The sequence below is a fragment of the Streptomyces sp. RLA123 genome, assembly GCF_056270165.1.
Map to the genome: position 1 here is coordinate 2,065,784 of NZ_JBWDOR010000003.1, position 56,936 is coordinate 2,122,719.

At 72.5% G+C, this 56,936-nt stretch carries 53 protein-coding genes (1 of these 53 cut by a window edge); 26 read left to right on the forward strand and 27 right to left on the reverse strand.

The window, feature by feature from the left end; genetic code table 11:
- Nucleotides 1–75 precede the first annotated feature (75 nt).
- The gene (locus RV983_RS09340; protein ID WP_475985326.1) at nt 76–552 is read right to left on the reverse strand and encodes an ATP-binding protein; all 477 of its coding nucleotides are present in this window, start codon (nt 550–552) and stop codon (nt 76–78) included.
- Between the two features lie 138 nt (nt 553–690).
- Here RV983_RS09340 and RV983_RS09345 point away from each other — a divergent pair, with 138 nt between their 5' ends.
- Nucleotides 691–1,347, forward strand: coding sequence for a GntR family transcriptional regulator (locus RV983_RS09345; protein ID WP_475985327.1), 657 nt, complete (start codon nt 691–693; stop codon nt 1,345–1,347).
- 2 nt (nt 1,348–1,349) lie between these two features.
- Nucleotides 1,350–1,838, forward strand: coding sequence for an OsmC family protein (locus RV983_RS09350; protein WP_475985328.1), 489 nt, complete (start codon nt 1,350–1,352; stop codon nt 1,836–1,838).
- 37 nt (nt 1,839–1,875) lie between these two features.
- Here the strand turns inward: RV983_RS09350 and RV983_RS09355 are convergent, their stop codons facing one another.
- Entirely contained in the window at nt 1,876–3,294 is a 1,419-nt protein-coding gene (locus RV983_RS09355; RefSeq protein WP_475985329.1) for a glycoside hydrolase family 47 protein, read from the reverse strand.
- A 91-nt stretch (nt 3,295–3,385) separates the two neighbouring features.
- Here RV983_RS09355 and RV983_RS09360 point away from each other — a divergent pair, with 91 nt between their 5' ends.
- A complete protein-coding gene (locus RV983_RS09360; RefSeq protein ID WP_475985330.1) occupies nt 3,386–6,559 on the forward strand; it encodes an alpha-mannosidase in 3,174 nt (1,057 codons plus the stop codon).
- On the opposite strand, the gene RV983_RS09365 is transcribed toward RV983_RS09360, so the two are convergent.
- Nucleotides 6,517–7,914, reverse strand: coding sequence for a protein phosphatase 2C domain-containing protein (locus tag RV983_RS09365; protein ID WP_475985331.1), 1,398 nt, complete (start codon nt 7,912–7,914; stop codon nt 6,517–6,519). The genes RV983_RS09360 and RV983_RS09365 overlap by 43 nt on opposite strands.
- Before the next feature lie 258 nt (nt 7,915–8,172).
- Here RV983_RS09365 and RV983_RS09370 point away from each other — a divergent pair, with 258 nt between their 5' ends.
- The 3 genes from RV983_RS09370 to RV983_RS09380 all read left to right on the forward strand — a co-directional run bounded on the left by RV983_RS09370 (nt 8,173) and on the right by RV983_RS09380 (nt 11,303).
- Nucleotides 8,173–9,162, forward strand: a complete 990-nt coding sequence (locus RV983_RS09370) for a helix-turn-helix domain-containing protein (RefSeq protein WP_475985332.1) — start codon at nt 8,173–8,175, stop codon at nt 9,160–9,162.
- A 150-nt stretch (nt 9,163–9,312) separates the two neighbouring features.
- On the forward strand, nt 9,313–10,152 hold the full coding sequence (locus RV983_RS09375) for a polysaccharide deacetylase family protein (RefSeq protein ID WP_475985333.1): 840 nt from the start codon (nt 9,313–9,315) through the stop codon (nt 10,150–10,152).
- 101 nt (nt 10,153–10,253) lie between these two features.
- The gene (locus RV983_RS09380; protein WP_475985334.1) at nt 10,254–11,303 is read left to right on the forward strand and encodes a LacI family DNA-binding transcriptional regulator; all 1,050 of its coding nucleotides are present in this window, start codon (nt 10,254–10,256) and stop codon (nt 11,301–11,303) included.
- Between the two features lie 25 nt (nt 11,304–11,328).
- Here RV983_RS09380 and RV983_RS09385 read toward each other — a convergent pair whose 3' ends face one another.
- The 3 genes from RV983_RS09385 to RV983_RS09395 all read right to left on the reverse strand — a co-directional run bounded on the left by RV983_RS09385 (nt 11,329) and on the right by RV983_RS09395 (nt 13,311).
- Entirely contained in the window at nt 11,329–11,733 is a 405-nt protein-coding gene (locus RV983_RS09385; protein ID WP_475990263.1) for a hypothetical protein, read from the reverse strand.
- Nucleotides 11,734–11,785: 52 nt separating this feature from the next.
- Complete coding sequence (locus tag RV983_RS09390) at nt 11,786–12,214, reverse strand: roadblock/LC7 domain-containing protein (RefSeq protein WP_475985335.1); 429 nt, start codon at nt 12,212–12,214, stop codon at nt 11,786–11,788.
- 71 nt (nt 12,215–12,285) lie between these two features.
- Nucleotides 12,286–13,311: a MarR family transcriptional regulator gene (locus tag RV983_RS09395; RefSeq protein WP_475985336.1), complete on the reverse strand. Its 1,026-nt coding sequence runs from the start codon at nt 13,309–13,311 to the stop codon at nt 12,286–12,288.
- A gap of 382 nt (nt 13,312–13,693) precedes the next feature.
- Between RV983_RS09395 and RV983_RS09400 the strand changes: the two genes are divergently transcribed.
- On the forward strand, nt 13,694–13,822 hold the full coding sequence (locus RV983_RS09400) for a hypothetical protein (protein WP_384281653.1): 129 nt from the start codon (nt 13,694–13,696) through the stop codon (nt 13,820–13,822).
- 66 nt (nt 13,823–13,888) lie between these two features.
- On the opposite strand, the gene rsgA is transcribed toward RV983_RS09400, so the two are convergent.
- Nucleotides 13,889–15,019 (reverse strand): ribosome small subunit-dependent GTPase A, encoded by a 1,131-nt coding sequence (gene rsgA, locus RV983_RS09405; protein ID WP_475985337.1) that lies wholly within the window; start codon nt 15,017–15,019, stop codon nt 13,889–13,891.
- A 238-nt stretch (nt 15,020–15,257) separates the two neighbouring features.
- On the reverse strand, nt 15,258–16,271 hold the full coding sequence (locus tag RV983_RS09410; protein ID WP_475985338.1) for a hypothetical protein: 1,014 nt from the start codon (nt 16,269–16,271) through the stop codon (nt 15,258–15,260).
- 670 nt (nt 16,272–16,941) lie between these two features.
- Here RV983_RS09410 and RV983_RS09415 point away from each other — a divergent pair.
- Nucleotides 16,942–17,097, forward strand: a complete 156-nt coding sequence (locus RV983_RS09415) for a hypothetical protein (RefSeq protein WP_475985339.1) — start codon at nt 16,942–16,944, stop codon at nt 17,095–17,097.
- Nucleotides 17,098–17,148: 51 nt separating this feature from the next.
- Nucleotides 17,149–17,544 carry a VOC family protein gene (locus RV983_RS09420; RefSeq protein ID WP_475985340.1) on the forward strand — a complete coding sequence of 132 codons (396 nt, stop codon included), beginning with the start codon at nt 17,149–17,151 and terminating at the stop codon, nt 17,542–17,544.
- 145 nt (nt 17,545–17,689) lie between these two features.
- On the opposite strand, the gene RV983_RS09425 is transcribed toward RV983_RS09420, so the two are convergent.
- A complete protein-coding gene (locus tag RV983_RS09425; protein WP_475985341.1) occupies nt 17,690–18,370 on the reverse strand; it encodes a helix-turn-helix domain-containing protein in 681 nt (226 codons plus the stop codon).
- Nucleotides 18,371–18,404: 34 nt separating this feature from the next.
- Nucleotides 18,405–19,562 carry a YihY/virulence factor BrkB family protein gene (locus RV983_RS09430; protein WP_475985342.1) on the reverse strand — a complete coding sequence of 386 codons (1,158 nt, stop codon included), beginning with the start codon at nt 19,560–19,562 and terminating at the stop codon, nt 18,405–18,407.
- A gap of 18 nt (nt 19,563–19,580) precedes the next feature.
- On the opposite strand from RV983_RS09430, the gene RV983_RS09435 reads away from it, so the two are divergent.
- The 15 genes from RV983_RS09435 (at nt 19,581) to RV983_RS09505 (ending at nt 34,329) form a co-directional block, all read left to right on the forward strand.
- Nucleotides 19,581–21,230, forward strand: a complete 1,650-nt coding sequence (locus RV983_RS09435; protein WP_475985343.1) for an acyl-CoA dehydrogenase family protein — start codon at nt 19,581–19,583, stop codon at nt 21,228–21,230.
- 356 nt (nt 21,231–21,586) lie between these two features.
- Complete coding sequence (locus tag RV983_RS09440) at nt 21,587–22,882, forward strand: helix-turn-helix domain-containing protein (protein ID WP_475985344.1); 1,296 nt, start codon at nt 21,587–21,589, stop codon at nt 22,880–22,882.
- A gap of 49 nt (nt 22,883–22,931) precedes the next feature.
- Nucleotides 22,932–23,516: a GNAT family N-acetyltransferase gene (locus RV983_RS09445; protein ID WP_475985345.1), complete on the forward strand. Its 585-nt coding sequence runs from the start codon at nt 22,932–22,934 to the stop codon at nt 23,514–23,516.
- A gap of 66 nt (nt 23,517–23,582) precedes the next feature.
- Nucleotides 23,583–24,620: a carbohydrate kinase family protein gene (locus tag RV983_RS09450; protein WP_475985346.1), complete on the forward strand. Its 1,038-nt coding sequence runs from the start codon at nt 23,583–23,585 to the stop codon at nt 24,618–24,620.
- Between the two features lie 105 nt (nt 24,621–24,725).
- Nucleotides 24,726–24,809, forward strand: coding sequence for a putative leader peptide (locus tag RV983_RS09455; RefSeq protein ID WP_475990264.1), 84 nt, complete (start codon nt 24,726–24,728; stop codon nt 24,807–24,809).
- A gap of 178 nt (nt 24,810–24,987) precedes the next feature.
- Nucleotides 24,988–26,682 (forward strand): nitrite/sulfite reductase, encoded by a 1,695-nt coding sequence (locus RV983_RS09460; RefSeq protein ID WP_475985347.1) that lies wholly within the window; start codon nt 24,988–24,990, stop codon nt 26,680–26,682.
- On the forward strand, nt 26,679–26,858 hold the full coding sequence (locus tag RV983_RS09465; protein ID WP_475985348.1) for a hypothetical protein: 180 nt from the start codon (nt 26,679–26,681) through the stop codon (nt 26,856–26,858). The genes RV983_RS09460 and RV983_RS09465 overlap by 4 nt, the downstream gene beginning before the upstream one ends.
- Nucleotides 26,855–27,565: a phosphoadenylyl-sulfate reductase gene (locus RV983_RS09470; protein WP_475985349.1), complete on the forward strand. Its 711-nt coding sequence runs from the start codon at nt 26,855–26,857 to the stop codon at nt 27,563–27,565. Before RV983_RS09465 ends, RV983_RS09470 begins: the two co-directional genes overlap by 4 nt.
- A gap of 35 nt (nt 27,566–27,600) precedes the next feature.
- Entirely contained in the window at nt 27,601–28,146 is a 546-nt protein-coding gene (cysC, locus tag RV983_RS09475; RefSeq protein ID WP_475990265.1) for an adenylyl-sulfate kinase, read from the forward strand.
- Complete coding sequence (gene cysD, locus RV983_RS09480; RefSeq protein ID WP_475985350.1) at nt 28,143–29,078, forward strand: sulfate adenylyltransferase subunit CysD; 936 nt, start codon at nt 28,143–28,145, stop codon at nt 29,076–29,078. The genes cysC and cysD overlap by 4 nt, the downstream gene beginning before the upstream one ends.
- Before the next feature lie 2 nt (nt 29,079–29,080).
- Nucleotides 29,081–30,430, forward strand: a complete 1,350-nt coding sequence (locus tag RV983_RS09485; protein ID WP_475985351.1) for a sulfate adenylyltransferase subunit 1 — start codon at nt 29,081–29,083, stop codon at nt 30,428–30,430.
- Between the two features lie 233 nt (nt 30,431–30,663).
- Complete coding sequence (locus RV983_RS09490; protein ID WP_475985352.1) at nt 30,664–31,803, forward strand: aliphatic sulfonate ABC transporter substrate-binding protein; 1,140 nt, start codon at nt 30,664–30,666, stop codon at nt 31,801–31,803.
- 37 nt (nt 31,804–31,840) lie between these two features.
- Nucleotides 31,841–32,635 (forward strand): ABC transporter ATP-binding protein, encoded by a 795-nt coding sequence (locus RV983_RS09495; RefSeq protein ID WP_475985353.1) that lies wholly within the window; start codon nt 31,841–31,843, stop codon nt 32,633–32,635.
- Nucleotides 32,622–33,542, forward strand: coding sequence for an ABC transporter permease (locus tag RV983_RS09500; RefSeq protein WP_475985354.1), 921 nt, complete (start codon nt 32,622–32,624; stop codon nt 33,540–33,542). The genes RV983_RS09495 and RV983_RS09500 overlap by 14 nt, the downstream gene beginning before the upstream one ends.
- Before the next feature lie 4 nt (nt 33,543–33,546).
- Nucleotides 33,547–34,329 (forward strand): sirohydrochlorin chelatase, encoded by a 783-nt coding sequence (locus RV983_RS09505; protein WP_475985355.1) that lies wholly within the window; start codon nt 33,547–33,549, stop codon nt 34,327–34,329.
- A gap of 158 nt (nt 34,330–34,487) precedes the next feature.
- On the opposite strand, the gene RV983_RS09510 is transcribed toward RV983_RS09505, so the two are convergent.
- From RV983_RS09510 to RV983_RS09520, 3 genes are read right to left on the reverse strand one after another with little or no spacing between them, the layout of a single operon-like run.
- Nucleotides 34,488–35,963 (reverse strand): glycosyltransferase family 39 protein, encoded by a 1,476-nt coding sequence (locus RV983_RS09510; protein WP_475985356.1) that lies wholly within the window; start codon nt 35,961–35,963, stop codon nt 34,488–34,490.
- Nucleotides 35,964–36,020: 57 nt separating this feature from the next.
- Nucleotides 36,021–36,809: a class I SAM-dependent methyltransferase gene (locus tag RV983_RS09515; protein WP_475985357.1), complete on the reverse strand. Its 789-nt coding sequence runs from the start codon at nt 36,807–36,809 to the stop codon at nt 36,021–36,023.
- A gap of 22 nt (nt 36,810–36,831) precedes the next feature.
- On the reverse strand, nt 36,832–37,449 hold the full coding sequence (locus RV983_RS09520; protein ID WP_475990266.1) for a winged helix-turn-helix transcriptional regulator: 618 nt from the start codon (nt 37,447–37,449) through the stop codon (nt 36,832–36,834).
- Between the two features lie 106 nt (nt 37,450–37,555).
- Between RV983_RS09520 and RV983_RS09525 the strand changes: the two genes are divergently transcribed.
- On the forward strand, nt 37,556–38,767 hold the full coding sequence (locus tag RV983_RS09525) for a pyridoxal phosphate-dependent aminotransferase (protein ID WP_475985358.1): 1,212 nt from the start codon (nt 37,556–37,558) through the stop codon (nt 38,765–38,767).
- 319 nt (nt 38,768–39,086) lie between these two features.
- Complete coding sequence (locus RV983_RS09530; protein ID WP_475990267.1) at nt 39,087–41,315, forward strand: MMPL family transporter; 2,229 nt, start codon at nt 39,087–39,089, stop codon at nt 41,313–41,315.
- Between the two features lie 501 nt (nt 41,316–41,816).
- Here RV983_RS09530 and RV983_RS09535 read toward each other — a convergent pair.
- From RV983_RS09535 to pstC, 14 genes are all read right to left on the reverse strand, one after another.
- Nucleotides 41,817–42,002: a hypothetical protein gene (locus RV983_RS09535; RefSeq protein ID WP_475985359.1), complete on the reverse strand. Its 186-nt coding sequence runs from the start codon at nt 42,000–42,002 to the stop codon at nt 41,817–41,819.
- A 207-nt stretch (nt 42,003–42,209) separates the two neighbouring features.
- Nucleotides 42,210–42,902: a VC0807 family protein gene (locus RV983_RS09540; protein ID WP_475985360.1), complete on the reverse strand. Its 693-nt coding sequence runs from the start codon at nt 42,900–42,902 to the stop codon at nt 42,210–42,212.
- 130 nt (nt 42,903–43,032) lie between these two features.
- Nucleotides 43,033–43,416, reverse strand: coding sequence for a tetratricopeptide repeat protein (locus tag RV983_RS09545; RefSeq protein ID WP_475985361.1), 384 nt, complete (start codon nt 43,414–43,416; stop codon nt 43,033–43,035).
- Nucleotides 43,413–44,402: a pirin family protein gene (locus RV983_RS09550; protein ID WP_475985362.1), complete on the reverse strand. Its 990-nt coding sequence runs from the start codon at nt 44,400–44,402 to the stop codon at nt 43,413–43,415. The genes RV983_RS09545 and RV983_RS09550 overlap by 4 nt, the downstream gene beginning before the upstream one ends.
- Before the next feature lie 138 nt (nt 44,403–44,540).
- Nucleotides 44,541–44,864, reverse strand: coding sequence for a GNAT family N-acetyltransferase (locus RV983_RS09555; RefSeq protein ID WP_475985363.1), 324 nt, complete (start codon nt 44,862–44,864; stop codon nt 44,541–44,543).
- 15 nt (nt 44,865–44,879) lie between these two features.
- On the reverse strand, nt 44,880–45,512 hold the full coding sequence (locus RV983_RS09560) for an FMN reductase (RefSeq protein WP_475985364.1): 633 nt from the start codon (nt 45,510–45,512) through the stop codon (nt 44,880–44,882).
- Complete coding sequence (locus RV983_RS09565) at nt 45,509–46,627, reverse strand: LLM class flavin-dependent oxidoreductase (RefSeq protein ID WP_475985365.1); 1,119 nt, start codon at nt 46,625–46,627, stop codon at nt 45,509–45,511. Before RV983_RS09565 ends, RV983_RS09560 begins: the two co-directional genes overlap by 4 nt.
- Before the next feature lie 105 nt (nt 46,628–46,732).
- The gene (gene pstB / locus RV983_RS09570) at nt 46,733–47,497 is read right to left on the reverse strand and encodes a phosphate ABC transporter ATP-binding protein PstB (protein ID WP_475990268.1); all 765 of its coding nucleotides are present in this window, start codon (nt 47,495–47,497) and stop codon (nt 46,733–46,735) included.
- Nucleotides 47,498–47,765: 268 nt separating this feature from the next.
- Nucleotides 47,766–48,686, reverse strand: coding sequence for a sortase (locus RV983_RS09575; RefSeq protein WP_475985366.1), 921 nt, complete (start codon nt 48,684–48,686; stop codon nt 47,766–47,768).
- 75 nt (nt 48,687–48,761) lie between these two features.
- A complete protein-coding gene (locus tag RV983_RS09580; protein WP_475985367.1) occupies nt 48,762–50,726 on the reverse strand; it encodes an Ig-like domain repeat protein in 1,965 nt (654 codons plus the stop codon).
- A gap of 135 nt (nt 50,727–50,861) precedes the next feature.
- Nucleotides 50,862–53,486 (reverse strand): hypothetical protein, encoded by a 2,625-nt coding sequence (locus RV983_RS09585; protein WP_475985368.1) that lies wholly within the window; start codon nt 53,484–53,486, stop codon nt 50,862–50,864.
- Complete coding sequence (locus RV983_RS09590) at nt 53,483–55,177, reverse strand: phosphate ABC transporter substrate-binding protein PstS (RefSeq protein WP_475985369.1); 1,695 nt, start codon at nt 55,175–55,177, stop codon at nt 53,483–53,485. Before RV983_RS09590 ends, RV983_RS09585 begins: the two co-directional genes overlap by 4 nt.
- Nucleotides 55,177–56,460: a phosphate ABC transporter permease PstA gene (gene pstA / locus RV983_RS09595; RefSeq protein WP_475985370.1), complete on the reverse strand. Its 1,284-nt coding sequence runs from the start codon at nt 56,458–56,460 to the stop codon at nt 55,177–55,179. The genes RV983_RS09590 and pstA overlap by 1 nt, the downstream gene beginning before the upstream one ends.
- Before the next feature lies 1 nt (nt 56,461).
- On the reverse strand, nt 56,462–56,936 hold the final stretch of the coding sequence (gene pstC / locus RV983_RS09600; protein WP_475985371.1) for a phosphate ABC transporter permease subunit PstC. The gene runs 551 nt beyond the window's last position; only the last 475 of its 1,026 coding nucleotides appear in the window; its start codon lies off the right edge, out of view; its stop codon occupies nt 56,462–56,464.

Below are 56,936 nucleotides of genomic sequence, written 5' to 3' on the forward strand. Positions count from 1 at the left end.
GTCACATCGCAGCCCCGACCGGGGACTTCCCGGCCGGGGCTGCATCGTTCCCGGGAAACGTGACGTGACGCTCCGTCAAGCTGAGGTCGTGTCCAGCTCGAACCAGACGACCTTCCCGGAGCCGTCCCCCTCGGCGTGGACGCCCCAGGCGTCGGCGAGGGACTGCACGAGCTGCAGACCGCGCCCGGAGGTGTTGTGCGTGGAGGGGGCGCGCAGCCGAGGGTGGCGGTGGTTGAAGTCCCGCACCTCCACGCGCAGTCGGCACAAAGGAGGCGCGGACCCCGCGGGCGCGTTGGGCCCCGTGGTCAAAGTGGCGGTGAGAACGGCGCCCCGGTCGGTGTGCCGCAGGGCGTTGGTGACGAGTTCGGTGGTGAGCAGGACGGCGGTGTCGGCGAGGGCGGGGACGCCCCAGTGCCGTAAGGACTCGCGCAACAGCCTGCGGACATCCGCGACCGCCGGCAGGTCGGCGTGCTGGAGCGGACGGTGCAGGTGGTGCGCTTCGGCGGTGTCCCCGACCTCCCGGCCGCTCGCCTGCGCAGGCTGACGTTCCATCGGCTCCGCTCCGGCAGCTCGCGCCCTTCCGGGGTCGACCATCTACGCGCAATGCATGCCCCGGCGCGGCCACTTCCAGTCATGGGCCGCAGACGCTGCGCTCTTGTATCCAATGCATGCAATGGATACAGTGGACGGGTGCACCAGACGGACACCGCCCATCGGCGGCTGCGGGAACTGATTCTGGACGGGGTGTACGCCCCCGGCCAGCGCCTGACCGAGCTGGAGACGGCGGCGGCGCTGGCCATGAGCCGTACGCCGGTGCGCGAGGCTTTCCGCGCGCTGGTGGCGGACGGGCTGGTGCGCTCGGCGGGGCGCGGGGTGAGCGTGGTCGAACTGGGACCGGAGGCGCTGCGCCACGCCTACCAAGTGCGCGGCGCCCTGGAGGCGCTGACGGCCGAGCTGGCCGCCGAACGGCAGCGGCGCGGGGAGGTGGCCCCCGCAGAACTGACCGCGCTGGAGCGGGTGGCGGCGCAGGCGGAGGAGGCCACGGCGGCGGGACGCCTGGAGGAGGCGGTCCGGCACAACCGGCGCTTCCACGGCGGTATCGCGGTCCTGTCCGCGAACCCGGTGGCGGCCGGCACGCTGGACCGGTTGTGGGACCAGATCCAGGTCTCCACCCGCCGCTCCCTCTCCGCCCCGGAACGCCCCGAGCAAGTCGCCGCCCAGCACCGCCGCCTGCTCGCCGCCGTCGTGGCGGGCCGCGCGGCGGAGGCCCACGCGGCCGCCCGCGAGCACGTGGCGGACACCTGCGCCGCCTCCGAGCGGGACGACCCACACGAGAGGACGCCGTAGCCGTGCCCGACATCAGCAAGCGCCACACCTACACCACCGAGGTCGCCTGGAGCGGCAACCGGGGCTCGGGGACGAGTGCGTACCGCGCCTACAGCCGTGAGCACGAGGTGTCCGCACCCGGACTTCCGGTGCCGGCGATCCCCGGCAGCTCCGACCCCGCCTTCCGCGGCGACCCGGCCCGCTGGAACCCCGAACAGCTCCAACTCGCCGCCCTGTCCCAGTGCCACATGCTCTCCTACCTGCATGTGTGCACCGTCGCGGGAGTGGTCGTCACCGCCTACACCGACCGCGCCGAGGCCACCATGGAGGAAACCGGCGACGGCGGCGGCCACTTCACCGAGGCCGTGCTGCACCCCCGCGTGGAGGTGGCCTCGGCCACCATGGTGGACGCCGCCGTCGCCCTGCACGAGGACGCCCACCGGCTCTGCTTCATCGCCAGTTCCGTCAACTTCCCGGTCCGGCACGAGGCGGAGGTGGTCGTCGCCGGCTGACCGGGTACCCGTCGGCACGGTCACATCGGTCGCACGGTCAGCGCAGCCCGCGCAACACGTTCCCCTCCGTGGTCAGGTAGTTGGAGCCGTAGTCGAAGCGACGGGCCTTGGCGAAGAGCAGGTAGTAATACTTGGCGTTCTCGCTGAACCAGTACGCCGGGGTGAGGTCCGTCTGCTTCATCGGCCGCGTCGTCACATCGCTGATCGCCGTGTAACCGTTGCGGACCTTGCAGTACTTCTTCTGCCTCAGGAACATGTCGCGCGCCCGCGAGCGATAGCGCTCCTTCTTCGTGATCAGCCAGAGGAACAGGCACGAGTCGACGTACTCGGGACGCAGGGGGTAGGAGGCGTCGACGGCGCGCAGGGTGGTGTAGTCGATCACCTCCGGGGGCAGTCGGTGGTCGGCGAGCACGGCGGTCCAGCTGTCGTGGTACGCCTCCCCGTCGGCGATCCGGCCGCTCTGGGCGAGCAGTCCGGCGTAGAAGGAGGTGAGCTCCGACTGGAAGCGGCTGATGGTGCGCCCGGTGGTCATGTCCGCCTGCCGGAACCAGAGCCGGCCGTCGCGCCGCTCGGCCAGGTGGCGGAAGACGGCCGCGGTGAGCGTGGTGTACCAGGTCCGCAGGTCCGGGTCGCGGTACAGCTGCCAGCCGTCCCACAGGTATTCGAAGAAGGAGTCGACGGGCGGGTCGAGGGTGGCGGTGGTGCCGGTCCACGCGCCGGTCTCGACGTTCAGGGCCGTGCCGACCAGGTCGATCCGCGAGCGGCGGTCGTAGACGGCGCGCAGTGCCTTCTTGGCCGCGTCGTAGTAGCGCCGGTCGCCGGTGAGCCGGGACAGCTCGCCGAACTCGGTGATGCAGGTGCCGATCTCGGCGAGGTTGTTCTCCTTGCCGCTGACGGCGCCGGTGGAGAGGTTGACGTAACGGTACGGGGCCCCGGTCGGCGACCGGGTGAAGGCGGGCAGCAGACGGTCGGCGAGGTCGCGCGCGCGGTCGAGCAGGACCGGGTCCCGGGTGGCCAGGTGTCCGGAGAGCAGACCGCCCACCAGCCGGATGATCGTCTCGAAGACCTGGACAGGGGCGTCCTGGTCGAGGACGAGGTCGTTCTTGACCCACTCGACGCCCGCGGCCAGCTCGCCGTCCAGCTCCATCAGGTAGAGCGTGTCGAGCGCCTCGATGATCGTCAGGCCGAGTGTGCTGCCCGGGATGAAGAAGTCGGAGCCGGTGCCGCTGATCGGGCGCAGCTCGTCCCGTCCCCAGGCGAGGCGCCGGTAGGCGTCCCAGGCGCTGCGGAAAGCGGTGACGGCCTCCTGGGCGAGCCCCGCGTAGGGGTCGGGGGCGGCGGCAGCGGCCGTTCCGGACAGGGACAGCGATGAGGCCATGGTGGCAGGGGCGAGAGCGGCGGCGGCTCCGAGCAGCCTGCGCCGAGAGAGTCCGCCGGGACGCGCGAGTTTTCTCATGCCCCGAAAACCCCGTCAGTCTTCCGGGCGTTACGGGACACCACCGCATTGACGGGGAATCCATCCGGTGAGCCGACCCCGAGGAGTTGAGATGCACGACGACCGACTGCTGGTCGAGGGACGTCTGACCAGGGCGATGGGCCAGTTCATCAGGCCCGCGATCTACGCCGACCGGGTGCCGCTCGCCCTGACGGCGTGGCATGTGGACGGCGAGCCGGTGCCCGTCGGGGAGGCGCTCAAGGCGCTCTCGGACGGCGCCTTCGAGCCCTTCGCCCCGGGTACCCCCTGGGGGCCGCCCTGGTCGACCAGCTGGTTCCGTCTGGAGGGCGCCGTCCCGGCCGGCTGGGCGGGCCGCCGGGTGGAGGCGGTGATCGACCCCGGCTTCGGCAACGACGGACCGGGCTTCGTCGCCGAGGGACTGGTGTACGACGCCGAGGGCGCGCCCGTGAAGGGTGTCCATCCGCTCAACCGCCATGTCCCGGTCGCCTCTCCCGCCAGGGGCGGCGAGCAGGTGCGCCTGCTGCTGGAGGCCGCCGCGAACCCCGCGGTGCTGCGCGACTGGCGGCCGACCCCGCTGGGGGACGTGCGCACGGCCGGCCGCGAGCCGCTGTACCGCTTCGACACCGCGGAACTCGCCGTCCTGGTCGAGGACGTCTGGCACCTGGTGCTGGACATCGAGGTCCTCGAAGGGCTCATGCACGAACTGGACTTCCACGACCCCCGCCGGCACGAGATCCTGCGCTCCCTGGAGGACGCGCTCGACGCTCTCGACCTGCACGACGTCCCCGGCACCGCGGCCGCCGCCCGCGCTGAACTGGCCGAGGCGCTGTCCCGGCCCGCGCACACCAGCGCGCACCGGGTCTCCGCCACCGGCCACGCCCACATCGACTCCGCCTGGCTGTGGCCGCTGCGCGAGACCGTGCGCAAGGCGTCGCGCACCTTCGCCAATGTCACCGCGCTCGCGCGGGACTACCCCGAGCTGGTGTTCTCCTGCTCGCAGGCCCAGCAGTACGCCTGGGTCAAGGAGCACCAGCCGGTGGTGTGGCAGCGCATCCAGCAGGCGGTGCGGGCGGGCAACTGGGCGCCGGTCGGCTCCATGTGGGTGGAGTCCGACGCCAACATGCCCGGCGGTGAGGCGCTGGCCCGGCAGCTCGTCCACGGCAAGCGCTTCTTCCTGGACGAACTGGGCGTGGAGACGGAGGAGATCTGGCTGCCCGACTCGTTCGGTTACACGGCGGCGTTCCCGCAGCTGGCCAGGCTGGCGGGGGTGCGGTGGTTCCTCACCCAGAAGCTGTCCTGGAACCAGTCGAACAAGATGCCGCACCACACCTTCTGGTGGGAGGGCATCGACGGCACCCGCGTGTTCACCCACTTCCCTCCCGTCGACACCTACAACTCCCAGCTCGACGGCCGCGAACTCGCCCACGCGGTGCGCAATTTCGCGGAGAAGGGCCGGGCCACCCGCTCACTGGTGCCGTTCGGCTGGGGCGACGGCGGGGGCGGCCCCACCCGCGAGATGCTGGAGCGGGCGCGCCGGCTGCGTTCCCTGGAGGGTTCGCCGCGGGTGGAGATCGAGAAACCCGCCGCCTTCTTCGCCGCCGCCGAGGCCGAGTACGGGGACCGGGCCCCGGTCTGGTCCGGCGAGATGTACCTGGAGCTGCACCGCGCCACCTACACCACGCAGGCGAAGACCAAGCAGGGCAACCGGCGCAGCGAGCACCTGCTGCGGGAGGCCGAGCTGTGGTGCACGGCGGCGGCCCTGCGCGACCCGGAGGGGTACGCGTATCCGTACGAGGACCTGGACCGGTTGTGGAAGACGGTGCTGCTGCACCAGTTCCACGACATCCTGCCGGGCAGTTCCATCGCCTGGGTGCACCGTGAGGCCCGTGACACCTACGCCGAGCTGCGCGAGGAGCTGGAGTGGATCATCGCGGGCGCGGTGACCGCCCTCACCGGCACCTGCGCGGAGGACGACCGCGCGCCGGGGGTCCTCAACGCCTCCCCGTACGCGCGCCGCGAGGTCGTGGAACTCACGGCGGAGGCATTGGAGGCGCTGCCGCCGGGCACCGTCGCGCAGCCGCTGCCGGACGGCGGAGCCGCCGTGGCCGTCGAGGTGCCCGCGCTCGGGGGCGCCGCGGCCGGCGCGTCCTCGCTCGGCGAGCCGGTCACCGCCGCGCACCAGGACGGCCTGATCGTCCTGGACAACGGGCTGCTGCGGGTCCGCGTCGACGGCGACGGCCTGCTGTCGTCGGTGCGCGATCTGGCCGCGGACCGGGAGGTGCTGGCCCCGGGCGCCCGCGGCAACCTGCTCCAGCTCCACCCCGACCACCCCAACAAGTGGGACGCCTGGGACATCGACCGCCACTACCGCCGCAAGGTGACCGATCTGACGGACGCGGAGTCCGTCGAGCTCGTCGAACGGGGACCGCTGCGTGCCGTGGTCCGCGTCGTACGGGCCTTCGGGGCCAGCCGGATCACCCAGGAACTGCGCCTGACGGCCGGCAGTCGGCGGCTGGAGATCGTGACGGACGCCGACTGGCACGAGTCGGAGAAGGTGCTCAAGGCCGCGTTCCCGCTGGACGTGCTCGCCGACCGCTCCACCGCCGAGATCCAGTTCGGCCATGTGCACCGCCCCACCCACGCCAACACCGGCTGGGACGCGGCCCGTTTCGAGATCTGCGCCCACCGCTGGCTGCACGTCGGCGAGCCCGGCTACGGGATCGCGCTGCTCAACGACTCCACGTACGGCCACGACGCGGGCCGCTCCGGTACGGACACGACGGTGCGGCTGACGCTGCTGCGCGCCCCGCACAGCCCCGACCCCGAGACGGACCAGGGCACCCATCGCTTCACCTACGCCCTGCTTCCCGGGGCGGCGGTCGGCGACGCCGTCGCCGAGGGGCTCGCACTCAACCTGCCGCTGCGCCCCGCCGCGCAGGCGGAGCCCGTCCGGCCGCCGCTGCGTGTCGGCGGCCACCCGGGGATCACGGTGGAGTCGGTCAAGCTCGCCGACGACCGCTCGGGGGACGTGGTGGTGCGCCTGTACGAGTCCCGGGGCGGCCGGGCCTCGGGCACCCTCGTGCCCGGTTTCGCGCTCGCCGGGGCGCGCGTCACGGATCTGCTGGAGCGGCCGGCGCAGGACGCACCGCGTGACGGGGACGGTGTCGCGGTGGGCCTGCGCCCCTTCCAGATCCTGACACTGCGCCTGACTCCGGCGACGCCTCAGGCGTCCCAGACGGCCACCACGGTGCGGTCGTCGGCGTAGCCCTTGACCCGGGTCCGGGCGTCGCCGAGGAAGGCCGGAAGCCCCGGCGGCTCGGCGGCGCCCCAGCGCTCCGCCAGGTGCGCGGCGAGTGCCGGCTCGCCGCGCAGCGGGTCGGCGAGGCCGCCGCTGCACAGCAGCAGCGTGTCACCGGGGCGGGCGACGGAGGCGCGGAAGCGGAAGTCCACGGCCGGACCGTCCTCGGGCTCGGAGGGCTCCCCGGACCCCAGGGGCTCCAGGTCCTGCCACTCACCGCCGCGGATACGGAACAGCCCGCCGTCGCCGACGCCGAAGAACAGCCGGATCCGGCACTCAGGGTCGACGGGCAGCAGCAGGCAGCGCAGGCTGGGTTCGTACTCGGCCGGGTCCAGGCCCAAGTCCTCGCCCTTGGCCCGCAGCCGTCCGCAGCAGCGGTCGGTCAGGCGGTGCAGCCCCGACTTGAGGGCGCCGCGCCGCGAGGCGCGGATGTCCTCCGCGAGGCGGGCGTGGCTGCGGCCCACGGCGGAGGCCATCCAGTGACAGGCGTCACGGGCGGCGCGGTGGGCGACGGCGGAGACGCGCGGGCCGGTGGCGACGGAGAGCAACAGAAGGGCGTCGTCCCCGGCCCCGAAGCGGGCGGTCAGGACGGCGTCGCGGCGCGGTTCGCCCCGGTAGCGGGCGGAGTCGCCCCGCGTGGCGGCCGTGCGCACCGTCAGCACGCCGTACTGGGCGCCGTCCAGGACGGTGTCGGGGACGAGGTCGTCGAGCGCCCCGGGGTCCGCGAGGGGCCAGGAGGTGGGCTCGGGCGCATAGGTGGGCGGGCCGTCGCCGAGATAGGTGGTGTCCGGGACGGTGATCGCGGACTCGGCGGCCTCGGTGCCGGACAGGCCGGGTATGCGAACGCCGGGCGCGGTACGGGCTTGGGGGACGCGGGTCTCCGGGACACCGGCGTCGGGCAGCGCGGGCGGGGCGACAGGGGCGGCCGGGGCGCTCTGTCCGGCCGAGGGTTCGGCGGGCGCCCACCCCGGGGGCAGTCCCGGGGGCTCGGGTGTCCTCGGCTCCGGCGGGCCCAGGTGCTGCCAGGCGCGCGGGACGGTCTCCTCGGGCGGTGGCGCCTGGCGCCGCAACCGCACGGTGTCCGGGGGGCTGGGGTCGGGCTCCGTCCGGCTCCCGTCCGCGCCACCGGCTTCGGGCCTCCCGGCGGCCCGGCCCCGCGGTCCCGGTTCCGCGTCCGGGTCGTCGCCCAGCGCGCTGACCGCCGACGTGTAGCGGTCGTCGAGCGTGTCGTCCTGCTCACCGGCCCCGGGATCGGGTCGGCCGTACAACTGCCGCCACCACTGGTCCTCTTGGTGGCGGCCCGTCTCCCCCTGCTGGCTCATGCCCCTATTGTCCACCGGGACCCGGGCGGCGAAACAGACTTCGGGCACGCCGACGGTCCGACGGGCGGCCGGCCCCCTCCTCGGGCCGCACGCCGGACGATCCAGTGGGGACACCTTGCCAGGACAGGGGTTCGAACAGGGATGATGTCGACAGGCGGGATTGCGCCATGGCTCATTCCCGCCATTTCCGCGTGTTGTCCGCGACCGTTCCGGGCGCATTCCCGGCGAACCTCCGGGAGCCCGGGGAAAGGGGTGCCCGTGCTCGGTGCCATTGGGCTGGATGATGCCCAGGAGGCGGCCTACCGCGCCCTCGTGGGCCTGGGAGCCGCCGAGGTCGTCGACCTGTCGCACCGGCTCGGGCGGCCCGACGAGGAGACCGTCGCCATACTGAGGCGGCTGGAGCGGCAGGGGCTGGTCGCACACTCCTCCGCCGGTTCCGGCCGCTGGGTGGCCGCGCCGCCCAGCGTCGCGCTCGGCGCCCTGCTGACCCAGCGACGGCACGGTCTGGAGCAGGCCGAAATGGCCGCCGCCCTGCTCGCACAGGAGTACCGCGCCGAGGCGGCCGAGCCGTCCGTGCACGACCTGGTCGAGGTCGTCACCGGCGTGAGCGCCGTGACGCACCGCTTCGCGCAGCTCCAACTGGGCGCGGAGAAGGAGGTCTGCGCCCTGGTGACGGGCAGCCCGATGGTCGTCAGCGGCACGGAGAACACCGCCGAGGCACGCGCCGTCGAACGCGGCGTGCGCTTCCGCGTGGTCATCGAGCGGGAGGTGATCAGCGGGACCGACGGCATCGCCGGGATCACCGCCGCCCTCAGCCGCGACGAGGAGGTACGCGTCGTCGACCGGGTCCCGACCAAGCTCGTGGTCGCGGACCGTTCGCTGGCGATGGTCCCGCTGGGCCGCAACGCGGCGGGACCGGCGGCGCTGGTCGTGCACGGCAGCGGGCTGCTGGACTCGCTGATGGAGCTCTTCGAGAGCGTGTGGCGCGACGCGCTGCCGATCCGCCTCGACCCCGGCGGCGGGCCGGCGGAGGAGTCGCCCGACGCGCCGGACGCGGTCGACCTGCGGATCCTCTCGCTCCTGCTCGCGGGGCTCACCGACGCCAGCGCCGCCAAGCAGCTCGGCCTCGGCCTGCGCACGGTCCAGCGCCGCGTCAAGCGCCTGATGGAACTCGCCGACGTCACCACCCGCCTGCAACTGGGCTGGCACGCCTACGAACGCGGCTGGGTCGCCCGCGACCCCGGCTGACGGGCCCTGGTCCCGGTCCGGAGGGCCGCGCGGAGCGTCGCATTCCCCCCGCGGAATCGTCCGGAATCCGTAACAGGTGGATCCCGGACCGCCCCTGCTCCGTCCTCCCCTGTGCACGGGCGGAACGGAAGACACAGGGAGCGGGCGGACATGGTGTGGAGCGGGATACGGGGGACGAACGGGCGCCTGCTGGCGGCGGCGGTGGGTGTGGTCTCCGTGACGGCGGCGGTGTCGGCGTGGACCGCCCAGGCGGGGTCCGCCGGCGACCGGGCGGCGGCCGCGTCCCGGCCGTCCGTGAAGCCCTCCGCCACGGCCACGGCCACGCCGAAGCCCCGCCCCATACCCGGGCAGACCTCCGTACCGGACGCACAACTCCCGGCCCCGCTGGTCAACATGGACATCGCCCACGCCTCGGACAAGGGCCCCCACGGTGTGAACATCACCATCGACGACGGCCCCGATCCCACCTGGACCCCGCAGATCCTCCAGGTGCTCGAGGACAACGGCGTGAAGGCGACCTTCTGCATGGTCGGCACGCAGGCCCAGGCGCATCCCGACATGGTGCGGGCCGTGGTGGCCGCCGGGCACCGGCTGTGCGACCACTCCGTCTCCCACGACACGACGATGAACAGCAAGTCGCGGGCCTATCAGGCCAAGGAGATCCTCGACGCCGAGCGCATGATCACCACGGCGTCGGGGGGCGTCAAACCGCTCTACTACCGCGCCCCTGGCGGCGCCTTCACCCCGTACAGCCGTCAGCTCGCCGCTTCGCGCGGTATGCGCCCGCTGGGCTGGAACGTGGACTCCGAGGACTTCAAGCAGCCGGGCACGGCCGCCCTGGTGGGCACCGTCAAGAACGAGATCACCAACGGCCCGACCGTGCTCTTCCACGACGCGGGCGGTGACCGCGGCCAGACCGTGGAGGCGTTGCGCCAGATCCTGCCGTGGCTCAAGCAGCAGGGGTACGCCTTCGGCTTTCCCGTGCGCTGACGATCCGTCAGATCGGCGGCAAGGCCCGCGAGCTGGGGCGCAGGGGGCTCGCCCCCCGCAGGCGGAGAGCTAGGCTGTCGCCGTCCCGAGAGGAGCTCCCGTTGCCCGACCAGATCTCCGCACCGCGCCCCACACTGGAAGCCGTCGCCGAGCTGGCCGGCGTCTCCCGGGCCACGGTCTCACGGGTGGTGAACGGCGGGAACGGGGTACGCGAGGTCCTGGTCGAGAAGGTCCGCCGGGCCGTCGAGGAACTGGGTTACGTGCCCAACCAGGCGGCCCGTTCGCTGGTCACCCGGCGGACGGGGGCGGTGGCCGTGATCGTGGCCGAGCCGGAAGCCCGGGTCTTCGCGGACCCCTTCTTCGCCGAGCAGTTGCTCGGCATCAGCCGGGAGCTGGCCGTCCACGACTCGCAGCTCGTCCTGCTGCTGGTGGAGGGGACGGCCGACTACGACCGGGTCGGCCGCTATCTCTCGGGCGGTCACGTCGACGGCGCCCTGGTCTTCTCCCTGCACGCCGAGGACCCGCTGCCGGGCATCATCCGGCGGATCGGCCTGCCCACCGTCTTCGGCGGCCGTCCCGGCTGGCCGGGGGCGGACGGCGACAGCGGGATCCTCTACGTCGACTCCGACAACCGCGGCGGCGCGCGGGAGGCCGTGCGCCACCTGGTATCCCTGGGACGGGAGCGCATCGCGACCATCACAGGACCACTCGACCAGACCGCGTCCGTCGACCGGCTCGCCGGCTACCACGACGTCCTGCCGGCCGCCGACCCGCGACTGGTCGCGGCCGGGGACTTCTCCGCGAGCGGCGGCGGGCGGGCCATGGCCGAGCTCCTGGAGCACGCTCCCGACCTGGACGCCGTCTTCGTCGCCTCCGACCTCATGGCCACCGGCGCGCTGAGCGTGCTGCGCGAGCGCGGCCGCCGGGTGCCGCAGGACGTGGCGGTCGTCGGCTTCGACGACATGGCCTCGGTCGCCGGACCGGCCGACCCACCGCTGACCACGGTCCGTCAGGAGATCGAGGAGATGGGCCGGCTGATGGTGCGCCTGCTGCTGCGCGGCCTGGTACGGCGCTCGGAGGAGGGCAGCGGCGACCGCCCGCCGTCCTCCGTCATCACGCCGACCCGGCTGGTGCGGCGGGCCACCGCCTGACCCGCCGCACCCGCCGGGCCGGGGCTCAGAACTCTCCGTACTCCCTCATCACACGGCGGGCCTGGGCGAAGAGCATGCCGACGTTGACCGAGCGACGGCAGACGACGACCGCGACGACGTCCTCGCTGGTGGTGTTGCGCAGGAACAGGTGGGTGAGGTTCTCGCTGTTGACGAGGACCTCCTGGAAGTAGTGCTGATCGCTGGTGACTCCGCGGCGCTCCTTGAAGACGTCCTCGATCATCACCACCGTGCGGCCCTGGAACAGGTCGAGGGTCGCGGCGGCCAGCAGGTCCAGTACCTCCGGGGGATGGCTGTCGACGGTGTCGACGGACAGCAGCATGCCGGTCGCCATGTCGACCACGCCGGCGGCGAGGCACTCGGGGACCTCCTGCCGCAGGTTCTTCACCAGCATCATGATCTGATCGGCCATGTTCGTACTGGGGCGCTTTCCGGTGGTGCTCACAGCACTCCTTCTTCGGGGATCATCCGAGGACTCCCTCGGGGGCGGGCACGGGCTCGACCGCGGACTCGGGGCCCGGTTCGGTCTGGAGGAGGATCGACGCGATCCGCTCGATGGCGGTCCGGGCCTCCACGTGGAGCTGGGGGACGTTCATCCCCTCGTCGCCCACGACGATCAGCAGGGCGGTGTCGTCCACCGCGTAGACGGCGGTGTAGCCGCCGCTGCTGCAGGTCACGGTCCTGCGCAGGAAGCCGCGCAGGGCCGCGGACGCGATCCGCTGGGACAGCCCGAGGCTGGCGGCGGCCAGCGCGGCCAGACCGTTGGGATCGATGGCGTCCTCGGTGTCGGCGGCGATCAGCAGACCGTCGACCGCCGCCACAACGGTGTCGGTGATTCCGACCACCTGGTCCCGCAGAGCACGCATCTCGGCGACCAGGGCGTCATGATTCATACACGTGCACCTCTTTGAATTCGTTGCGGAATGGATGATGTACCGTCAGTGCCGGGCGAATTGGCATCGCATCAGGGGGAATCCGGCCGGCCCCGTCCGCGCGGCCGGAGAAATCCCTTCCAGCCCGAAGGCGGACGGGAGGCTTCCAGCGCTTCGTGGATACCGCTGGCTCCCGGAAGGCGACGCGGCAGTCCCTCCTCGGTGACGGCCGTCGGCCCCGGTGGATACGGCGGCAGGGGCGGGGACGGATCGGTGTCAGGGGCAGGATCCGCGTCGGGGGCAGGATCCGGGTCGGGATCCGGGTCGGAACCGGGGTCGGAACCGGGGTCGGCAGGCGGCTCGGAAGCCGGGACCGGCGCCGGGGACCCGGAGGTGGGCACGGGCACGGGGGTGGGCGAGGACACGGTCTCCACCAGGCCCTCGGCGAGCATCCGGGAGATCTCGACCGTGACGGCCCAGACCCCCCGGCCCAGGTGGAAGGCGATGTCCCTCGGACTGCGCCGGCCGTTGGCGCACTCCAGGATGTCCCGCCGGGCGGCGGGCAGCGTCTCCTCGTCCCCGGGGCCGACGAGGGAGATCACCCGGTCGCGGTCCGGGGAGACCTGGCGGGGCAGGGAGGCCAGCGCCGCGATCCGGCGGCCCGCCTCGACCAGCAGTTCCTCGGGCCCGACGCCACGTCCGACGGCAGGCGCGAGGGAGGGCACCGGGTCGTCGGGCCCCGCCGGGTCGAGGACGCAGTTCTCCAGACGGCCGGCCAGGACGGCGAAGACCGCGTCCTGGGCGGCCATCATGTGGATCACCTGGAACTCGGCGCTCCCGAGCCGTCCGGCGCCGGCGAAAGCGACTCCGGGCCAGGCGCCGGTGGCGGCAGCGTCGTGCGCGGCGCCCCATTCGGCCTCGTCGATGCGCCCGGAACGCAGCAGCAGCGTGCCCACCCCCGGGGAGCCGGGGCTCTCCACGGCGACGACCGCGCCGCCGAGCAGATGGAATGCGCCGCCGGGGCTGCCCTGCACTCTCAGCACGCCGCTGACCCCCTCGTCCCGGCATCTGGCCAGCGCACGGCCGAGCAGATCGTGGGCGGCATTCCGGGTGGGCACGGAACCGGACGGTGCCGAGGTCATCGCTCCCCTTGCTGCGCGCATGCGGGCATTCCGGCAGGGCGCAGAAATGCCGTACACGTGCACGATCAATCGCGCCTGGGGGTAATTCCTATCAGCGCCCGGCGGGACGGCCCGGGGATTCCGGGGAGATGGCCACGGAAGAGTATTTGAGTATTTTCGCTGCCACTATCGTGCACATCCGCGACCGTTCCTGTGGCATGTGCGCGAAGCGGCCCTCCCCTGGTCCGGGATGCCAAGGTGCCTGTGAGTTCTGTGAGTTGGGACGCATCGCGTGTGGGAGGGGCCGGTCACGGGAAGGTCACGGGCAGACAGCGAAGGCAAAGACGCGGTAAACGCGTCCGAACGGGCTGGAGGAGCCATGGTCTACACGATCGTCCTCGGCGTCGTGATCGTCGCGCTCGGCCTCGGCAGCATCGTCTACACCTTCTGGCACGAGGGCAGTCCGCTGACCCTGCGCCGCCGGCACCGGCACAACGGCGCCGGATGACCACCGGCCCGGCTCCCCCGGGGAGCCGGGCCGGGGCCTCGGCACACCGCACTCAGTGCACGGTGCTCAGTACACCTTGCGGTGCCCGCCGCCGCGCTTGCGTTCGTACATCTCCCGTCCGGCCGCGGAGCGTTGCTTCCACTCGCGGCGCATCTCCGCGCGCAGCCGCGAGTCGGTGCGGGAGGCGATCCACGCGTTCTCGCGCAGCAACTTGCGGTAGCTGTCGAGCCGCCGGAACGCCAGGGAGCCGTCCTCCAGCGCGGCGAGGACCGCGCAGCCCGGCTCGGCGGTGTGCGAGCAGTCCTGGAAACGGCACTGCCCGGCCAGCTCCTCGATCTCCGAGAAGGCCTGGGTGAGCCCGGCGTCGGCGTCCCACAGGCCGACCCCGCGCAGCCCCGGAGTGTCGATGACCACTCCGCCCCCGGGCAGCGGCAGCAGGTCGCGGGTGGTCGTGGTGTGCCGCCCCTTGCCGTCGCTGTCGCGGGTGGCCTGCACCTCCTGCACCTCGCGGCCCAGCAGCGCGTTGGTCAGCGTGGACTTGCCCGCGCCCGACTGCCCGAGCAGCGCGGACGTGGCACCGGTCAGCGCCTGTACCAGATCCGCGACGCCCTCGCCGGTCGCGGCGCTCACCACGCGCACGTCCACTCCCGGTGCGGCGGACCTCGCGTCGGCCAGCAGATACGTGGTGTCGGGGACGAGGTCGGCCTTGGTGAGGACGACCATCGGCCGGGCGCCGCTGGTCCACGCCAGCGACACGAAGCGTTCCAGCCGGCCGAGGTCGAGTTCCGCGGCGATCGACACCGCGATCACCGCGAAGTCGACGTTGGCGGCCAGGACCTGGCCCTCGGACCTCTTGGAGGAGGTGGAGCGGACGAAGGTGGTGCGGCGCGGCAGCAGGGCCCGCACCGCCGGTCCGGTGACCGGCGTGGTGTCTACGGCGGCCCAGTCGCCGGTGCACGCGACCCGCATCGGGTCGCGGGTGAAGACGTCCTCGGTGTCGGCCCGTACGGTCACGGTGCCATGGGTGCCGTCGGCGCCACCGGGGACGACGACGTCGCACAGTCCGCGGTCGACGCGGACGACGCGACCGGGGACCAGGCCCCGTTCCGCGTGGGCCGCGAAGGCGGAGTCGAGCAGGGAGTCCCAGCCGTAGGCGGCGAGCGCGGAGTACGGCTGCGGGACGGTTCCGTTCTTCAACGGGGAAAGCCCTTCGGGAGGGCGGTCGCGCGCGGCTGTGCCGTCAGGGCGTACGGGACGTCGGGACGGACGCGGTCAGCCGAGGACCGCCGAGGTGGGGTTGATGGTCTTCTGAATGCGGGCAGCGCCCGGCACAGTGACAGTCATCGCTCCAACACCTCCTCGATCGCTCGCGGTTCGACGAGGGAACTCTAACCCGGCCCCCCGAAGGGCACGCAACCGGTTTTCCCGGGGTCTGTCAGGCCGTCTCGGTGTAGCGCTCCCCCGCGTACGCCCGGAGGACCGGGACCACCGCCTCGGCGCCGCCCGGCAGGCGGTCCAGCCGGACCAGGGCGTAGGCCTTGTGGCCGTCGACCAGGTAGCTGGGGCTGGAGTCCGGCCGGGTGCCCGGCAGCGGCCACACCACGAGCCAGGGCCGCTTGTCCGTGGTCGCCGCCCCAGACGTGCCGACCGTGACGGCCGCGATCTCCGGCCAGGGGAAGTGCTGTTCGTCCTCGGTGACCTCGCGCATGCTGATCCCGTTGGGGCCGATCCGCAGCCGCAGCGGCCTGCGCCAGCGCTTGCAGGAGCGGACGGTGAGGGCCCAGCAGCCGATCGCGCCCACCGGCCCGAACGCGGTGAAGGGCTCGGGGCCCACGGTGCGGCCGTGGACCAGCTCCCAGAACGAGTAGCTGAAGACCACGGCTGCCGCCGCCCAGACCAGGGTCCAGGTGCCGGCCTGCCGCCCGTCGGCGAAGACCTGTTCCCCGCCCGGCACGCTCCGCTCGGGCCCCGCCACGGTCACCGGGATCGGCGGGCGCACCGCGCGCGGCGCCGTCTCGAAACGGGCGCCGGCGTTCTCGGCGAGGGCGGTCGTCATCTCGGTGACGGTCTGGTCCAGGTCCTCGCAGTCCACGAGGGTGTAGCGGGTCCGGTTGTCCCGCGTGCGGTCCGCCTTGCGTGGCAGCGTGACCCCGGGCGCCGTCCACACCGTCAGCCGCGGCTTGGGCGGCGTCGTCTGCTCGCGGTCCTCGCCGGTGTTGGGGACGTGCCACAGGGCGACCGCCTCGATCTGCTCCCACGCGACCTCCGCGTCGTGCAGCGTGATCCCGAACCCGTCGATCCGCAGCCGGAACGGCCGGTCCGCCTTGCGCAGGTCCTGCCAGCCCCGAAAGGTCGCCACCAGTGTCAGGAACATGAGGATCAGCGGCATCGAGACACTGCCGACGCCGCCCAGAGCGGCGACCAGCCACACCACGGCACCCGCCGTCACGACGGCTCCCCCGGTCAGCCACCGCCGGCCACGTCTTCTCAGCGTCCGCTCAACCGTGAATTCCACTGCTCCGCACCCCCCCTTGTCATCCCCGCCCAGCACTCATGATGCGTCCCCGCCCGGCCCGCTCCCAGCCCCTCCGGCCCGGTGGTTGCCCAACCGTGACGCCCACGGGACAACACCGCCCGGGGGCCGCTCACCCGCCTCCGGGCGTTCACCCGCGCGCCCCCTGCCCGGTGGGTTTCCCGACGGGGCCGGCCCTCCGCGCGTCTTCCCTGCGCATCGGCGCGGCCCCGAGGCCTCGGACGCGATGAGCACAGTGGGCGCGTGCGGGGGCGACCGTCGTGGCGCTGGGGATCGCGGTCCGCGACGCCGGTCGCGGCCGTCGGCTGGAGCGGGAGCAGCCGGCGGAGGCCGACCGGCACAAGGAGAAGGCCCGCACCGTGGTCTCGGAGGTGGAATCGGACCTGCGCACCGTGGTCGTGCACCACTACGGAGGCCATCCCACGCTGGACGTGGAGGTGCTCGGCGTCCACATCACCGTCACCCGGGAGAACGGCGACGGGAGCACCGTTGGTGCAGCCGTTCCGAAACCGAACCGATCGGCCGGCAGGTGCTCGCGCCGGGCACATCGGCGCGTGCCTGTGCGGACGTCAGGGGACTGGTCCGCGTGTCACCCGGGCCGGAGGTCCACGACGTCATGGTCGAGACCGTGTTCACGGACGCCGACGGCCGGGTCTGGGGGCGCGTCGGCGACCGGCAGCCCGAGCGGGTCGTCGATGCCGCGCGTCGAGTACCCGGGGCGGCGGGGTACCGGGAGGGGTAGGCGTCCGATTCGTTCAAGACGAGGCGAGGAGGGGCTGCGTACGGTGGCGGCATGACAGTGCGTATCGGATTGATCGAGATCGTGGTGGCCGACATGGGGGCGTCGCTGGCGTTCTACCGGCGCCTGGGGCTGGAGATCGCGCAGGGGGTGGAGAGGGAGCCGCACGTGGAGGCGGAGTTGCCCGGGGGCCTGCGGATCGCGTGGGACACCCAGGAGACCGTCCGGTCCTTCGACCCGGGCTGGACACCGCCGGGACGCGGCGGGCACGGCATGGCGCTGGCGTTCGCCTGCGACGGTCCTGCGGAGGTGGACTCGGTGTTCGCAGAGCTGACAGAAGCCGGGTACGAGGGGCACCTCAAGCCCTTCGACGCGGTGTGGGGCATGCGGTACGCGACCGTGCGCGACCCGGACGGCAACGCGGTGGACCTGTACGCGCTCCTGTCCTAGGGCGTGATGCGAAAGGAGCGTCGGCCACCGCCGGCGGGGTGGCCCCCCAGCCGCGGGCATCGCAAGGGGGAGAGGCGTCCGCGTCGTCGGCGCGGTCGGGCCACTCGGACGATTCGGCGCCGCTGCGGGTCGCGACACCCAGCGGCTACGGCGCCAGAAGGCGGCGCAGCGGCACGCCGGTGAGGGCGCGGACGTCCCGGGACAGGTGGGCCTGGTCCGCATAGCCGGCGCGGTCGGCGAGCTCGGCGAAGGGCAGGCCGCCACGGGCCAGGCTTAGGGCGCGCTGGAGGCGCAGGATCCGGGCGAGGGTCTTGGGGCCGTAGCCGAAGGCGTCCAGGCAGCGGCGGTGCAGTTGCCGCTCGCTGACGCCGAGGGCCGCGGCGACGTCGGCCACGCGGGCGCCGGCGGCGAGGCCCGCGGCCGTCTCGGAGGCGTACGGGACGAGGGGGCGCGGCGGGCGGCCCAGGACCGCGGCCTCCAGGGCCGCGCCGGGGTCGGCGGCCGCCGCCACGCGCTCGGTCAGGCGGCGTGCCTCGGCGCCGGGCCAGAGCGCGTCCAGCGGCACCCGGCGGTCCCGCAGTTCGTGGGCGGGCGCCCCGAGCACGGCCGGGCCGGTCCCGGGCGCGAAGCGCAGCCCGGCGTAGCGGGTGCCGGACGGGCTCGCGGTGAGGTGGGCCCGGGTGTCGGGCCCCGCGGCGAAGAGCCCGGCTCCCTCTCCCCAGATGAGGTCGACGCAGCCGTCGGGCAGCACCCGGGCCGCCTCGGCGTCCGCTGTCCTGGTCCACAGCACGGCGCCGGGGAGGGCGGAGGCGCGTTCCCGGTACATGCCCCCAGGATGGCACCGCCCGCCGGCAGCGGGCTCACCCGGCGGGCGGTGGGCCGCCCTTCCCGTGCGGGCGGCGGCCCCGCAGCCGGCCCCTGACGTCGTCGGGCGGCAGGAAGCCCGCCCAGCGTTCGGGGAATTCGGCGGGCGGGTCCTCGGGGCCCACCTCGTCGTCGGGTACGTCGTCGAAGGCGGCCCGGCGCGCGGCGGCCTCGGCCAGCCGGTCGGCGGCCTGGAGCTGGCGCACCCAGGCGTTCTTCTCGCGTGCCGCGGCGGTCTCGATGGACGGCCAGACCCGGTCGATCGCGGCGTTGACGGCCGCGCCGACCAGCACCGCGAACGCGGAGACGAAGATCCACAGCAGGACGGCGACGGGCGCGGCCAGCGATCCGTAGATGGTGGGTCCCTCGACCGTGTGGGTGAGGTAGATCCGCAGCACGAAGCTGCCGAGCACCCACATCAGCAGGGCGACGGCGGCCCCGGGCATGTCCTCGTACCAGGGCGACCGCACCGGCACGGACACGTGGTACAGCGTGGTGAGGAAGGTGATCGACAGCAGCAGCACCACGGGCCAGTACAGGATGCGGATGACCCACTCGCTCCACGGCAGGAACGACACGACCGCGTCCGGGCCGACGACCAGCAGCGGCATCACGACGGCGCCGATGACCAGGGCGACGACGTAGAGCAGCAGGGCCAGCAGCCGGGTCTTGACGATGCCCCGTATGCCCTCCAGCCCGTACATGATCGTGATGGTCTCGACGAAGACGTTCAGGGCCCGCGAGCCCGACCACAGGGCGATGACGAAACCGATGGAGATCACGTCGGGCCGGCCGCCGCCGAAGACGTCGTCGACCAGCGGCCGCATCAGCTGGTCGACGCCCTTGTCGGACAGGACGGTGGACGCCGCGGTGAGGATGTTGCGGCGGATGTTGTCGATGGTGTCGGTGCCGATGACCTCGTCCACGTACCCGATGGCGCCGACGAGGCCGAGCAGCAGGGGCGGCAGGGACAGCAGCACGAAGAAGGCGGCTTCGGCGGCGAGGCCCGTGACGCGGTACTCCAGGCAGGAGTTGACCGTGTCCTTGAGCAACAGCCAGCCGACTTTGCGCTTGGAGACGTTCCGGTAGAGGGACCGCGCCTGGAGAAGCCGGCCCTTCCGGGGCCGCTCGGGTGTTTCATCTGCTGCCTGCACGCGCCTACGGTAGCTGTCATGAGTGCCCCCACACACACCGTGACCAACCAGCCCCCGCCGCTGGTCGGGTATGACGTGTACGCCGCCGACGACGCCCTCGTGGAGGGGATCGCCCGGCACGCCGCGCCCGAGCGCCGGCAGGAGATCGACCAGGAGCTGGGCGAGATCGGCCGGTCGGCCGGCTCGGTCCAGGCACAGGCGTGGGGGCAGGAGGCGAACACGTACTCCCCCGTGCTGCGCACCCATGACCGCTACGGCAATCGCCTCGACGAGGTGGACTTCCATCCGTCCTACCACCGGCTGCTGGGCCGGGCGGTCTCCTCTGGCCTGACCGACGCCTGGTCGCGCCCCGACGGCCATCTGCGGCGCACGGCGGGCTTCCTCGTGTGGTCGCAGGTCGAGCAGGGGCACGGCTGCCCGGTATCGATGACCCACGCGGCGGTGCCCGCGCTGCGCGCGGACCCGGCGCTCGCGGCGGAGTGGGAACCCCGGCTGGGGTCGCGGGTCTACGATCCGCAGCTGGTGGCACCGGGGCAGAAGCCGGGCGCGCTGTTCGGGATGGGCATGACCGAGAAGCAGGGCGGCTCGGACGTGCGCGCGAACACCACGCGGGCGGAACCGCTCGCCGAGGAGGGCGCCTATCTGCTCACCGGGCACAAGTGGTTCTGCTCGGCGCCGATGTCCGACGGCTTCCTGGTGCTCGCCCAGGTGACGGGGTCCGCCGGCGACGGCGGCCTGACCTGCTTCCTGCTGCCGCGCGTCCTGCCGGACGGCACGCGCAACGTGTTCCGCATCCAGCGGCTCAAGGACAAGCTGGGCAACCGCTCCAACGCCTCGTCGGAGGTGGAGTTCGACGGCACCTGGGCGCGCCGGGTCGGCGAGGAGGGGCGGGGAGTGGCGACCATCATCGAGATGGTGGCGGCCACCCGGCTGGACTGCGCGACGGGCTCGGCGGCGGTCATGCGGCAGGCGGTGGCGCAGGCCGTCCACCACACCGCGCACCGCAGTGCCTTCGGCGGCCCGCTGATCGACAAGCCACTGATGCGCAACGTCCTGGCGGACCTGGCGCTGGAGTCGGAGGCGGCGACCACGACCGTGCTGCGGCTCGCGGCGGCGTACGACGCGGACACCGAGCAGGAGCGGCACTTCCGGCGGCTGGCGGTGGCCGTGTCCAAGTTCTGGATCACCAAGCGCTGTCCCGCGGTGGCGGCCGAGGCGCTGGAGTGCCTGGGCGGCAACGGCTATGTGGAGGAGTCCGGCATGCCGCGGCTGTTCCGCGAGTCGCCGCTGAACTCGGTGTGGGAGGGCTCCGGGAACGTCCAGGCGCTGGACGTGCTGCGGGCGCTGCAGAGGGAGCCGCAGGCGCTGAACGCCTTCCTCGGGGAGCTCGGGCTCACGCGGGGCGCGGACCACCGGCTGGACGGGGCGATCAAGTCCCTGCTGACCGAACTCGCCGATCTGGAGGGCATCGAGGGGCGGGCCCGGCGGGTCGTGGAGCGGATGGCGCTGGTGCTCCAGGGCTCCCTGCTCGTGCGCTTCGCGCCGACGGAGGTCTCGGACGCCTTCTGCGCCTCCCGGCTCGGCGGCGACTGGGGGGCGACGTTCGGGACGCTTCCGCGCGGGCTGGACCTGGAAGCCGTCGTGGAGCGGGCGCGGCCGGTGGCGTGAAGCGCCGACGCGGCGGCGGTCCTCCGTTCCCGGCGGAAGGACCGGGACCACGGAACAAACGATCCGCCGCCGCGCCGCGGGGAAGGTGGTGCCGCGCCGACTCGGCACCACCCCCGGTCTCCACTCCCACCGTCGCACGGATGGTGTTCCGTACGAGTAGCGTGATGCGCCGTCACTGTCCGTCGGGCGCGTGCATATTCGCAACCGTTGCAGACCGTTGCAAGCTATTGGCCGGATATGCCGCCGGAGCACCATCCGCAGCGGCACCATATGGACGGGGTGTGGTCGCCAAGGCGCCGTCGCGATCACTGCCGGGCGCACAGCGCAGACCAGCGCACACGCACGCGGGGAGCACCATGAGCCAAGTTCCGTTCGAATCCGGGTCGTTGTCGGCACAGTCGGCCCAGGAGACGCGCCGGTCTGCGCGGATGCTGGGCGGGATGAGGGAGGCCGCACTCGGCAGTGGCGGGAAAGCCGCAGCCACGGTCCCCCGGCAGATCATCCAGGACTCCTGGCGGCGCGCCCTGGATCTCGGTGTCGACCCCGACAACGGCAGCCACAACGCGATGCTGACGGCGGACGAGATCGAGCAGCGGCGGCGCCGCACCCCGCTGCTCGAGGTGTTGCCCGCCCTGCGCGACGGGCTGGTCTCGGTGGCCGACGAGGCCCGGCACATCATGGTCGTCACCGATCCCGAGGGCCGGGTGCTGTGGCGCGACGGCAGCGTCGCCGTCCGCAAGAGCGCGGACCGGCTGGGCTTCGCCGAGGGCGCCTCGTGGTCCGAGGACACGGTGGGCACCAACGCGATCGGCACCGCCCTGGTCGCCGGGCGCCCGGTGCAGGTGCACCAGTCGGAGCACTTCGTGCGGGAGTTGCACCAGTGGACCTGCGCGGCGGCGCCGCTGCACGACCCTCGCGACGGACGGCTGCTCGGCGCGGTCGACGTCAGCGGACCGGCGGCCACCGTGCACCCGGCGATGCTGTCGCTCGTCACGGCGGTGACCAAGGTCGCCGAGGGCGAACTGCGCTCCCGGCACTGGGTGGCGGTCGACCGGCTCCGCTCGGTCGCGGCCCCGCTGCTGGTCCGGATGTCCGGCCGGGCCGCGGTCGTCGACCCCAACGGCTGGACCGCGGCCGTGACCGGCATGCCGGCGGTCAAGAGGATCACCCTGCCCGCCGCGCCCAGCGCGGGGCCCACCTGGGTGCCCTCGCTCGGCCTGTGCACTCTGGAACCGCTGCCCGGCGGCTGGCTGGTGCGGGTGCGCGACGAGGCGGAGGACCGGACGCAGGCGGGCCGGGTGGTGCTCGACGTGAGCCGCCCGCGCACGTGGAGCGTCACGGTCTCCGGCGGAGTGGGGGGCTGGTCGCAGGAGCTCAGCCCGCGCCATGCCGAGCTGCTGTTCGTCCTGGCCCTGCACCGGGCCGGGCGCAGTGCCGCGGAACTGGCCGGCGACCTGTTCGGGGACCCCACCCGCACGGTCACCGTCCGCGCGGAGATGTCCCGGCTGCGCCGTACGCTCTCCGGCGTCCTCGGCCACCGGCCGTACCGTTTCGCCGACGGCGTCGAGGTCGAACTCCTGCGCCCTGCGCACTCCGCCGACCTGCTGCCGCACTCGGTGGCCCCGGCGGTCCGGAGGGCGCGTTCGGCGTGACCGCGGGGCACCGGGCCGCGCGGGCGGTCCTCGTGGTTGGGTGGGCCTCATGAGCAACACCGTCACCGTGACCACCTGGTCGCTGGAGCAGACCTCACCAGCCGATCTGCGGCCGTCGGCGCCCACCATGGAGCCCGATCCCGCGACCGGCGGCGTCAGGATCGTCCGGGCCGAGGTGCCCTCCCCGGAGTTCAGCCGCTTCCTCTACACCTCGGTCGGCGCGGACTGCGCGTGGACCGACCGGCTGCCCTGGACGTACGAGCAGTGGCGCGCCTGCCTGGACCGCCCCGGTGTGGAGACCTGGGTCGCCTGGGACCAGGGGACGCCCGCCGGCTACATCGAGCTGGACGCGCAGGACGAAGCCCAGGTCGAGATCGCCTACTTCGGGTTGCTGCCCGCCTTCCGGGGGCGCCGGATCGGCGGGCACCTGCTGTCGTTCGGCATCGCGCGGGCCTGGGACCTGGCGGAACGCTGGCCGGACCGGACGCCGACCAAGCGGGTGTGGGTGCACACCTGCAGCCTGGACGGACCGCACGCGCTGGCCAACTACGAGAAGCGCGGCTTCCGCATCTTCCGTACCGAGACGGGGGAAGAGGAGAAGAAGCCGATCGACGGTCCCTGGCCCGGGGCCTGACAGCGGCGGCCGCACCGCGCGGGCCCGGCGGGCCGGCGGAGCGGGAACGCCGTGAAAGGGGAGGGCATGGACGTCGTCGGGGTCGGGGCGCTCAATCTGGACCTGATCACGGGGGCGTCCGCCGTGGGCGGCAGCCCGGTGCTGGCCCGGCTCGACGCGCACATGGGGCTGTGTCCCCCGTTGGAGAGCGGTTCCGAACGGCTGGTGGAGGAGCCCGCAGTCCGCGCCGCCCTGGAGTGCCTGCGCGCGGAAGGGGTGCCGCTCACTCCCGAGCTCGGCGGTTCGGCCTTCAACGCGCTGCACGCCCTCGCGCGGCTCGGCCGCGGCCTGCGGCTGGGGTACGTGAGCGTCGCCGGCAGCAGCCCGCTGGACGCGGTCGATCCGCTCGCCGTCCTCGACGGGCTCGGCATCGACCGCTCCCTGGTGCTGCCGGACCCGGAGCGGCTGTGCGGCATCTGCCTGTCGGTGTACGACGAGGGGGAGCGCACCCTGCTCACCCACACCGGCGCCAACACGGGCATCGCCGGGCATGTGCGGCGGCACTTCGAGGAGATCGCCGGCACCCTGGCGCGGGCCCGGGTGGTGCACGTGACGTCGTTCCTGGACCCCGACGGAGGTGCGGCGCTGCGCCGGCTGCTGACGGCGGTCCGGGAGCGGTCGCCGCGCACGGTCGTCACCTTCGACCCCGGCCACGCGTGGTCCTCCGCACCGAGCGACGATGTGCTGGCGATGGCCGCGACCGCCGACTATCTGCTGCTCAACGGGCGGGAGTTCACCGATCTGGCGCCACTGCTGCCCGGGCTGCGCGGCACGGCGGTGGTGAAGTACCCGGACCGTGTGGAGGTGCGCCGGCCGGGTTCGGTGGAGCGTTACGCCCACCGTCCGCTTCCGGACGGTGAGATCGAGGACGCGACGGGGGCGGGTGACGTCTTCGCGGCCGGGGTGCTCGCGGCCCTCGCCGCCGACCCCGCGCTGCTGGGCGCCGGGGTGCGGCTCGGCACGGCGCTGGCGGCCCACAAGCTGCGCCATATCGGCGCCCGGGGGCACGACGGGTTCCGGGCGATCGCGGGCGATTTCCTGCGGCATCCGAGCAGGGTGCGGTGATCCGTCCGGTGGCGGGCACGTCATGAGTATCACCATGTGGGATGATCGGGTCCACATAGCGGATAATGGTGGACTGGCCCGAGATCCGCGTGACACGCTTTCGACATGTCGCGTTCTGGAATCGCCTTGGTAGGTCGGCTGCACGTCGACCTCGGACGTGTGTCCAGCGCCATCTGTCGGGCGTACTGAGCCCGCACGCCGTCACGCCCCGGACCGAGCCCGCCGTCCCCGACGTCGCGGACGCGCACCGACCCCCGCATCCTGGACCGCCGCCGAGCGCGTCGTGTTACCGCAGGCCGCAGGGGTCATTCGCCGTACGATCCCCACCTGCCGAGCCTCCTCAGCCTGCCAGAAGGACTGCATCGCCATGGCTTCCACCCCCGACCAGCAGGGCGCCGCCGCGCGCCGCAAGGTGAGCCGTCACCGCGGCGAGGGCCAGTGGGCGGTCGGCCACATGACGCCGCTCAACGCCAACGAGCAGTTCAAGCGCGACGACGACGGTCTCAATGTGCGGACGCGCATTGAGACGATCTACCAGTACCGCGGCTTCGACGCGATCGACAGCGCCGACCTGCGCGGCCGCATGCGCTGGTGGGGGCTGTACACCCAGCGCAAGCCCGGGATCGACGGCGGCAAGACCGCGATCCTGGAGCCGGAGGAGCTGGACGACAAGTACTTCATGTTGCGGGTCCGCATCGACGGCGGCCGGCTCACCACCCAGCAGCTGCGGGTCATCGGCGAGGTCTCCCAGGAGTTCGCCCGCGGCACCGCCGACATCACCGACCGGCAGAACATCCAGCTGCACTGGATCCGGATCGAGGACGTGCCGGAGATCTGGCGCCGGCTGGAGGGCGTCGGGCTGTCCACCACCGAGGCGTGCGGCGACACCCCGCGCGTCATCCTCGGCTCCCCGGTGGCCGGCATCGCCGAGGACGAGATCATCGACGGCACCTGGGCCGTGGACGAGGCCCACCGCCGGATCATCGGCAACAAGGAGTTCTCCAACCTCCCCCGCAAGTTCAAGTCGGCGATCTCCGGCTCCCCGCTGCTGGACGTGGCGCACGAGATCAACGACGTCGCCTTCGTCGGAGTCCGCCACCCCGAGTACGGCCCGGGCTTCGACGTGTGGGTCGGCGGCGGCCTGTCCACGAACCCCAAGATCGGGGTCCGGCTGGGCGCGTGGGTGCCGCTGGAGGACGTGCCGGACGTCTTCGAGGGCGTCATCTCGGTCTTCCGCGACTACGGCTACCGGCGGCTGCGCACCCGCGCCCGGCTGAAGTTCCTGGTCGCCGACTGGGGCGCCGAGAAGTTCCGGCAGGTGCTGGAGGACGAGTACCTGCTGCGCAAGCTGACCGACGGCCCCGCTCCCGACCAGCCGGTCCAGCAGTGGCGCGACCACATCGGGGTGCACCGGCAGCAGGACGGCCGCTTCTACATCGGCTTCGCGCCCCGCGTCGGCCGAGTGGACGGCACGACGCTCAGCAAGATCGCGGAACTGGCGGAGGCACACGGCTCGGGCCGGCTGCGGACCACCGTCGAGCAGAAGATGATCGTGCTCGACGTCGAGCAGGACCGCGTCGACTCGCTCGTCGCGGGCCTGGAAGCGCTGGACCTCCAGGTGAAGCCCTCTCCGTTCCGTCGCGGCACGATGGCGTGCACCGGCATCGAGTTCTGCAAGCTGGCCATCGTCGAGACCAAGGCGCGCGGCGCCTCCCTCATCGACGAACTGGAGCGCCGGCTGCCGGAGTTCGACGAGCCGATCACCATCAACGTCAACGGCTGCCCCAACGCCTGCGCCCGCATCCAGGTGGCGGACATCGGTCTCAAGGGCCAGCTGGTCCTGGACGACGACGGCAACCAGGTAGAGGGCTTCCAGGTGCACCTGGGCGGCGCGCTGGGCCTGGAAGCCGGTTTCGGCCGCAAGGTCCGCGGTCTGAAGGTGACCTCGGACGAGCTGCCGGACTACGTGGAGCGCGTCCTGAAGCGCTTCCAGGCCGGGCGCGAGGACGACGAGCGGTTCGCCCAGTGGGTCACGCGTGCGTCGGAGGAGGACCTGTCGTGAGTGAGCGCGCCGCACCGTTCTACTGCCCGTACTGCGGCGACGAGGACCTGCACCCCGCGGAGCAGGGCCACGGCGCCTGGGAGTGCCGCGCCTGCAACCGCGCCTTCCAGCTGAAGTTCCTGGGTCTGCTGGCCCGCGGCCTGCAGACCGGCGCCCCCGAGGGAGGCGGTTCGTGACCACCGCGCAGCAACAGCACTCCCCGGACGAGTCGCGGATTCTGGCCGAACGGGCGGGACGCGACCTGGAGGACGCCCCGGCCGCGGACATCCTTCGCTGGGCCGTCGACACGTTCGGACCGCGCTTCTGCGTGACCTCCTCCATGGAGGACGCGGTCGTGGCGCACCTGGCCTCACGCGTGGCGCCCGGCGTCGACGTGGTCTTCCTGGACACCGGCTACCACTTCCCGGAGACCCTCGGCACCCGCGACGCGGTCGCCGCCGTGATGGACGTCAACGTCATCACCCTGACGCCGCGCCAGACCGTCGCGGAGCAGGACGCCGAGTACGGGCCGCGGCTGCACGACCGCGACCCCGACCTGTGCTGCGCGCTGCGCAAGGTCAAGCCGCTGGAGGCGGGCCTGACGGGCTACGACGCCTGGGCGACCGGGCTGCGCCGCGACGAGTCCCCGACCCGGGCGAACACCCCCGTCGTCGGCTGGGACGCCCGCCGCGCGAAGGTCAAGGTCTCCCCCATCGCCCGGTGGACGCAGGACGACGTGGACGCCTACGTCACCGAGCACGGCGTGCTCACCAATCCGCTGCTCATGGACGGTTACGCCTCGGTCGGCTGCGCCCCCTGCACCCGGCGGGTGCTGGAGGGCGAGGACGCGCGGGCCGGCCGCTGGGCGGGCCGCGGCAAGACCGAGTGCGGGCTGCACGGCTGATGACCACGACGGAACGGACCTACCGGGAGGGGCGGATGGGCGTCACGGACGCAGGAGCCACGGTGTGGCTCACGGGCCTGCCGAGTGCGGGCAAGACCACCATCGCCCGCGCGCTGGCGGACCGGCTGCGCGGCGACGGGCACCGGGTGGAGGTACTGGACGGCGACGAGATCCGCGAGTTCCTCTCCGCGGGGCTCGGCTTCAGCCGGGAGGACCGGCACACCAATGTGCAGCGCATCGGCTTCGTCGCCGGACTCCTGGCCTCCCACGGCGTCAAGGTGCTCGTCCCGGTCATCGCGCCGTACGCCGACAGCCGCGAGGCGGTCCGCAAGCGGCACGACGCCCGGGGCTCCACGTACCTGGAGGTGCACGTCGCCACGCCGCTGGAGGTCTGCTCGGCACGGGATGTGAAGGGCCTGTACGCCCGGCAGGCCGCGGGCGAGATATCGGGGCTGACCGGTGTCGACGACCCGTACGAGCCACCGGCGGCCCCCGACCTGCGCATCGAGACCCAGCACCACACCGTCGAGGACTCAGCGGCGCTGCTGGTGGCGCTGCTTGTCGAGAGGGGACTGGCGTGACCACGGTAGTCGCGATCGGCGAGAGCACGGAGAACCCCTTCGCGCTGTCGCACCTGGACGCGCTGGAGTCGGAGGCGGTGCACATCTTCCGCGAGGTGGCGGGGGAGTTCGAGCGCCCGGTGATCCTCTTCTCCGGTGGCAAGGACTCCATCGTCATGCTCCATCTGGCACTGAAGGCGTTCGCCCCCGCGGCGGTGCCCTTCTCGCTGCTGCACGTCGACACCGGCCACAACTTCCCCGAGGTGCTGGAGTACCGCGACCGCACGGTCGCGCGGCACGGGCTGCGGCTGCACGTCGCGTCCGTGCAGGACTACATCGACGACGGGCGGCTGCGCGAACGCCCCGACGGCACCCGCAACCCGCTGCAGACCGTGCCGCTGACCGAGGCCATCCAGGAGCACCGCTTCGACGCGGTCTTCGGCGGCGGCCGCCGCGACGAGGAGAAGGCCCGCGCCAAGGAGCGCGTCTTCTCACTGCGCGACGAGTTCTCGCAGTGGGACCCGCGCCGCCAGCGCCCCGAGCTGTGGCAGCTCTACAACGGCCGGCACGCCCCGGGCGAGCACGTGCGGGTCTTCCCGCTGTCCAACTGGACCGAGCTGGACGTGTGGCAGTACATCGCCCGCGAGGGCATCGAGCTGCCGGAGATCTACTACGCCCACGAGCGCGAGGTGTTCCGCCGCGCGGGGATGTGGCTGACCGCCGGCGACTGGGGCGGGCCCAAGGACGGCGAGACGGTCGAGACGCGGCTGATCCGCTACCGCACGGTCGGCGACATGTCCTGCACCGGCGCGGTGGACTCCGCCGCCGCCACCATCGACACGGTGATCACCGAGATCGCCGCCTCCCGGCTCACCGAGCGCGGGGCCACCCGGGCCGACGACAAGCTCTCCGAGGCAGCGATGGAAGACCGCAAGCGCGAGGGGTACTTCTAACCATGACCGCCGGCATCACCAGCGCCGAACATCTCGCGGCCACCTCCCTGCTGCGCTTCGCCACCGCGGGTTCCGTCGACGACGGCAAGTCCACCCTGGTCGGACGGCTGCTGCACGACTCCAAGTCGGTCCTCGCCGACCAGCTGGAAGCCGTGGAGCTCGCCTCCGCCCGCCGCGGCCAGGACGCGCCCGACCTGGCGCTGCTCACCGACGGCCTGCGCGCCGAACGCGAGCAGGGCATCACGATCGACGTGGCGTACCGCTACTTCGCCACACCCCGGCGGCGGTTCATCCTGGCCGACACCCCCGGGCACGTGCAGTACACGCGCAACATGGTCACCGGCGCCTCGACCGCCGAGCTGACCGTGATCCTGGTGGACGCGCGCAACGGCGTGGTCGAGCAGACCCGCCGGCACGCGGCCGTCGCGGCCCTGCTGCGCGTCCCGCACGTCGTGCTGGCGGTCAACAAGATGGACCTGGTGGACTGGTCGGAGGCGGTCTTCGCGGCCATCGCCGAGGAGTTCACGGCGTACGCCGCCTCGATCGGCGTCCCGGAGATCACCGCCATCCCGATCTCGGCGCTGACCGGGGACAATGTGGTGACCGCCTCGGCCGGCATGGACTGGTACGGCGGCCCGACGGTGCTGGAGCACCTGGAGACCGTGGCGGTCGGCATTGACCCGTCCGCGCACCCGGCGCGCTTCCCGGTCCAGTACGTCATCCGCCCGCAGACCGCCGAACACCCCGACTACCGCGGCTACGCCGGGCAGATCTCCTCCGGCGTACTGCGCGTCGGCGACCCGGTCACGGTGCTGCCGTCCGGTCTGACCAGCACGATCACCGGCATCGACGCACTGGGCACGGCGGTCGGCGTGGCATGGGCGCCGCAGTCGGTGACGCTACTGCTCGGCGACGACCTGGACATCTCCCGCGGCGACCTGATCGTGCCGAGCACGGCCGCCCCCGCGACGACGCAGGACGTCGAGGCGACGGTGTGCCATCTGCACGAGCGTCCGCTGACGGTCGGCACCCGCGTGCTGCTGAAGCACACCACGCGCACGGTGAAGGCGGTCGTCAAGCGCCTCCCCTACAAGATCGACCTGACCCACGGTCTGGAACACCGGGACGACCCGGACGAGTTCGGTGTCAACGACATCGGCACGGTCGTGCTGCGCACCTCCGAGCCGCTGCCGCTGGACGCCTACGCGGACTCCCGGCTCACCGGCTCTTTTCTGCTGATCGACCCGGCGGACGGCACCACGCTGACCGCCGGCATGGCGGGCGAGGCCTTCGCGGCCCGCGGCGCCACGGCCGCGGGCGACGCGGCCGCCGACGAGGGGTGGGACTTGTGATGACAGGCCAGAGTGGCTTCGACGCCTTCTCCGGATTCGCCAAGGAGGGCGGCCGCGTCGGCAGCGGCTGTCTGGGCAGCGGCACGGGCGGTGTGACGCGATGTGCGCGCTGACATCCCCTGGGCACCGCACCACGGCCGCGCACGCGGCACGGCACCACCGAGAACCAGACAGCCACCACTCCGGCGCGCCCTAGAGAGCGCGACCCGGGGCCTTCGAGAGGACCACCTCCCGTGACTGCCGATCGCACCACCGCCCCGAGAACGGCCACCCGCCGCCGCATCGTCGCCGGCGCCGCCCTTCTGCCGCTGCTGGCCCTGGCCGCCTGCGGCTACGGCTCCCAGAAGAAGGACGACACCTCCCACGCGGCCGCGAGCAGCGGCACCGGCACCGACGCCGGGAAGAAGCTGTCCGCATCCACGGTGAAGATCGGCTACTTCGCGAACCTCACGCACGCCACACCGCTGGTGGGCCTGAAGGAGGGCTTCTTCGCCCAGGAACTCGGCTCCGGCACCACGATCAAGGAGTCCGTCTTCAACGCGGGACCCGCCGAGATCGAGGCCCTCAACGCCGGTTCCATCGACATCGGCTGGATCGGCCCCTCCCCCGCCGTCAACGGCTGGAGCAAGTCGGGCGGCAAGAGCCTGAAGATCATCTCCGGTTCGGCCTCCGGCGGCGTGAAGCTGGTCGTCAACCCCAAGAAGATCACGTCCCTGAAGGACGTCAAGGGCAAGCGGATCGCCACCCCGCAGCTCGGGAACACCCAGGACGTGGCTCTCCTCAACTGGATATCCGAGCAGGGCTGGAAGGTCGACGCGACCAGCGGCAAGGGTGATGTCTCCGTCATCCGCACGGACAACAAGGTCACCCCGGACGCCTACAAGTCCGGCTCCATCGACGGCGCCTGGGTCCCCGAGCCCACCGCGTCCAAGCTGGTCGCCGAGGGCGCCAAGGTGCTGCTGGACGAGAGCAGCCTGTGGAAGGACGGCAAGTTCGTCATCACGAACGTGATCGTCTCCCAGAAGTTCCTCACCGAGCACCCCGACGTCGTCGAGGCCGTACTGCGCGGCTCGGTGAAGACCAACGCGTGGATCACCGCGAACCCGGACAAGGCCAAAGCCGACGCCAACGCCCAGTTGGAGAAGCTCTCCGGCAAGCCGCTGCCCGACGACGTCATCGACCCGGCGTGGAAGAGCATCCAGGTCACCGACGACCCGCTGGCGTCCACGCTGCAGAGCGAGGCCGACCACGCCGTCACCGCCGGCCTCCTGGAGAAGCCCGACCTCAAGGGCATCTACGACCTCACGATCCTCAACAAGATCCTCGCCGCCGAAGGAAAGACCGAGCTCGGCAACGCCGGTCTCGGCAGCTGACCCGTCCGCACGCCCAGCCCCCAGGAGGTGACGTTCCATGGCCACCGCACTCAGCACCCAGCCCGCCGTGACGGACGAGGCGGCGCCCTACGCCGCCCGGCTCGCGCACGTCTCGAAGTCCTTCGGCCGCCCCGGCGCGCAGGCGCAGGTGCTGGACGACATCAGCATCGATGTCGCGCCCGGTGAGTTCGTCTGCCTCCTGGGGGCCTCGGGCTGCGGCAAGTCCACCCTGCTCAACCTGGTCGCCGGGCTCGACCGGCCGTCCACCGGGGGCATCGACACCCCCGGCGGGCGCCCGGCCCTGATGTTCCAGGAGCACGCCCTGTTCCCGTGGCTGACCGCGGGCAAGAACATCGAACTCGCCCTGCGCATGCGGGGTGTGCCGCGCGGCGAGCGGCGCCCGGAGGCGGAGCGGCTGCTGGAACTGGTCCGCCTGAGCGGCGCGTACGGCAAGCGGGTGCACGAACTGTCCGGCGGTATGCGGCAGCGCGTCGCGCTCGCCCGCGCGCTGGCGCAGGACAGCCAACTGCTGCTGATGGACGAGCCGTTCGCGGCACTCGACGCCATCACCCGGGACGTCCTGCACGAGGAGCTCACCCGCATCTGGACGGAGACCTCGCTGTCCGTGCTGTTCGTCACCCACAACGTGCGGGAGGCGGTACGGCTCGCGCAGCGCGTCGTCCTGATGTCGTCGCGGCCCGGACGGATCGCCCGCGAGTGGCAGATCGACATCCCGCAGCCGCGGCGCATCGAGGACACAGCCGTCGCCGAACTGTCCGTCGAGATCACCGAGCACCTCCGTGGGGAGATTCGCCGTCATGGCCAGCACTGAGACCAGGGCAGACACCGGAGCTGCCGGTTCCGGCGGCTCCGGCGGTTCCGCGGCGGACTTCGCAGGCCTCGGAGCGGGCCTGGACGCGCTGGAGACGCCCTCCGACGCCCGGGTGCCGCTCGGCCGCCTCCTGCGCGAGAAGGCCCTGCCGCCCGTGCTGGCCGTGGCACTGGTGCTCGTGGTCTGGCAGCTCGCCTACCACTTCGAGGTCAAACCGCACTACCAGCTGCCCAGTCCGGCGGAGGTCGGCCGCGCCGTGCGGGACAAGTGGCTGGACGGCACGCTGCTCGGCTATGTGTGGACGAGCCTGTCGCGCGGCGCCCTGGGCTTCCTCGCCTCCGTCGTCATCGGCACACCGCTCGGCCTGCTCGTGGCGCGGGTCAGGCCCGTGCGCGCGGCGATCGGGCCGATCCTGTCCGGGCTCCAGTCGCTGCCGTCGGTGGCGTGGGTGCCCGCGGCCATCATCTGGTTCGGGCTGACCGACGCCACGATCTACTGCGTGGTGCTGCTCGGCGCGGTGCCCTCGATCGCCAACGGGCTGGTCGCGGGCGTCGACCAGATCCCGCCGCTGTTCCTGCGGGCGGGGCGGACGATGGGCGCCGGCGGTCTGCACTCCGTACGGCACGTACTGCTGCCCGCGGCGCTGCCCGGCTACCTCGCCGGCCTCAAGCAGGGCTGGGCCTTCTCCTGGCGCTCCCTGATGGCCGCCGAGCTCATCGCCACCTCGCCCGATCTCGGCATCGGCCTCGGCCAGTTGCTGGAACAGGGCCGGGAACTGTCCGACATGCCCACCGTCCTCGCCGCGATCCTGCTCATCCTCGTGGTGGGCATCGGCATCGAACTGCTCGTGTTCGCCCCGCTGGAGCGGTGGGTGCTGCGCAGCCGCGGCCTGGTCGCACAGGGGTGACCCGATGACCTCCACCCGCTCCGCCCCGGCGGCCCCCGTCCTGCTCGTCATCGCCCACGGCAGCCGCGACCCGCGGCACGCCGCGACCGTCCACGCGCTCACCGGCCGGGTCCGGGCGGCCCGTCCGGGGCTCCGCGTCGAGACCGCTTTCCTCGACCACTGCGCGCCGAGCGTGCCGCAGGGCGTGGACCGCCTCGCCGCCGACGGCGTGCGCGAGGCGGTGGCCCTGCCGCTGCTGCTGACCCGGGCCTTCCACGCCAAGGCCGACATCCCGGCGGCGCTGCGCGAGGCGACGGCCCGGCACCCGCGGCTGCGGGTGCACCGGGCCGGAGTGCTCGGCCCCTCGCCCCTGCTCGTCACCGCTCTGGAGCGGCGGCTGTCCGAGGCCGGTCTCGGCCGCGGCGGCCGCGGCAGGACCGGGATCGTCCTGGCCTCGGCCGGCTCCTCGGACCCGGAGGCGATCGCGGTGATCGCGGACATCGCCCGGGAATGGCGGCGCACCGGCTGGCACGCCGTGCGTCCCGCGTTCGCCGCGACGGTTTCCGGTTCACTGCCCAGCACCTCCGACGCGGTTCGCGCCCTGCGGGCCGAGGGCGTGCGCCATGTGGCGGTCGCCCCCTACGTCATCGCCCCCGGCTTCCTCCCCGACCGGATCGTGCGCGGTGCGCGGGAGGCCGGCGCGGACGTCCTGGGCGACGTCCTGGGCGACGCCCCGGAGATGGCACGGCTCCTGCTGCGCCGCTTCGACGAGGCCCTGATGCCGCGCCTGTCGCTGGCGCTGGCCTGAGGGCACCGCACCTCTCCCGGGGCCGCACGCGCGGGGCCGCCGTACGGGGTCCGGGCCCGTGACGACGGTCCGGTTCCGCCAAGCGCGGTTGCGTCCCGCGATTCATGACGCCGTAGGCAGCGGACATCAGTGCCACGCGGTCATCCGCCGGCCAGAACCTAGTAAAGGTGCCGCAGCGACGGCCAGAGGGTCGACCAGGGGGCGGCCGGGCCGGCGCAGAGGACGATCGCGGCGTCCTGCTCCTCGTTGTCGAGGTCGTGGCCGTTGTCGACGTGGCCGACCTCGCGGCAGCCGGTGAAGTGGGCTTCGATGCCGTCGGCGTCCCGCTGGCGGACCAGCAGGACGGGGCCGTCGGCGGAGTCGGGGGGCGGGCCCCAGGCGTAGAAGCTCATGTGGCCCGAGTAGGGGGCGGGCAGGCCGCGGGAGGGGCCGTAGTGGGCGAGGGCGCCGGCCTCTCCGTAGTTCTGGGCCAGGAGGACCGCGCGGCCGCGGTCCCCCTCGGGTATGCGGGCCCACGCCTCGGCGGTGGCGTCGGCCAGGCGGGGCCAGCCGATCTGCTCGCCCTGCTCCGGGTTGACGGCGTTCACGACGGAGACCGCGCCCGGCGGCAGCACGGGCAGCGACAGCAGGGCGGTGAGGACGGCCGTCAGCGCGACCGGGACGAACGTGTCGCGGGGTTTGACGACGAAGCGCTCGCAGCCCGCGGCGAGCAGGACGATGAGCAGCGGAAGCGCGTAGTACGGCTTGCCGCCGCTCACGAGCACCAGGACGCACAGGATCAGGTAGGCCGGGGAGAAGGCACGGGCCCAGCGCAGCTCCGGGTCGCGCCACAGCCGCAGGCCGCCGGCGATCCAGACCGGGACGAACACCGGGGACAGATAGAGGAGTTGCTCGGGCACGAACAGCAGGCGGTTCTCGACGCCGTCGTCCGCGCTGATACCGCCCGCGACGGTGAGCTGCGGCCAGCCGTGGCGGGCCTGCCACCACAGGCTGGGCAGGGCCGGCGCGAGCGCGAGTGCGGCGCCGGCGACCGGCCACCAGCCGCGCAGCACCCGGCGCGGCCCCGTGAGCAGCAGCCCGCCGAGGAGGGCGAGGACGAGCAGCACGATCAGGTACTTGTTCTCCAGGCCGACACCGACGGCGGCGCCCACCGCGAGCCACCACCGGCCGTCGCCCGTGCGCAGCAGCCGCAGCACGAGCCAGCAGACGGCGAGCCAGGCGAGCACGTCGAAGGTGGCCGTGGAGACCATGTGCCCGACGGCCAGGACGAATCCGGAGACCGCCGTGCACACCGCGGCGAACACCTGCGCCCGCCGGCTCCCGCCCAGTTCGCGGCAGATCGCGGCGGCCACGACGACGACCGCCGCGCACACGGCGGTGGCCACGACGCGCAGCCCGGCCGGGGTGTCACCGAAGACGGCCGCCGACAGCCGCGCGGCGAGCGGGGTCAGCGGCGGCTGGTCCACGTACCCCCAGGCGGGGTGGTCGCCCGCGACCAGGAAGTACAACTCGTCGCGGTGGAAGCCGTACCGCCCCGACAGCGCGGTCAGGACGGCCGCGAGCAACAGGGCCACCAGCGCGACCGGCCGCGTGGCGAAGGTCCGCAGCGCGGGCCGTTCGATCGTCGACGTCATCCCCCACCCCCGGGACGACGGTACCGGCGCGGCGCGCCGGGGGCCATGGATCTCGCGTCAGCCGGCGGCGAACCTGCTGAAGCGTGAACCACCCTTGCCGGAAAGCCGGTTGAGGACGGCGGTGAGCACCCGGCGTCCGGGGGTGAGGCGGGCGCGGGCCTCAGCCGGCAGCTCCCACAGAGCCCGCGAGTCGCGCAACCGCAGACCCCAGTCCGCGAGTTCACCCGGGTCGTCGCAGCTCCAGGCCACGTTGACGGTGCGCTCGCGGCGGGCGACGGCGGCCGGGGCGGTGTCCATCAGCAGGACGGAGCCGGGGAAATGCGTCGTGATCAGCCCGACCGCCGTCCGGACCTCCGCCTCGGTGAGGTAGACGAGCACCGCCTCGGAGACGAAGAGGTACGGGCCGGGGGCGGCCTCGACGGCGGCGGTCCAGCCGGGCTCGGTGACGGAGCCCGCCACCATGCGCCGCCGCCCGCTCTCCTCCAGCAGTTCGCGGCGGAGCGCGATGACGTCGGGCAGGTCGAGTTCGACCCAGGTGGCGGTGCCGTTGTCCAGCCGCTCGTACCGGGTGCCGAGGCCGCAGCCGAGCTCGACGACCGTCCCCGTGGGGTGGGTGTCGAGGAACTCGCGCACCCAGGTGTCGAGGATGACGCCGCGGAACACCGCCCCGAGGAGTTTCGGGCCGCCGCCGATGCGGGAGAAGTCGTAGTCCAGGGACTCCACCAGCTCCACGGCCTTGGGGTCCCAGGTCAGCGGCCGCCGCCTGGCCGTCTCGGCGGCGCGGGCGAACAGCGGTATGAGCAGGGTTTCCTGGACTCGGCCGAGTTCCACACGCTGGTGTCCCATGGGAGCACGGTATCCCCTGGTGTCAGGCCCCGGCCCCGCGCAGGGCTTCCGCCAGGGGGCCCTCCCCGGTCACCTCGGCGGCTCCGCCCCCCAGCGCGTCGGGGAGGGCGCGGGCACCGGCCGGCAGGGCGAGGACCGCATCGGGGCTCTTGGCGGGTCCGTCCGCGTACGACGGGGTGGTGCCGCCCAGTTCGATGTGGAAGGCACCCTCGTCGAGGCGGACCTCGACCACACCGACGGGCAGCCCGGGGAGCGCGGCCAGCCGGCGCATCAGGGGAACGGCGGCCCAGTGCGCGCGGACGGCGTCGGTGGGGCGGGGCTCGCCCAGTTCGGCGGCGCCCCACGCGGAGAGCGCGCCGAGCACGGACAGCAGGTCCCGGCCGCGCGGGGTGAGTTCGTAGACGTACGCGGCGCCGGGGGGCGGCAGGCGGCGGCGAGTGGCCAGCCCGTCGCGCTCCATCTCCTTCAGGCGGGAGGCGAGCACGTCGGTGCTCACCCCGGGCAGGTCGGCGTGGAGGTCGGTGTACCGGCGGGGGCCCGCCAGCAGCTCACGGACGATCAGGAGCGTCCATCGTTCGCCGACCGTGTCGAGGGCACGGGCGACGGCGCAGTACTGGTCGTAACTTCGGCGCGGCATGATCCCAGTGTAGACAAAGAGTTGGACTTTCCAAGCTCGCACTTGGTAAAACCAAGCAGGAGCCTGTGCCCGTACAGCGGGGTGCGGGACCGGACCGGGAGGCCGTCGCATGGAGTACAAGCAGTCGAGCAAGCTGGCCGAGGTCTGCTACGAGATCCGCGGTCCGGTCATCGAGCAGGCCAATGCACTGGAGGAGGCCGGGCACAGCGTCCTGCGGCTCAACACCGGCAATCCGGCGCTGTTCGGCTTCGAAGCCCCCGAGGAACTGCTCCAGGACATCATCCGCACCCTCCCCTCCTCGCACGGCTACAGCGACTCGCGCGGCATCCTCCCGGCGCGCCGCGCGGTCGCCCAGCACTACCAGGAACGCGGCCTCGCCGATGTGGACGTGGACGACGTCTTCCTCGGCAACGGCGTCTCCGAGCTGGTGCAGATGGCCGTGCAGGCCCTGGTGGACGACGGCGACGAGGTGCTGATCCCGGCTCCCGACTTCCCGCTGTGGACGGCGGTGACCAACCTGGCGGGCGGCAAGGCGGTGCACTACGTCTGCGACGAGTCCGCCGACTGGTTCCCCGACCTCGACGACATCGCCTCGAAGATCACCGACCGCACCCGGGCACTGGTGATCATCAACCCCAACAACCCCACCGGCGCGGTGTACCCGCGCGAGCTGCTGGAGAGCATGCTCGATCTGGCCCGCCGCCACCACCTGGTCGTCTTCGCCGACGAGGTCTACGACAAGATCCTCTACGACGACGCCGTGCACCACACGGCCGCGGCTCTCGCCCCCGACGTGCTGTGCCTGACGTTCAGCGGGCTGTCCAAGGCCTACCGCGTCGCCGGCTTCCGGTCCGGCTGGCTGGTCGTCACCGGACCGCGGCAGCACGCCAGGAGCTACCTGGAAGGCCTGACGATGCTCGCCTCCATGCGGCTGTGCCCCAACGTGCCCGGCCAGCAGGCGATCCAGGCCGCTCTCGGCGGGCGGCAGAGCATCAAGGACCTGGTGCTGCCCGGCGGGCGGCTGCACGAACAGCGCGACCGCGCGTGGGAGAAACTCAACGAGATCCCCGGCGTCTCCTGCGTGAAGCCCAAGGGCGCCCTCTACGCCTTCCCGCGCCTGGACCCGAAGGTGCACCGCATCCACGACGACGAGAAGTTCGTGCTGGACCTGCTGCTGCGCGAGAAGATCCAGGTGGTCCAGGGCACCGGCTTCAGCTGGCCGCGCCCCGACCACTTCCGCATCCTCACCCTTCCCCGCGCCGACGACCTGGACGCGGCCATCAGCCGCATCGGCCGCTTCCTGGCCGGCTACCGCCAGTGAGCCGGGTCCCGGCGGACGGAACGGCCGGGGGGTGGCCCCACCGCCGCCACGTGCCGCAAGGCCCGAGGACAGGCGGTGCGTGTAGGGGCCACTGGCATCCGGGGGCGGGGGTTTACCCCACTCCCCGGGGAGGAGAAACCCTCCGCGGAGTCACCAGTCAGCCGGATGGGGCGTCGGCATGGGGGCCCATAACGTCGTGGTCGAGGCGGTGGTGAGGTGCCACGGCCCGGCTCCGAGGGGGTTCGACACCGTGGCAAGCGCACACGGCCGCGTCCGTACGGCGAGTACGGCACACGGCAAGCAAGGGATCGCCGCCGCCATGGGCGGCTGGAGCGCCCGGCACCGGTGGACGGCGGTGGGCGGCTGGCTGCTCTTCGTCGTCCTCGCGCTGACCATCGGCTCGATGGCCGGCCGGGTCGACGTGACGGACAGCGAGGAGGTCCCCGGGGAATTCGGCCAGGCCGTGCGGATCCTGGACGACGCGGGGCTGAGCAACGGTCCGGCCGGCGAGATGGTACTCGTCCGGGCGGCACCGGGCAGGGGCGCGGTGAAGGCGACCGACCCGGCCTTCCGCGCCACCGTCGACGCCGTCGTCACCGCCGTGAAGGGCACCGGCGAGGTCACCAAGGTCCAGTCGCCGTACGACATCAAGGCCATCTCCGAGGACGGCCGTTCGGCACTGGTGAAGTTCGACATGCGCGGCGACCCGGACACCGCGCCCGACCGCGTGCAGCCGGTGGTCGACGCCGTGAAGGGTGTCCAGGACCGGAACGCCGACTTCACCGTGGAGCAGTTCGGCGAGGCCAGCTCGCAGAAGGTGTTCGACGACGCCTTCGGCAGCGACTTCCAGCGGGCCGAGTACTCGGCCCTCCCGGTCGCGCTCGGCATCCTGCTGATCGCCTTCGGCGCCTTGGTGGCCGCGCTGCTGCCGGTCGCGCTCGCGATGACGGCCTTCCTGGCGACGACCGGGCTGGTGGCCGTCGTCAGCCACACGGTGCACATGAGCGACACCGCCAACTCCGTGATGCTGCTGGTCGGTCTGGCAGTCGGCGTCGACTACTGCCTGTTCTACCTGCGCCGCGAACGCGAGGAGCGGGAAGCCGGGCACGACCAGCAGACCGCGCTGCGCATCGCCGCCGCGACCAGCGGACGCGCGATCCTGGTCTCCGGCGTGACGGTGATCGTGGCGATGGCGGGCCTTTTGTTCACCGGTATCGGCGACTTCAAGGCGATGGGCCTGGCCACGATGATGGTGGTGGCCGTCGCGATGTTCGGGTCGGTCACCGTGCTCCCGGCGCTGCTGTCACTGCTGGGCGAGCGGGTCGAGAAGGGCCGGGTGCCCTTCCTGCGCCGGCGCGGCCGGGCCGGCAGCGGCGAGTCCCGCTTCTGGCGTGCCGTGCTCGCCGGCGTCCTGCGCCGTCCCGCCGTGTCCGCCGCGATCGCCGGCGGAGCGCTGATCGCTCTCGCGCTGCCGGCGGTGGGCCTGAACACCGCCAATCTGACGCTCAGCCAGGAGCTCGGCGACAAGCTGCCGGTCGTCCGCGCCTACGAGGACATCTCCACGGCGTTCCCCGGCGGACCCGAGCCGGCGCAGGTCGTCGTCAAGGCCTCCGACATCTCCGCGCCCGAGGTGCGCCGGGCCATCGCCGCCTTCGCCCATGAGGCGGTGGCCAAGGGTGCCAGCCCCGGCCCGGTGGAGACCGAGACGCACGCGAAGGAGAACATCGCCGTCCTCAAGGTGCCGCTGACCGGCGGCACGGACGAGAACAAGGCCGAGGCCTCACTGCGCATCCTGCGGGATCAGGTCCGCCCCGACACCCTCGGCAAGGTCGCCGGGGTCACCGCGCCGATGGCCGGGTCGACGGCCGCGTCGATGGACTTCACCGACAAGATCGGGGACGCCGTGCCCCCGGTGTTCGCCTTCGTCGTCGCCTTCGCCTTCCTCCTGATGCTCCTCTCCTTCCGGTCGCTGACCATCGCCTTGACCTCGATCGTGCTCAACCTGCTCTCGGTGGGCGCCGCGTACGGCATCCTCACCGTGGTCTTCCAGCACGGCTGGGGCGCGGGCCTGGTGGGCGCCGAGGGTGTCGGCGCGATCGTGGCCTGGCTGCCGCTGTTCCTGTTCGTGATCCTCTTCGGGCTGAGCATGGACTACCACGTGTTCGTGGTCTCCCGGATCCGTGAGGCCCGCATGCGCGGTCTGAGCACCCAGGGGGCGATCCGGCACGGGATCACCACCACGGCAGGCGTGGTGACCAGCGCGGCGCTCATCATGGTCGCGGTGTTCGCGATCTTCGGAACGCTGTCCATGCAGAGCATGAAGCAGATGGGCGTGGGCCTGGCCGCCGCGGTGCTGATCGACGCCACCGTCATCCGCGGAATCCTGCTCCCCGCGGTGATGGCGCTGCTGGGCGAGCGCAACTGGTACTTCCCCTCGTGGCTCAACTGGCTGCCCGACATGACCCACGACGAGACGGCGATCGCCGCGCCGCCGGCCCGCCCGCTCGGCGTACCGGCCCCGGCGGAACCCTCAGGGGTGAGCCGCTGAGCCCGGCGCCCGCCGACGGGCCCTCCCGGCCCGGTCCCCGCGACAGCGGGGACCGGGCCGGTCGTCTGCCGGTGCCCGTCGCCGTCATCGCGCCGGGGACACAACAAACTCACCGACACCTGGCGGCGGATCCCGGTCGGCCCCCATACGTCCCGGGTGCTGTTCGAATACGGCACCTGCGTGGCGCTGACGGCCCCCGCGCCGGACGACCCTGCCGAGCAGGCCACCGCGATCCTGCGGGAGTTCGGCCGGGTGCATGCCGGCGGCCCCGCGGGGGACTCCCCGGTGATCGACGTCGGCGGGGCGGACGGCCGGGTGGTGACGGGACATCACCCGGACGTCCTCACGCACGCGCTCCCGATGAGCACGGCGGAACCACCGGCGGGCCCGACATCGCCGTCGGCTCCCACGGCCGCGCACAACACCACCGGGACGGGACCGGACTCCGCGTCGTCCCTGTGGAGGACGCGCCCGCCGACGGCTGAACCGCGGACGCGTCCCTCAGCCGGACACCGCGGCGTGCGGGCGTATCGGCTCCCGCCCCTCCCCCGCCACCGGGCCGCCCGCCGGGCCGGCGGGCGGGGGCGTGTGGAACGGGTCGAGGGAGGGCACGGGCCCCCGGACCGGGGCCGGAGCCGTGAGGTCGGGGTCGGAGAAGAGCGCTGGCTCGTCGTGTGAGGTCGACATGTGCAGCAGCGTATCCCGTGTTCGAATATCTGTACGATCCCCCGTAAGGGTTATCGAGGCGCCGGCCCGAACCGCTTGACCTCCGGCTCCCGTTCCGCCCCCGGCAGCCACGGCCCCCAGGGGTCCAGCCCCTGCCCGTCGGGGCTTCCCGTCGCCGTGAAGGCGGCCAGAGCGCCTGCCCAGGGGTGCGCCGTGCGCGGTGCGTGGTCAGGCCGTCCCGGACACGGCCGGGGCGGCCGCCTCGCCTTCCGCTGCCGCCTCCGAGGCGGCCGCCTGCCGGGCGCGCTCCTGGCCGCGGGCGGCCGAGCGGCGGCCGTAGAGGACGGTCCAGGCGACGAGGACGCCGGTGACGGCGTACGAGAGCACCGAGTTGACCGTCACCATCGTGGCGGTGGACAGCCGGTACGACAGGCCGACGCGGGCCAGGGCCTCCAGGACATACGCCGCCCCCCAGACGACGGTCATGGTGCGCATCACATGGCGGAAGCCCGCGTACTGCCAGAGTCCGTCGAAGCGCTCGGCGCCTTCCTTGGTGCCGTCGGTACCGAACCTGCGGCCGAAGTAGAACATGAGCGGCCGCGGCGCGAGCAGGCTGCCCAGGCAGACCACGCCGAACAGTCCCGTCACGGCCGAGTCCTTGACCAGCAGCAGCCGGGTCGAGTGCGGCCCGACGACGGTGACCAGCACGGTGATGGCGAGGAAGATCAGGGTCATGATCGCGAACTCGTCCACCTTGCGCCGCCAGGCCAGCGAGACGCCGGTCTCCAGCACCGGCCAGACGCCGGAGAGCAGCAAGGACGGGAACTCGTCCCAGCCGGCGCCGGTGAGCAGGTTGTAGGTCACGACGGGCAGGACGATGTTGCACAAGATGGTGAGCGCCCAGCCGAGCGCCGATGACACACGTGAGTGTCCGGACACGATTTCCCCCCCGTTGCGAACCGATGTCCGGGGGAACGTATGTGCCGCGCCACCATCCCGGCCAGGGATTTTACCCAGCCTTGAAACAGTGGCGCGGCGCTGCCGGGCGCTGTCAGTCCTCCGGCGGCAGTTCCCCGGAGAAGGCGGCGGCCAGCCGCAGCCAAGGGGTGGCCTCGTCGCCGCGCCCCTGGCGCTGGAGCGTGCGGCCCAGCATCAGGTGCGCGTAGTGCTCGACGGGATCGCGGTCGATCACCGCCCGCAACTGCTCCTCGGCGCGGCCGAGCTGGGCGGAGTGGTAGTAGGCCCGGGCCAGCAGCAGGCGTGGGGCGACCTGCTCCGGGACCTCCTCGACGACGTCCGTCAGCAGACGGGCGGCCTCCGTGTACTCCTTGGCCTCGAAGAAGAGCCCGGCGCGCTCCCAGCGCTCCGCCACCGTCTCCCCGGCGGCCTCGAAGGACTCGAAGGACTCGAAGGACTCGAAACGCGTGGGGTTCATGTGAGCTCCTCTCCGGGTGCGGTGTGCGGCATGCGGCTCGCCTGCTCGAAGCCGAGCCGGCCCTTGTCGAAGTCCTCGATGGCCTGCAGGACCTCGGCCTTGGTGTTCATCACGAAGGGTCCGAAGTGCGCGACCGGTTCGCGGATCGGGCGCCCGCCGAGGACGAGCACGTCCAGGTCGGGGGTGCGGCTGTCGGGATGGGCGGCGGCCTCCAGCGTCAGGGTGTCGCCCGCCCCGAAGACCGCGAGTTGGTGCGCGTCCAGCGGGCGCCGCTCGGCGCCGGCCGTGCCGCGCCCCGACAGCGCGTACGCCAGGGCGTTGAAGTCGGACCGCCAGGGCAGGACCAGCCGGGCCCCGGGGCTCAGGGTCGCGTGCACCAGGGTGATCGGGGTGAAGGTGCTCCCCGGTCCGTGGTGCCCGGCGACGTGGCCGGCGATGACCCGGACCAGCGCGCCGCCGTCCGGGGACGACAGCAGCGCCGCTTCCGGTCCCTCGATGCTCTGGTACCGCGGCGGGTTCCACTTGTGGGCGCGCGGCAGGTTGACCCACAGCTGAATGCCGTGGAACAGCCCTCCGGAGACGACCAGTTCCTCCGGCGGCGTCTCGATGTGGAGGATGCCGCTGCCGGCCGTCATCCACTGCGTGGCGCCGTCGGCGATGGTGCCCCCGCCGCCGTGCGAGTCCTGGTGCTCCATGCGGCCGTCGATCATGTACGTGACGGTCTCGAAGCCGCGGTGCGGGTGCCAGGAGGTCCCCTTGGGCTCGCCCGGGGCGTACTCGACCTCGCCCATCTGGTCCATGTGGACGAAGGGGTCGAGGATCCGCGGGGAGACCTCGGCGAAGGCCCGGTGCACGGGGAAGCCCTCGCCCTCGTAACCGCGCGGGGCGGTGGTCACGGTGCGCACGGGGCGCTGCTCCGCGGTCACCGGGTCGGGCTCGGTGACGCGGGGCAGGAGCAGCGTGTTCTCCACGGTCACGGCGGGCATCGGACGCTCCTCGCTCGTTGGAACTCTGCCGGGGTCCAGGCCGGACCTCCGTTAGTTGCTTTAACCTTCAACCAACTAACTTCATTCCGGCCCTCCCCTGCCCGCCCGCACCGTCGCCCCGCCCGCCCGGCGCCGGGCTCAGAAGCCGAAGCGCGCGCGCTGCCCCTCGGGCACCAGCTCCACGTACTCCGGGTGCTTGCCGATCCAGCCCCGGATGAAGGGGCAGAACGGCAGGACCTCCAGCCCCCGGTCGCGCGCGCCGTCCAGCGCGGCGCGGGCCAGGACCCCGCCCAGGCCCCGGCCGCCGAAGCGGGGGTCGATCTCGGTGTGGATGAACGCGATCTCGTTGCCGTACAGGTGGTACTCGGCGAAGCCGGCGCGCTCCTCCTGGCCCTCCTCGTCCAGCGCCTCGAAGATCTCGTAGCGCGACTTGTCCGGGTTGTTCGCGACGCGTGCTGCCATCGTGCGGTCCTCTTCCTACTCGGGCCGCAGCGCGGCCAGTTGCTGCTCGAACGGGACGACGGTATCGGCAGGCGCGCGGGGCACCGGCGGCCGTGCCACCAGCAGCCCGGCCAGCTCGCCGGCGGCGCGCGCGGTCCGGGCGGGCAGCGTGTCGGTCAGCGGGTCGCCGCTGCCGCCCCAGTCCTCGGAGGCGGCGTAGACAGCGGTCGGCACGACCACCGCGCGCAGATAGGCGAAGAGCGGCCGCAGGGCGTGCTCCAGCACCAGCGAGTGCCGGGCGGTGCCGCCGGTGGCGGCGATCAGCACGGGCTTACCGGTGAGCGCGTCGTTGTCGATCACGTCGAAGAAGGACTTGAACAGCCCGCTGTACGACCCGCTGAACACCGGTGTGACCGCGATGAGCCCGTCGGCCTCCGTGACCGCCGTGATCGCCTCCGCCAGCGTGCCCCCGGCGAAGCCGGTGACCAGGTTGTTGGCGATGTCCACGGCCAGGTCGCGCAGTTCGACCACGCGCACTTCGACCGGGCGGCCGTCGTCGGCGGCGGACAGCCGCACGGCCTCGGCGAGCCGGTCGCCGAGCAGCCGGGTGGAGGACGGGACGCTCAGCCCGGCCGAGACGACCACGAGCTTGACCGGATCGCGGTTCACCGGACGGCCTCCGTCTCCTTCTCGCCCGCGGCGGCGGGTGCCGCGTCGCGCCGGGCGACCAGCGAGGCGTGGTCCGGGGCGTCCGGCACGCCGGCCGGGCGGCCCTTGGCGAACTCCTCGCGCAGCACCGGCACCACCTGTTCGCCGAGCATGTCCAGCTGCTCCAGGACGGTCTTCAGCGGCAGTCCCGCGTGGTCCATCAAGAACAGCTGACGCTGGTAGTCGCCCGCGTACTCGCGGAAGGACAGCGTCTTGTCGATGACCTGCTGCGGCGAGCCGACGGTCAGCGGCGTCTGCTCGGTGAACTCCTCCAGCGACGGTCCGTGCCCGTACACCGGAGCGTTGTCGAAGTACGGGCGGAACTCGCGCACGGCGTCCTGCGAGTTCTTCCGCATGAACACCTGCCCGCCGAGCCCGACGATCGCCTGCTCCGGCGTGCCGTGCCCGTAGTGCGCGAAGCGCGCGCGGTAGAGCTCGACCATCCGCTTGGTGTGGTCGGACGGCCAGAAGATGTTGTTGTGGAAGAAGCCGTCGCCGTAGTACGCGGCCTGCTCGGCGATCTCCGGCGAGCGGATGGAGCCGTGCCAGACGAACGGCGCCACGCCGTCCAGCGGCCGCGGCGTGGAGGTGAAGCCCTGCAGCGGGGTGCGGAAGCGGCCCTCCCAGTCCACCACGTCCTCGCGCCACAGCCGGTGCAGCAGCGCGTAGTTCTCCACCGCCAGCGGGATGCCCTGCCGGATGTCCTTGCCGAACCAGGGGTAGACCGGGCCGGTGTTGCCGCGCCCCATCATCACATCCACGCGGCCGCCCGCCAGGTGCTGGAGCATCGCGAAGTCCTCGGCGATCTTCACCGGGTCGTTCGTCGTGATCAGCGTGGTGGCGGTGGACAGGATCAGGCGCTCGGTGCGGGCCGCGATCCAGCCCAGCATCGTCGTCGGCGACGACGGCACGAACGGCGGGTTGTGGTGCTCGCCGGTCGCGAAGACGTCCAGCCCCACCTCCTCCGCCTTGAGCGCGATCGCGGTCATCGCCTTGATCCGCTCATGCTCGCCCGGCGTCCTGCCCGTCGTGGGGTCGGCGGTGACATCACCCACCGTGAAGATCCCGAACTGCACCGGTCTCGTCCTCCTCCGTCACTTCGACTTGCTTGTTGATTATTCAACCACCTCCTCGAACGAGAACCCACACCTCTGTATTCCGCCGCGGAACCGCGGACCGGATCACCCGAAGCGGCCCGCCACGTAGTCGGCCGTGCGCTGGTCGGAGGGGTTGCCGAAGATCTCCTCGGTGGCACCGTGCTCGACGATCCGGCCGGGCGTTCCCTGCTCGGCGAGGAAGAACGCGCACTGCGCGGAGACTCGCGCGGCCTGCTGCATGTTGTGCGTGACGATGACCACGGTGACCTCGCCGGCCAGCTCCATGATCGTCTCCTCGACGCGCCGGGTCGAGGTGGGGTCCAGGGCGGAGCACGGCTCGTCCATGAGCAGCACACGCGGCCGGACCGCGAGCGAGCGGGCGATGCACAGACGCTGCTGCTGGCCACCGGACAGGGCGCCGCCGGGCTTGCGCAGCCGGTCGCGGACCTCCTTCCACAGGCCGGCGCGGCTGAGGCACTCCTCCACCAGCTCGTCCTTCTCCCGGCGCGTGGCGCGGGTGCCTGTGAGCTTCAGACCCGCCACGACGTTGTCGTAGATGGACATCGCCGGGAACGGGTTCGGCTTCTGGAAGACCATGCCGATCCGGCGGCGCGCGTCGGTGAGGCGGCGGCCGGGCGAGTAGATGTCCTCGCCCTCGAAGAGCACCTCGCCGGACAGGGCGGCGGCCGGGATCATCTCGTGCATGCGGTTGAGGGTGCGCAGGAACGTCGACTTGCCGCAGCCGGACGGGCCGATGAGGGCGGTGACCTCGCCGGCGGGCATGGTCAGGGAGACCCGCTCCAGCACCTTGTGGTCGCCGAACCAGGCGGACACGGCACGCGCCTCCAGCTCGGCCGGCGCCGGGGCGGCGCCTGCGGGCGCCGCGGTCCCGGCCGTGCCGGTCACGGCGGGCACGGCGGGCAGGACCGCGGTGTCGGTCGCCGCGGCGTCGGCGGAGGCGTCGGTGCGGGCGGAGGCGGCGGTGCCGGCGGGCGCGGCGGTCTTCACGAGCGCGACAGGCGCGTCGGAGACCTCGGAAGCATCTGGGACGGCGGAGGCGTCGGAGGCGCTGACGGGCTCTGCGGACTCGGCGATGTCGGTCATGGTTGGTTTTCCTCTACAGCAGGTTCGGGAGCAGCTGGGTGACCTGGCCGGCGACCCGGAGGCCGACGACGCCCACCACCGGCAGGAAGACGATCCAGGTCTGGTGGCGGCCCCAGCGGTGCCAGGCCCACACGGCGGCGATGGAGACGAGGGCGAGCGCCTGGAGCCACATCACCAGCGGCCACGGCACGCCCGTGCCGGCGGCCATCGGCTGCTCGGCGTCGGGCAGGGTGCCGGACTGGATGACGGCGGCCGGGCTCTCGACGGTGGCCGACACCTGCTCGGCGTCGACACGCAGCACACCGGCCGGCAGATAGGACGGGCCGGTGGCGGTCACCAGCACGAGTCGGCCCTTGCCCGCGGCGAGGGCCGCGGGCGCCGGGTCGCCGGCCCGGCGGATGTCCGTGACGCGGTAGGAGACCTTGCCCTGGCCGGTGGTGACCGTGAGGGGATCACCGGAGCGCAGCTGCGCCAGGTGCCCGAAGGGACCGCCGTACGCGGCGGCGCGGCCCATCACCACGCTCGTGCCGGCCTGGCCGGGCATCGGGGTGTCGCGGCGGTGGCCGGGACCGTCGGAGAGCACGCGGGAGTCGGTCCCCTCCAGGACGACCTCGCGCACGTCCAGGGACGGGATCTCGATGAGGGCGAGCGGCGTCCCCAGGGCGAGCAGCTTGCCGTCCTGGTCGGTCTGCGCGACGGGCGCGGTGCCCAGCGCCAGGTTCGCGCGCAGCGCGTCGAACGCCCCGTGCTGCGCGGCCCGGTACTCCAGGTGGCTCACCACCAGCAGTTGCGCGGTCAGCCCGAGGAGCAGCGCGGCCAGGGTGAGCAGCGCGCCCCGGACGAGGTGCTGTGCGGTGGGTATCCGTGCGAGGGACAGCGTTACGGTGGCGCCCCGTTCACGGATACGGGGCGGATTCGGTGCGACGACCGTCACGGCGGTCTGCCTCCTGCGGATGCGGTCGGGGGGCGCCGGGGAGGCCGCGCGGACGCGGCCTCCCCGGCGGGTGGATCAGGTGGACTTGATGGTGAAGGTCGCGCCGTTGCGGGCGTTCACCGTCGAGGAGCCCAGGTAGTGCACGTGGAGCTTGTGCGTGCCCTTCTTCAGCTTCGGCAGGGTCACGGTGACCTTGCCGGCGCTCAGGGTGCGGGTCGCGATCACCTTGGTGCCGTCGACGATCTGCACCTTGCCACCGGGGGTGGTGCCCGGAGCGGTGACCTTGACGGAGACCTTGGCCTGCTTGAGGTGGCTGACCGAGCTCGGGTGGGAGGTGGACACCGAGGCGGTGGCCTTGGTGACCGTCAGCTTCACCGTGGCGGTGGAGGTGTTCAGGCCGCCGTTGCCGGCGTAGGACACCGTCAGCGTGTGCGTGCCGACCGACAGGTGGCTGGAGACCGAGACGGTCGCCTTGCCGTGGCTGTCGAGGGTGGCCGTACCGCGGGTGGTGCTGCCCTCCTTCACCGTCACCTTGCCGCTCGGCTTGACCGAGTTGCTGCCGGTGACGGTGACGGAGACCTTCGGCGTGTGGCCGTACCCGGTCTTGGCGACCGTGGCGGTGACCTTGCTGGAGAACTTGACCGCGCCGGTCCAGGTGGCCGGCTTCTCGCTCGCACCCACGAGGTTGTTCGCGACGAGGGTGGCGGAGTAGGTGCCGGCGGTCAGGCCGGTCGCCGTGTACGAGGTGGTGGTCGCCGTCAGGTCCTTGTTGACCACGATCGAGCCGTCGGCGCGGGTGATCAGGACGCGGTAGTCGGTCACCGGGATGCCGCCGGCCGCGGGAGCCGCCCAGCTGAGCTTCAGGCTGCCGCTGCCGAGCGTGGCCTTGACCGCGGGGGTCTCCGGCGCCTTCAGCTGGGTGCCGTCCTCCAGGCCGCCCTGCTTGGCGTGCTTGGCCAGGCTGACCGAGCCGTTGTAGGACTCGTTCATGAAGCCGAAGTCGTCGATGACGTCCTCGGCCGTGTCCGACGCCAGCGCCGCGGTGTGGCTGCCGCTGGTGACGAAGATGTCGTACAGCGCCTTGTCGAAGAAGATGCTGGTCGGGTCGATCGCCCGGGTCGGAACGACGTTGTAGACGTCGCGGCCGAAGGTCGCGTTGTCGTAGTAGCCGGCGACCGGGGCGAACTTGCCGTTGACCTTCGTGACCGGAGAGGTCATGCCCTGGTCACCGGGCAGCTGGACGTTGGCCAGGTAGGCGCCGGCCTTGACCGCGGTGGAGCTGTGGTCGGGGGCGATGCCGTTGTTCTGGGCGATCCAGCTGCCGACCGAGAACGGCACCAGGGCGCCGTCGACCTTGAGGGCGTCGTCGGCCTGGTTCTCCTGGACAACCGCGGCCTTCACGTCGGCGTCGTTGAGGCCGAGCGCGGCGACGAAGAACTTCCGGGTGCCGGAGCCCGCCTGCGGGATGAAGGGGTGGACGGTCTGGCCGTTCACCTCCGTCAGGTTGCCGTTGTAGATGTCGTGCAGCTGGTCGACCGTGAGGTTCTGCAGCGCGGAACCGAGAACGGCGACGCCCACCGCGTCACGCGCCATCGGGATGTAGGTGAGGGTGGTACCGGTGACGCTGGGGCCGCCCGAGGAACGGGCGAAGTCCACCTGACCCGGGATGGCGACACCCTGGGCGTTGGGGAACTTGTTGCCGGTCAGCGACGCGCTCAGCGCGATGCGGCCCGGGCCGGAGCCGTTGGGCCGGTTGAACGCGACGCCCTTGTCCCCGGTGGTGATCGTGGCGGAGCCGATCGCGTCGTAGGACGCGATGCGGGCGCTGCCCGCGGACACGGCGGTGCCGGCGTAGCTCTTGCCGTTGACGGTGTCGCCCGCAAGCGCGTTGAGGACGTCCTGGGTGGTGTCGGAGCCGACGCCGACCAGCTGGCGGAAGGCACCGGCATCCGGGTCGGCCTGGGCCGGGCTCGCGAGAGCCAGGCCGCCGGCCACGACGGCGGCCACGAGGGCCACCGACGTAAGGCGCGTAGAGCGCATGAAAGGTCTCCTGGTCATGAACGTGAAACCGGTGGTTGCCAGAGATCTGGCAGGGTTGGTGCCAACCGTCCGCCCCGACTGCCTTTCGGGGCGGACGGCCGTTCGTGGGGGCGGCGGTTCAGCCGCCCTCGCGGGTCACAGTCCGAGGCGGCGGCGCAGCCGCCCGAACGTCTCCCGCAGGACCGCCTCCTCCGGCAGCAGCGTCAGCGCGCGGCCGCCCGGGAGCGGGACGCGCAACGGCAGCCGGGGCTTCGCCCCGCCCGCGAAGGGCGCGCCCACCGCGGCGACGGCGCCGAGCGCCGCCCCGACGGGTACGGCCCAGCGCAGCGCGTTGGACGGGTCGGCGGGGGTGGTGCCGTTGGCGGTGACCTGGACCGCGTCGCCGCCGTCGAAGGACGGCTTGACGCTGGGCGCGGGGCTCGCCGAGGCCGATGCGGACGGATCGCCGGACACGCCGTCGGACGGCGCTCCGTTGTCATCCACAGCGCCACCCCCGCCACCGTCGATGTCGTCGCCCGGGGCGTCGTCGTCGCCTGCCGCCGAGTGCGCGGGCTTGAAGGCCGCGAGCTTGTCGGCCGCCTTCTCGGCCTGCGTGCGCAGGCCGGAGGGCAGCGGGGCGTAGCCGGGCGGGAGTTCGCCGGGTCCGGTGCCCGTGGTCTGACCCGAACCGGCTGCGAACCGCAACAGGTTGGCGTAGTCCTTGCGGGCGCCGGCGTCCAGAGCGGCGGGGCGCACGGCGGCGTGGACGAGCTGGGTCAGCGGGTAGGCGTTCTTGGCCTCGGCCGTGGCCGGGTCGATTTCCCGGACGAGGGTGCCCGACGCACTCGCGGAGGCCGCGGTGAGCGTCTTGGCGGTCGGCGCGGTGAACTCGCCCGCGGCGTTGAGCAGCCGAGCGGTCTGCAGGCTGTACCGGTTCGCCGAGGCGGCGTCGGTGAGGGTGAGCACGAAGCGCGAGCCGACGGTCTGCGGACCCGGGCTCTTGTAGGCCGGCGGGCTGGCGAGGTCGTCCCAGGTGGACTTCCACAGGGTGTCGGCGCGGCGGGTGTGCACAGCGCCGGAGTGCATGTCGTCCACGTAGGGGTGGAAGTCGGTCATGCACTGCTCTTGCTTGGTCTCGGCCCCCTGCGGGACCGTGCACCAGGGGTCGCTCTTGGGGAAGTCGTCCCGGGCGGGGTCGAAGACCCCGGAGGTGTTCAGGTCCGCGTTGGTGCTGTAGTACGGGTTGACCGTCATGCCCCAGTCATCGGGGATTCCCGCGAGGAAACGGCGCGCGTCCCGGTCCGAGGCGATCCACCTCCACACCGCGCGGGCGGAGTCGGAGTGACCCAGGGCGGTGATCAGGTCGGTGTCGGTGGCCGGGGTCTCGGAGACCGACAGCTGCGCGAACTCCGGGTTGTACTTGAGGAACTCGGGGTCGCTCGCCAGACCGTCCGGGTTCTTCAGGGCCCATCCGTAGCCCTTGGCCACGACCGGCGAGGACGCCGAGCCCGTCACCGAGCCCCAGGTGGAGTTGCGGTACGACTCGGTGAGCAGCTTGGCCACCAGGCGCGGGGTGAGGTCGATGGACTCCACCTTCGTGCCGGTGAGTTTGCGCACCGAGTCCGGGGCGCCCGCCCTGGCGCGGCGTTCGATGGTGAAGCCGATGACGACACCGGACAGGGCGACCGGCGCGTAGGAAGCGTCGTCGGTGGCGTTCAGCGGCCGGGTGGTGAAGACCAGGCCGCTGTCGCCCTTGTTCTCCAGGCGGGCGCGGGCATCGGGCTCACCGAGCTCGGTGTAGCCGTAGACGGTGCCCGAGGGGCAGAGCGCGGCCTGCCAGCTGGTGATGGCGTCAGCGGCCAGCTCACTGCCGCTGGTGGGCCGCTCGTCGGAGCCGAGCGGGCAGGTGGCGCCGACCTCGTTGAAGTCGAGTTTGACGGCGACGCGGTTCTTCCAGTTGGTGGAGGAGACCGGCGAGCCCGCGTTGACCTGGGTGTGGTCGGCGTACGGCTTGCCGTCCAGGTCGAGGTGGCCCTGCGGGACGATGACCAGCCAGCAGGAGCGCGGCACGGTGTGCCCGTTCTTGGTGACCGGCATGCCGCAGCCCAGGTGCGGGGCCTCGTAGGCGGTCTGGACCTCGAAGAACTCCTTGCCGGAGCCGTCCGCGCTGGTGCGGGCGAAGTCCGCCTCGTTGGTGGTGTTGTAGTTGTACAGCCGGTTGTTCTGCAGGTTGCCGGTGACCAGCGTGCCGTCGACCGACTTGAACGGCACCTCACCGGGAGAGTTGGGGTTGGCGGCGCCGTACTGGTCGTCCTGGCCGTAGTTGGAGGGGTCGGCGCTGTAGAAGACGTTGCGCGTGTCGTCCAGGGCGTTGCCCGGCCAGTTGCCGCGGCCGGTGGTCGGCGAGGCGCCGTACTGGCACTGGGTGCGCGACGGGCCGGGGTTGCCGGAGACGGATCCGTCGTCGTCTCCCCAGCACTGCATGATCTGCACGAAGTCGGTGTTGAACTGCGTACCGGCGAACGTGGTCGGCGTGCCGCCCTTCCAGGAGACCGTGACGGCCTGGCTGGTGAGGTGCTTGGTCTGGCTGACCGTGAACGTCATGTCCTTGAACTCGCCGCGCCCCTTGACGCTGACGGAGGAGTTCTCGGGGTCCGCCGCGACGGCGGGCTGTGCGGCCTGTGCGACCAGGCCGCCCAGCAGGGCGCCTACGGCCGCTCCCGCGCCGAGGCGCGCGAGGAGCCGCCGCACACGGCTCCCCCGGGTGATCGGGCGCTTCATCGGGATCTCCTTCGCAGCACCTGGGAGACGGCGGCGGGCAGCAGCACCAGGGCGAGCAGGACGATCACGGCCAGCAGCATCAGCGTCTGGGCGCCGCCCCAGCCGCTCTGGGCCGCGACGGTCACCGGCTGTGCCAGCGCGACGGTGCCGGTGGCGCCGCCGGTGGTGCCGCTACCGCCCGTGGCACCGCCGTCGGCGGCGACGTTCTGACCGGTGTCGGGGTCGACGGAGGGGGTCCCACCGGTGCCTCCGGCGGTGCCCGCACCGCCCGTTGAGCCGTTGGCGCCCGTGCCGCCGGTGGAGCCGCCCGTGGTGCTGCCGCCGGTGGAGCCGGCGCCGCCGGAGGACGAGGAGTTGGTGCCGCCCTTGGCGCCGCCGCTGCCGTTGGTGCAGGGCGGTGCGCCCTTCTTGTCACAGGCTTTCGGGAACGGGGCGGTCTCGGCGAGCCGGTTGTGGCCGTCCGCGCTGAAGGTCGGGTTGTTGCAGCCCTTGAGATTGATGGACTGCGTCTTGACCCCGGGGATGCGGCGGATCTGGTCGAAGCCGGCCTTCACCAGGTTGATCGGCAGCGGCGAGTAGCCGAGTTCGGGCGCCTGCTGCTGGCCCTGGCACATGAAGTAGTAGGAGAAGGCGCCCAGCGTCCGGCCCTTGGCCTTGGTGAAGGTGCCCTGCTCCTTGAGCGGCAGGATCATGTACGAGTAGCTGGACAGCGGGTAGTTGCGCTGGTCGCTGTCGTTGTAGACGCCCTCGAGCTGCTGGGTGAGGTAGTCGGCCGAGCTCTTGTCGGTGTTGATCCGCGCCTGCAGCAGCGACACCGCGACGTTCTGCGCCGTGGGCTCGGTGTAGTAGCCCGCGTGGTTGAGGACCTTGGCGACCGGGAAGTGCGCGTTCAGCGCGTACGAGTAGTTGACGTAGCCGATCGCGCCCTCGCCGTAGCCCTGGGCGACGTAGCCCGCCACCCCGAGGTCGCCGGACTGGGCGATCATGCCGGAGACGGTCGGGAAGTACGAGGTCTGGCCGCAGGCGCCGGAGCGTCCGACCTTCCCGCAGTAGGCCTGCCACAGCGACTTGTGCTGGTCGGCCATCCACATCGTGAACTGGGCGGTGGAGCCGGAGCCGTCCGAGCGCACGACGGGGATGATCGAGCGGTGCGGCAGCTTCACGCCCGGGTTGTCCGCGGCGATCGTCTTGTCGTCCCAGTAGCTGATGGCGCGCGTGAAGATCTTGGTGACCACCTCGCCGGAGAGCCGCAGGTTGGTGACCCGCTTGCCGTTGATCGTGAGGTGGTACATGAACACGGTGCCGCCGGCCACGATCGGCATGTACGCGTACGTGCCCTTGGCCGGGTTCTCGGCGGCGGAGCCGTCGGTCGGCTTGGTCTGGAACGGGATGTCGGAGACCGCGAAGTCCACCTGGCCGTTGAGGAACTGCCGCCGGCCGTCGGAGCTGCCCGTACCGGAGTAGCTGACCCGCATGCCGTACTGGTTGACGCCGCGGCGCCACTCGTCGACCGCGTTCTCGGCCCAGGTGGAACCGGCACCGGCGATCGGGGTGTAGCCGGAGTCGGCGACGGCGGGCTGCGCGGCCGGCACGACCACGGCGGCCAGCACGCCGAACAGCGCGGCGAGCGCGCTCAGAGCGCGCCATCTGGCCCGGACGGCCGTGGGCCGTCCGGTGAGGGGATTGCGCATCAGTCGTTGTCTCCAGGAGCGGTGGCGGTGGCGGCGCCGAGCACGGAAAGGGCGGGGGCGTGGAGCTGGGCGAAGCGCTCGGCATCGCGGCGGGAGGCCCGCTCCGCGCGGCGCGCCTGGCGCTTGGTCTGCTGACCCGGTCCCCGGCCGCCGAGCACACGGGCGATCGCGAAGAGCACCAGGACCAGGGCCATCAGCACGGCAGCCGCGCCGAAGCCTCGGGCGATCATGGTGGGTTCCGGGGACTTGACGAAGTTGAAGACGGCCAGCGGCAGGGAGATCATCGGGCCCTGCAGCGGGTCGGCGTTGAGCGCCGCGGTGAAACCCGCGGTCAGCAGCACCGGCGAAGTCTCGCCGACACCGCGGGCGGTGCCGAGGATGACCGCGGTGGCCAGGCCGGAGCGTGCGGTGGGCAGCACGACGTGCCACACGGTGCGCCAGCGCGGCGCGCCCAGCGCCTCCGAGGCCTCGGTCAGCGTGCCGGGGACCAGCCGCAGCACGACGTCGGAGGCGCGGATCACGATCGGCAGCATCATCACGCTGATGGCGAAGGCCGCCGCCAGGCCCGACTTCTGCATGCCGAGGCCGAGGATCCAGGTCGCGTAGACCATCAGGCCGGCCACGATCGACGGGAGCGCCGTCATGGCCTCGACGATGGTGCGCACGAAGCGGGAGAAGCGGCCGGGGATCTGGTTGAGGTAGACCGCGCAGGCCAGGCCGAGCGGCACGGTGATCGCCAGCGCGATGCTGATCATGATCAGGGTGCCGAGCATGGCGTGCGCGATGCCGCCCGCGCTCAGCGGGTCCAGGGGACCGGCGGCCTGCATGTCCTGGGTGAAGAAGTTGCCGTGCGGCAGGGCCGTGCGGCCGCGCCACAGTGTGAAGCCGACGACGAGGACGAGCGCGGCGAACAGCACGGTGGCCGCCGTCCACAGAACGACCGTCATCACCCGGTCGCGCACCGCGGGACCGTCGTCCTCGATGCCGGTCAGGATGGCGTAGGTGGCCAGGAAGACCAGGTACGCGGTCACGGTGAAGCCGAGCGCACCGGACAGCGGCGCGAGCTCGCCGAACAGCAGGACCGCCAGGCACAGGCCGGACGCGGCGGCACCGGTCAGCGCCAGTATCGCGTTGCGGTCGGCGCCGCCGATCCGGCGGGGCCGGTCGGGGAGTTCGGGCGCGGCGGCCGCTTCGGCGGCAGCAGCGGAGTCCACGGCGGTCGCGGGGGCAGCGGGGGCCGCTTCCTTCACTGCGGCCGCGGGGGTCACTTCGACGACGGTCATGTCATGCCTCGCTCTGCGAGCCGGAACGGGAACGGGCCACGACGGAGGAGGCGGTGAAGTTGACCACCAGCGTGAGCAGGAAGAGCGCCAGACCTGCCGCCATCAGCGCCGACATGCCGAAGTCGGAGGCGTCGCCGTAGTGGAGCGCGATCAGCGACGAGACCGAGTTGGCACCGGTCTGGAGGATGTGTGGCTGAATGGTGAAGACCGGCGAGATGATCAGGTAGACCGCGATGGTCTCGCCCAGCGCCCGGCCGAGTCCCAGCATGGTGCCGCCGATGATGCCGCCGCGCCCGTACGGCAGCACGACGGTGCGGATCACGCCCCAGCGCGTGGCGCCGAGCGCGTACGCGCCTTCCCGTTCACCCGCCGGGGCCTGGGCGAAGACCTCGCGCATCACGGAGCACTGGATCGGCGCCACCATCAGCGCGACCACGATCCCGGCGACGAAGGACGAGGCCGTGTAGACGCTGCTG

What these genes read in the sequence shown, in the direction of transcription:
- RV983_RS09340 (WP_475985326.1), bottom strand. Translation starts at nt 552, where the DNA reads ATGGAACGTCAGCCTGCGCAGGCGAGCGGCCGGGAGGTCGGGGACACC.
- RV983_RS09355 (WP_475985329.1), bottom strand. Translation starts at nt 3,294, where the DNA reads ATGAGAAAACTCGCGCGTCCCGGCGGACTCTCTCGGCGCAGGCTGCTC.
- RV983_RS09360 (WP_475985330.1), top strand. Translation starts at nt 3,386, where the DNA reads ATGCACGACGACCGACTGCTGGTCGAGGGACGTCTGACCAGGGCGATG.
- RV983_RS09365 (WP_475985331.1), bottom strand. Translation starts at nt 7,914, where the DNA reads ATGAGCCAGCAGGGGGAGACGGGCCGCCACCAAGAGGACCAGTGGTGG.
- RV983_RS09375 (WP_475985333.1), top strand. Translation starts at nt 9,313, where the DNA reads ATGGTGTGGAGCGGGATACGGGGGACGAACGGGCGCCTGCTGGCGGCG.
- RV983_RS09385 (WP_475990263.1), bottom strand. Translation starts at nt 11,733, where the DNA reads ATGGCCGATCAGATCATGATGCTGGTGAAGAACCTGCGGCAGGAGGTC.
- RV983_RS09390 (WP_475985335.1), bottom strand. Translation starts at nt 12,214, where the DNA reads ATGAATCATGACGCCCTGGTCGCCGAGATGCGTGCTCTGCGGGACCAG.
- RV983_RS09400 (WP_384281653.1), top strand. Translation starts at nt 13,694, where the DNA reads ATGGTCTACACGATCGTCCTCGGCGTCGTGATCGTCGCGCTCGGCCTC.
- RV983_RS09420 (WP_475985340.1), top strand. Translation starts at nt 17,149, where the DNA reads ATGACAGTGCGTATCGGATTGATCGAGATCGTGGTGGCCGACATGGGG.
- RV983_RS09425 (WP_475985341.1), bottom strand. Translation starts at nt 18,370, where the DNA reads ATGTACCGGGAACGCGCCTCCGCCCTCCCCGGCGCCGTGCTGTGGACC.
- RV983_RS09435 (WP_475985343.1), top strand. Translation starts at nt 19,581, where the DNA reads ATGAGTGCCCCCACACACACCGTGACCAACCAGCCCCCGCCGCTGGTC.
- RV983_RS09440 (WP_475985344.1), top strand. Translation starts at nt 21,587, where the DNA reads ATGAGCCAAGTTCCGTTCGAATCCGGGTCGTTGTCGGCACAGTCGGCC.
- RV983_RS09445 (WP_475985345.1), top strand. Translation starts at nt 22,932, where the DNA reads ATGAGCAACACCGTCACCGTGACCACCTGGTCGCTGGAGCAGACCTCA.
- RV983_RS09450 (WP_475985346.1), top strand. Translation starts at nt 23,583, where the DNA reads ATGGACGTCGTCGGGGTCGGGGCGCTCAATCTGGACCTGATCACGGGG.
- RV983_RS09455 (WP_475990264.1), top strand. Translation starts at nt 24,726, where the DNA reads ATGTCGCGTTCTGGAATCGCCTTGGTAGGTCGGCTGCACGTCGACCTC.
- RV983_RS09460 (WP_475985347.1), top strand. Translation starts at nt 24,988, where the DNA reads ATGGCTTCCACCCCCGACCAGCAGGGCGCCGCCGCGCGCCGCAAGGTG.
- cysC (WP_475990265.1), top strand. Translation starts at nt 27,601, where the DNA reads ATGGGCGTCACGGACGCAGGAGCCACGGTGTGGCTCACGGGCCTGCCG.
- RV983_RS09485 (WP_475985351.1), top strand. Translation starts at nt 29,081, where the DNA reads ATGACCGCCGGCATCACCAGCGCCGAACATCTCGCGGCCACCTCCCTG.
- RV983_RS09495 (WP_475985353.1), top strand. Translation starts at nt 31,841, where the DNA reads ATGGCCACCGCACTCAGCACCCAGCCCGCCGTGACGGACGAGGCGGCG.
- RV983_RS09500 (WP_475985354.1), top strand. Translation starts at nt 32,622, where the DNA reads ATGGCCAGCACTGAGACCAGGGCAGACACCGGAGCTGCCGGTTCCGGC.
- RV983_RS09505 (WP_475985355.1), top strand. Translation starts at nt 33,547, where the DNA reads ATGACCTCCACCCGCTCCGCCCCGGCGGCCCCCGTCCTGCTCGTCATC.
- RV983_RS09510 (WP_475985356.1), bottom strand. Translation starts at nt 35,963, where the DNA reads ATGACGTCGACGATCGAACGGCCCGCGCTGCGGACCTTCGCCACGCGG.
- RV983_RS09515 (WP_475985357.1), bottom strand. Translation starts at nt 36,809, where the DNA reads ATGGGACACCAGCGTGTGGAACTCGGCCGAGTCCAGGAAACCCTGCTC.
- RV983_RS09525 (WP_475985358.1), top strand. Translation starts at nt 37,556, where the DNA reads ATGGAGTACAAGCAGTCGAGCAAGCTGGCCGAGGTCTGCTACGAGATC.
- RV983_RS09530 (WP_475990267.1), top strand. Translation starts at nt 39,087, where the DNA reads ATGGGCGGCTGGAGCGCCCGGCACCGGTGGACGGCGGTGGGCGGCTGG.
- RV983_RS09535 (WP_475985359.1), bottom strand. Translation starts at nt 42,002, where the DNA reads ATGTCGACCTCACACGACGAGCCAGCGCTCTTCTCCGACCCCGACCTC.
- RV983_RS09545 (WP_475985361.1), bottom strand. Translation starts at nt 43,416, where the DNA reads ATGAACCCCACGCGTTTCGAGTCCTTCGAGTCCTTCGAGTCCTTCGAG.
- RV983_RS09550 (WP_475985362.1), bottom strand. Translation starts at nt 44,402, where the DNA reads ATGCCCGCCGTGACCGTGGAGAACACGCTGCTCCTGCCCCGCGTCACC.
- RV983_RS09555 (WP_475985363.1), bottom strand. Translation starts at nt 44,864, where the DNA reads ATGGCAGCACGCGTCGCGAACAACCCGGACAAGTCGCGCTACGAGATC.
- RV983_RS09580 (WP_475985367.1), bottom strand. Translation starts at nt 50,726, where the DNA reads ATGCGCTCTACGCGCCTTACGTCGGTGGCCCTCGTGGCCGCCGTCGTG.
- RV983_RS09585 (WP_475985368.1), bottom strand. Translation starts at nt 53,486, where the DNA reads ATGAAGCGCCCGATCACCCGGGGGAGCCGTGTGCGGCGGCTCCTCGCG.
- RV983_RS09590 (WP_475985369.1), bottom strand. Translation starts at nt 55,177, where the DNA reads ATGCGCAATCCCCTCACCGGACGGCCCACGGCCGTCCGGGCCAGATGG.
- pstA (WP_475985370.1), bottom strand. Translation starts at nt 56,460, where the DNA reads ATGACCGTCGTCGAAGTGACCCCCGCGGCCGCAGTGAAGGAAGCGGCC.